Annotated in this window: 38 protein-coding genes (1 of these 38 running past the window's edge); 12 read left to right on the forward strand and 26 right to left on the reverse strand. The window is 36.3% G+C overall.

All coding sequences use genetic code 11. The annotated features are described in order from the left end of the window. Positions 1 to 111, reverse strand: the start of a protein-coding gene (locus AC27IF_RS12015; protein WP_487054571.1) for an efflux RND transporter permease subunit. The gene continues 3,036 nt to the left of window position 1, outside the view; 111 of the gene's 3,147 nt are visible here — the first part of the coding sequence; it begins with the start codon at positions 109 to 111; the stop codon falls past the left edge of the window. Between the two features lie 345 nt (positions 112 to 456). Here AC27IF_RS12015 and AC27IF_RS12020 point away from each other — a divergent pair, with 345 nt between their 5' ends. The 4 genes from AC27IF_RS12020 (at position 457) to gltS (ending at position 5,342) form a co-directional block, all read left to right on the forward strand. Then, the gene (locus AC27IF_RS12020) at positions 457 to 1,344 is read left to right on the forward strand and encodes a phospholipase A (protein WP_487054572.1); all 888 of its coding nucleotides are present in this window, start codon (positions 457 to 459) and stop codon (positions 1,342 to 1,344) included. Positions 1,345 to 1,493: 149 nt separating this feature from the next. Beyond that, positions 1,494 to 3,062, forward strand: coding sequence for an HD domain-containing phosphohydrolase (locus AC27IF_RS12025; RefSeq protein ID WP_487054573.1), 1,569 nt, complete (start codon positions 1,494 to 1,496; stop codon positions 3,060 to 3,062). A gap of 97 nt (positions 3,063 to 3,159) precedes the next feature. Further along, positions 3,160 to 4,122: a tetratricopeptide repeat protein gene (locus tag AC27IF_RS12030; protein ID WP_487054574.1), complete on the forward strand. Its 963-nt coding sequence runs from the start codon at positions 3,160 to 3,162 to the stop codon at positions 4,120 to 4,122. 26 nt (positions 4,123 to 4,148) lie between these two features. After that, positions 4,149 to 5,342, forward strand: a complete 1,194-nt coding sequence (gene gltS, locus AC27IF_RS12035; RefSeq protein ID WP_487054575.1) for a sodium/glutamate symporter — start codon at positions 4,149 to 4,151, stop codon at positions 5,340 to 5,342. A gap of 93 nt (positions 5,343 to 5,435) precedes the next feature. Here gltS and AC27IF_RS12040 read toward each other — a convergent pair whose 3' ends face one another. After that, on the reverse strand, positions 5,436 to 6,041 hold the full coding sequence (locus AC27IF_RS12040) for a TetR/AcrR family transcriptional regulator (protein WP_487054576.1): 606 nt from the start codon (positions 6,039 to 6,041) through the stop codon (positions 5,436 to 5,438). 110 nt (positions 6,042 to 6,151) lie between these two features. Between AC27IF_RS12040 and AC27IF_RS12045 the strand changes: the two genes are divergently transcribed. After that, positions 6,152 to 7,237, forward strand: a complete 1,086-nt coding sequence (locus AC27IF_RS12045) for an MBL fold metallo-hydrolase (RefSeq protein ID WP_487054577.1) — start codon at positions 6,152 to 6,154, stop codon at positions 7,235 to 7,237. 69 nt (positions 7,238 to 7,306) lie between these two features. Here AC27IF_RS12045 and AC27IF_RS12050 read toward each other — a convergent pair whose 3' ends face one another. The 3 genes from AC27IF_RS12050 to AC27IF_RS12060 all read right to left on the reverse strand — a co-directional run bounded on the left by AC27IF_RS12050 (position 7,307) and on the right by AC27IF_RS12060 (position 10,284). Further along, positions 7,307 to 7,987, reverse strand: a complete 681-nt coding sequence (locus AC27IF_RS12050) for a hypothetical protein (RefSeq protein ID WP_487054578.1) — start codon at positions 7,985 to 7,987, stop codon at positions 7,307 to 7,309. Further along, a complete protein-coding gene (gene gad / locus AC27IF_RS12055; RefSeq protein WP_487054579.1) occupies positions 7,980 to 9,371 on the reverse strand; it encodes a glutamate decarboxylase in 1,392 nt (463 codons plus the stop codon). Before gad ends, AC27IF_RS12050 begins: the two co-directional genes overlap by 8 nt. A gap of 208 nt (positions 9,372 to 9,579) precedes the next feature. Next, positions 9,580 to 10,284, reverse strand: coding sequence for a substrate-binding periplasmic protein (locus AC27IF_RS12060; protein ID WP_487054580.1), 705 nt, complete (start codon positions 10,282 to 10,284; stop codon positions 9,580 to 9,582). Between the two features lie 421 nt (positions 10,285 to 10,705). Between AC27IF_RS12060 and AC27IF_RS12065 the strand changes: the two genes are divergently transcribed. Continuing rightward, the gene (locus AC27IF_RS12065; RefSeq protein WP_487054581.1) at positions 10,706 to 12,361 is read left to right on the forward strand and encodes an amidohydrolase; all 1,656 of its coding nucleotides are present in this window, start codon (positions 10,706 to 10,708) and stop codon (positions 12,359 to 12,361) included. 234 nt (positions 12,362 to 12,595) lie between these two features. Further along, positions 12,596 to 13,096, forward strand: coding sequence for a hypothetical protein (locus AC27IF_RS12070; RefSeq protein ID WP_487054582.1), 501 nt, complete (start codon positions 12,596 to 12,598; stop codon positions 13,094 to 13,096). Positions 13,097 to 13,207: 111 nt separating this feature from the next. Here AC27IF_RS12070 and ppiC read toward each other — a convergent pair whose 3' ends face one another. The 14 genes from ppiC to AC27IF_RS12140 all read right to left on the reverse strand — a co-directional run bounded on the left by ppiC (position 13,208) and on the right by AC27IF_RS12140 (position 30,241). After that, positions 13,208 to 13,486, reverse strand: a complete 279-nt coding sequence (gene ppiC / locus AC27IF_RS12075; RefSeq protein WP_487054583.1) for a peptidylprolyl isomerase PpiC — start codon at positions 13,484 to 13,486, stop codon at positions 13,208 to 13,210. 116 nt (positions 13,487 to 13,602) lie between these two features. Continuing rightward, positions 13,603 to 13,746 carry an IS3 family transposase gene (locus AC27IF_RS12080; protein ID WP_487054584.1) on the reverse strand — a complete coding sequence of 48 codons (144 nt, stop codon included), beginning with the start codon at positions 13,744 to 13,746 and terminating at the stop codon, positions 13,603 to 13,605. Between the two features lie 288 nt (positions 13,747 to 14,034). Then, complete coding sequence (locus tag AC27IF_RS12085; protein ID WP_487054585.1) at positions 14,035 to 16,212, reverse strand: xanthine dehydrogenase family protein molybdopterin-binding subunit; 2,178 nt, start codon at positions 16,210 to 16,212, stop codon at positions 14,035 to 14,037. Continuing rightward, a complete protein-coding gene (locus AC27IF_RS12090) occupies positions 16,202 to 16,687 on the reverse strand; it encodes a (2Fe-2S)-binding protein (RefSeq protein ID WP_487054586.1) in 486 nt (161 codons plus the stop codon). Before AC27IF_RS12090 ends, AC27IF_RS12085 begins: the two co-directional genes overlap by 11 nt. A 216-nt stretch (positions 16,688 to 16,903) precedes the next feature. Beyond that, the gene (locus AC27IF_RS12095) at positions 16,904 to 18,079 is read right to left on the reverse strand and encodes a helix-turn-helix domain-containing protein (protein WP_487054587.1); all 1,176 of its coding nucleotides are present in this window, start codon (positions 18,077 to 18,079) and stop codon (positions 16,904 to 16,906) included. A 23-nt stretch (positions 18,080 to 18,102) separates the two neighbouring features. Then, positions 18,103 to 18,429: a LytTR family transcriptional regulator DNA-binding domain-containing protein gene (locus AC27IF_RS12100; RefSeq protein WP_487054588.1), complete on the reverse strand. Its 327-nt coding sequence runs from the start codon at positions 18,427 to 18,429 to the stop codon at positions 18,103 to 18,105. 516 nt (positions 18,430 to 18,945) lie between these two features. Further along, the gene (gene rimO / locus AC27IF_RS12105) at positions 18,946 to 20,415 is read right to left on the reverse strand and encodes a 30S ribosomal protein S12 methylthiotransferase RimO (RefSeq protein ID WP_487054589.1); all 1,470 of its coding nucleotides are present in this window, start codon (positions 20,413 to 20,415) and stop codon (positions 18,946 to 18,948) included. Between the two features lie 694 nt (positions 20,416 to 21,109). After that, positions 21,110 to 21,724, reverse strand: coding sequence for a hypothetical protein (locus AC27IF_RS12110; RefSeq protein WP_487054590.1), 615 nt, complete (start codon positions 21,722 to 21,724; stop codon positions 21,110 to 21,112). 140 nt (positions 21,725 to 21,864) lie between these two features. Next, positions 21,865 to 22,578: a hypothetical protein gene (locus tag AC27IF_RS12115; protein WP_487054591.1), complete on the reverse strand. Its 714-nt coding sequence runs from the start codon at positions 22,576 to 22,578 to the stop codon at positions 21,865 to 21,867. A 59-nt stretch (positions 22,579 to 22,637) separates the two neighbouring features. Beyond that, positions 22,638 to 23,672: a hypothetical protein gene (locus tag AC27IF_RS12120; protein ID WP_487054592.1), complete on the reverse strand. Its 1,035-nt coding sequence runs from the start codon at positions 23,670 to 23,672 to the stop codon at positions 22,638 to 22,640. 147 nt (positions 23,673 to 23,819) lie between these two features. Continuing rightward, complete coding sequence (locus tag AC27IF_RS12125) at positions 23,820 to 24,455, reverse strand: hypothetical protein (protein ID WP_487054593.1); 636 nt, start codon at positions 24,453 to 24,455, stop codon at positions 23,820 to 23,822. A 602-nt stretch (positions 24,456 to 25,057) separates the two neighbouring features. After that, a complete protein-coding gene (locus tag AC27IF_RS12130; protein WP_487054594.1) occupies positions 25,058 to 25,453 on the reverse strand; it encodes a DP-EP family protein in 396 nt (131 codons plus the stop codon). 27 nt (positions 25,454 to 25,480) lie between these two features. Next, entirely contained in the window at positions 25,481 to 28,759 is a 3,279-nt protein-coding gene (locus AC27IF_RS12135; protein WP_487054595.1) for an nSTAND1 domain-containing NTPase, read from the reverse strand. 573 nt (positions 28,760 to 29,332) lie between these two features. Then, on the reverse strand, positions 29,333 to 30,241 hold the full coding sequence (locus tag AC27IF_RS12140; RefSeq protein WP_487054596.1) for a LysR family transcriptional regulator: 909 nt from the start codon (positions 30,239 to 30,241) through the stop codon (positions 29,333 to 29,335). Positions 30,242 to 30,369: 128 nt separating this feature from the next. Here AC27IF_RS12140 and AC27IF_RS12145 point away from each other — a divergent pair, with 128 nt between their 5' ends. The 5 genes from AC27IF_RS12145 to AC27IF_RS12165 all read left to right on the forward strand — a co-directional run bounded on the left by AC27IF_RS12145 (position 30,370) and on the right by AC27IF_RS12165 (position 35,650). Continuing rightward, positions 30,370 to 30,855: a VOC family protein gene (locus tag AC27IF_RS12145; RefSeq protein ID WP_487054597.1), complete on the forward strand. Its 486-nt coding sequence runs from the start codon at positions 30,370 to 30,372 to the stop codon at positions 30,853 to 30,855. 208 nt (positions 30,856 to 31,063) lie between these two features. Then, positions 31,064 to 32,836: a tetratricopeptide repeat-containing diguanylate cyclase gene (locus AC27IF_RS12150; RefSeq protein WP_487054598.1), complete on the forward strand. Its 1,773-nt coding sequence runs from the start codon at positions 31,064 to 31,066 to the stop codon at positions 32,834 to 32,836. A 369-nt stretch (positions 32,837 to 33,205) separates the two neighbouring features. Next, entirely contained in the window at positions 33,206 to 33,772 is a 567-nt protein-coding gene (locus tag AC27IF_RS12155; RefSeq protein WP_487054599.1) for a PEP-CTERM sorting domain-containing protein, read from the forward strand. A 263-nt stretch (positions 33,773 to 34,035) separates the two neighbouring features. Continuing rightward, positions 34,036 to 34,566 (forward strand): PEP-CTERM sorting domain-containing protein, encoded by a 531-nt coding sequence (locus AC27IF_RS12160; RefSeq protein ID WP_487054600.1) that lies wholly within the window; start codon positions 34,036 to 34,038, stop codon positions 34,564 to 34,566. A gap of 241 nt (positions 34,567 to 34,807) precedes the next feature. After that, positions 34,808 to 35,650 (forward strand): DUF417 family protein, encoded by an 843-nt coding sequence (locus tag AC27IF_RS12165; protein WP_487054601.1) that lies wholly within the window; start codon positions 34,808 to 34,810, stop codon positions 35,648 to 35,650. A 211-nt stretch (positions 35,651 to 35,861) separates the two neighbouring features. Here AC27IF_RS12165 and AC27IF_RS12170 read toward each other — a convergent pair whose 3' ends face one another. From AC27IF_RS12170 to AC27IF_RS12200, 7 genes are all read right to left on the reverse strand, one after another. Next, on the reverse strand, positions 35,862 to 37,034 hold the full coding sequence (locus AC27IF_RS12170) for a saccharopine dehydrogenase family protein (protein WP_487054602.1): 1,173 nt from the start codon (positions 37,032 to 37,034) through the stop codon (positions 35,862 to 35,864). 80 nt (positions 37,035 to 37,114) lie between these two features. Next, a complete protein-coding gene (locus AC27IF_RS12175) occupies positions 37,115 to 38,008 on the reverse strand; it encodes an SDR family NAD(P)-dependent oxidoreductase (protein WP_487054603.1) in 894 nt (297 codons plus the stop codon). Positions 38,009 to 38,242: 234 nt separating this feature from the next. Next, entirely contained in the window at positions 38,243 to 38,809 is a 567-nt protein-coding gene (locus tag AC27IF_RS12180) for a CBU_0592 family membrane protein (protein WP_487054604.1), read from the reverse strand. Beyond that, positions 38,806 to 39,780 (reverse strand): substrate-binding periplasmic protein, encoded by a 975-nt coding sequence (locus tag AC27IF_RS12185; protein WP_487054605.1) that lies wholly within the window; start codon positions 39,778 to 39,780, stop codon positions 38,806 to 38,808. Before AC27IF_RS12185 ends, AC27IF_RS12180 begins: the two co-directional genes overlap by 4 nt. A gap of 3 nt (positions 39,781 to 39,783) precedes the next feature. Next, a complete protein-coding gene (locus AC27IF_RS12190; protein ID WP_487054606.1) occupies positions 39,784 to 41,070 on the reverse strand; it encodes a hypothetical protein in 1,287 nt (428 codons plus the stop codon). 189 nt (positions 41,071 to 41,259) lie between these two features. After that, positions 41,260 to 42,147 carry a dienelactone hydrolase family protein gene (locus AC27IF_RS12195; RefSeq protein WP_487054607.1) on the reverse strand — a complete coding sequence of 296 codons (888 nt, stop codon included), beginning with the start codon at positions 42,145 to 42,147 and terminating at the stop codon, positions 41,260 to 41,262. A gap of 119 nt (positions 42,148 to 42,266) precedes the next feature. After that, a complete protein-coding gene (locus AC27IF_RS12200) occupies positions 42,267 to 43,148 on the reverse strand; it encodes a universal stress protein (protein WP_487054608.1) in 882 nt (293 codons plus the stop codon). Positions 43,149 to 43,275: the final 127 nt, after the last annotated feature.

Below are 43,275 nucleotides of genomic sequence, written 5' to 3' on the forward strand. Positions count from 1 at the left end.
AAATAGCTGTACAGGTAATTTAAATAAACTGAGCACACCAAGTAGAACAATTAGAGCAACTCCAACAGCAACCGCAGCAGGGCTTATTAAAGCACTTTTAGTTATTTTCATGTATCCATTCCAACGATAAGTAACATTAGTTAACCTAAAAATACATCTAGATGACAAATATGGAAGAAAGCTTGCGCTTAATAGAGATTAAAATACGATGAACTGCTCGTGAGAAATTGTTTGCAATTCACAGACACAATTAGACATATTTATGACAATGTCATTTGCTAAGGGTATACTTTCCCTGTATTAATTTAACTCATGAACCAGAAAGCAATGTCAAAGTCATATTCAGTTACTTCCCTTACCTTATTTCTTCTTATTTTTTCGACTCAAATACATGCTCAGAACACAGAGACTCCTTTGGAGCAATGCATTTTCGAGACAATCAAGTCCACAGAGCAAATGAAAAGCTTGCAAGAAGTAGAAGTCTATTGTCAGAAGAAACTAGTACAGAAGCAGCTAGGCAATCAAGAGCTTGGTGCTATTTCACAGCGGCTTATTAAAGAAAGAAAATCTGCTTTTGACCCTTATGTGATAACGCCACATAAAATGAATTATATTTTACCAATATCAATTACAGACGATATCAATACTCAAGCATATGAGGGTGTTAACAATTGGGCTGATAACCTTGAAGATATTGAAGCTAAATTTCAGCTAAGTATAAAAGTGCCATTAACGACTGGAGGGATTTTTCATAAACACGATCAGGTGTTTTTTGCTTTTACGTTAGAGTCATGGTGGCAATTATACAGTGAGAGTATTTCTCGACCCTTTAGAGAAACAAATTACCAACCAGAATTTTTTTACTTTACGCCTTTAAAATGGCACCCGTTTAACAGCAACACAGGCTTAATGGTTGGTTTTGAGCATCAGTCAAATGGTCGCTCTCAAGCTATTTCTAGAAGCTGGAACCGCATTTACTTGAATTTATTGTTCGAAAAGAATGATTTTGCACTTTCATTTCGCCCTTGGTATCGCATACCTGAAGGTGATAAAGAAACAACCATGTTAGCCAGTGGCGATGACAATCCTGATATCGATGAATATATGGGACATTTTGAATTAGGCTTAGCCTATAACATCAGTAAGAAATATGAAGTTTCCATGAAGTTACGAGAAAACTTTGCTCATCATAAAGGCGCTGTCGAGCTAGGTTTCACTTTTCCCTTATGGGGAAAACTAAAAGGTTACGCGCAATATTTTAACGGTTATGGTGAAAGTTTAATTGACTATAATTATAAGCAACAGCGCATAGGAATTGGTTTTGCTTTAACCGACATTTTATAAACGCGACTTAATAAAATAGTCACATTGCTATCAAACGATATGATGTAAATTAAATAGTTGTAATTATACCTAACATAATACTTGCATTATCCTATACTTAGAAGAGTTATTTAATATCCCCTAAGACATTCATAAAGAAAGGGCTTTCTATGAATAGCGGTAAAAACAATGTTGAACACTTTATTGATATTGGTATTGCACTATCAACAGAAACAGATCACAACGCACTGTTAGAAAAAATCCTCACCAGTGCAATGGCGCTCAGCTCAGCCGACGCTGGTACAATATACTCAACTACAGATAAAAATCAGCTAGTGTTTAATACTGTCATCAATAACAGCCTTGGCATCCATTTAGGCGGCACTAGTGGCAATACTATTGATTTTCCCAACATTGAAATTTACCACAAGGGTGAGATTAACTCGACAGCAATGGCTGCGATTGCAGCTGCCACCAATGAAACTATCAATGTTGAAGATGTGGACGAATGTAAAAGTTATGATTTTAGCGCTGCTAAAGCCATGGATACAAGAATTGGTTATAGAACCGACTCAGTGTTAACTATTCCAATGAAAAATCATCAAGGGGAGCTAAATGGCGTTATTCAACTCATCAATGCTGCCGATGAGCAAGGTAATATAATTGCTTTTTCATCTGACATTGTTAGAACAACAGCCTCGCTAACTTCATTTGCTGCCGTTATCTTAACGAATAAACAGCTTGTTGTTGAAATGGAGAACCTGTTTTCTGCCTTTTCAAAGTTAATTGCTTCAGCTATTGATACTAAATCTCCGTATACAGGTAGCCATTGTCGTCGTGTTCCAGAAATAACCATGCTACTTGCGAACGCATGTCATGAAATAGACTATGGCCCATTAGCAAATTTTTATATGGCAAAAGAAGATTTTCATGAACTCAGTATGGCTGCTTGGTTACATGACTGCGGTAAAGTGGCGACACCAGAATATGTAATGGACAAGGCTAAAAAACTTGAAACTATTTTTGACCGCATTGAGTTAGTCAATGCTCGCTTTGAAATTGCAGCAAGAGATATTACCTACTCCACAAAATTTACCGAACGTGAGAAGTTAATAAAATTAAAAGCATTAGCCAGTGACCGTACATTCATTAATGAAGCAAATACTGGTGGCGAATTTTTCAATGACGAAAAGATTGAACGAGTTTATAAAATAGCTAAGCAATATAAAATATCTATTGATGGCTGTACTCAGTCAGTCCTTAATGATGATGAAGTAACAAATTTAATTATCAAGCGTGGGACTTTGAATCACAAAGAACGTCAGATCATTAATGATCACATGAAGGTTACGGTTGAGATGCTTGAATCCATGCCGTTTCCAAAACACTTACGTAATGTGCCTGAATACGCTTGTGGTCATCATGAAAAAATGGATGGAACAGGTTACCCTAAAGGGTTAAAACGTGATGAAATGTCTACTCAAGCAAGGATAATGGCTATCGCTGACATATTTGAAGCCCTTACCTCAAGTGACAGGCCTTATAAAGAGCCTAAAACCTTGTCTGAAACATTAAAAATCATGGGTTATATGAAATTAGACCATCATATTGATCCAGACTTATTTGATGTATTTATTGAAGAAGAGATCTATTTGTTGTTTGCTAAAAGTTTCTTACTTGAGTCGCAAATTGATGTAATAGATAAAAGTAAAATCCCAGGTTATCAACCTATTAGATAAGCAATAATTATTATTCAGTAATATTTATATACATAGGCCTATAAATTTGATGCTAAAAGCGCTAAATTAACATTGTTTCTCACAAAATGAATTATCTATGTCTCGGTTATCTCTTCTTTTAGCCTTTATGTTTAGTTTTAGTATTAATGCCGAACATATGAGCCCACTTGAAATAAATGAAATAGAAAGTGTCTGTCAACAATCGACGCCTTCGTGTTTGGCCATTTTAGAAGTTGGACTAAATGACAGTAAAGCCTATTCAACGCAATGGTTTCGCTTAAAACAACTACGATTAAATGCCTTATTTGACTTACAAAAACTTAAACCTTTACAGCAAGAAGTAAATTATTGGCTTTCTCTTGACGAGAGTAAGCAAGTAAAAATGCCGCCAAACTTTGCCGTGTATATTTATATTTATAACGCCAAGTTAATACGAAAAGTCAACCAAGATAAAAAATCGAATGAGGAAGTTTCCTTATATTTAAATAAGGCAATTAATTTACTCAGTGATATCAATGATAAACTCCCCTCTCCTCGCCGTTTAATTGAGATAGCTAACCTGCAAATTTCTATGCAAGATTATGAACAAGCAAAAACCACTTTACTTGATTTAGATAAAAAGTTTGAACATCGTTATCATCCAAACTTTAAACAAGAATTGTATGCAAATTTAGGCCATATTGCCTATTACCAAAACGACCATGAAATGCATATAAACTACCGTCAGCAATCGTTAACATGGACTTTAGAAACAGATAACGATCAACAAAAATCAGTTGCTCACCTTAATCTAGCAGTGGCTTATCAGAAAAATCAGCAATACAGTAATGCCGAAAAGCACTATAAAACATCTTATCAATTTTCAAAAATTGCTCAAGATGACAGAGCGATGGAAAGTGCGCAATTACGTATTCTTGAAGTGATGTTATTACAAGGTAATACCGCGCAAGCAAAACGTATATTTGATGAAATGTCTGTCGATTACTATGATCAAATTTCGGCTCCACATAATAAAGCGCTATATAATGAACTCAAGTCAGCGTTAAACAAAGCGAATTAACAACTTATCAAGGAAGAGTGATAACTATGCAAGTAGATTCACTACAAACATTAATTCTGGCTATTTTAGTACTATTCTTAGGTCGGTATTTAAATAATAAAGTTAGCTTTTTTCAACGTTTTAATATTCCTGAGCCTGTAGTGGGCGGCGTTATCGCTTCTATTATCTTCAGTGGTATTTACTTCTTATTTGATACCTCATTAGATTTCGCACTTAAACAAAGAGATATCTTACTGGTTATATTTTTTACCTGTGTCGGCTTATCAGCAAAATTTTCTACTCTATTACAAGGTGGTAAAACTCTGGTTGTACTCCTTATACTTGCAGTACTGTTTTTATTCTTACAAAACCTCACCGGAATAACGGTTGCTTCATTAACAGGGTTAACTACTGAAACGGGTGTGTTAGGTGGCTCGGTCTCATTAAGTGGAGGTCACGGTACCACCATTGCTTGGGCACCAATTTTTATAGAGCAATATGGTATCAGCAACGCTGTGGAAATTGGTATCGCTTGTTCAACATTTGGTCTTGTTTTAGGTGGCGTTGTCGGTGGGCCTATTTTCAACTTTTTAATCAAAAAATATGAGCTAACATCAACGAGTAATGAAAAAATTTCTGTCGGTTTCCCTCAGCCAGAAAGAGAAATAATTACCGTCAATTCTGCTTATAATGTCCTGCTAATTGTCTGTATTGCCATCAGTATTGGTATTTCAATACATCAAGCAATCGCGAGTTTAGGTATTAAACTGCCCATCTTTGTCCCTTGCCTTTTTGGCGGCATCATCTTAACAAATACAGTGCCGCTTATATGGAAGAAGATAAACTGGCCTACGGGTACTTCAACACTCGCTTTATTTTCAGACTTCAGTTTGGGCTTATTCTTAGCAATGTCTTTAATGAGTTTACAGCTATGGACACTTATTGACCTTGCTGTACCCATTTTATTATTACTCTTGGGTCAAGTATTAGTTATTTCATTATTTGCTATTTTTATCGTATTTCGAGCGCTAGGCAAAACTTATGATGCTGCTGTTATATCTGCAGGGTATGTAGGGCTAGGTTTAGGGGCAACTCCTACTGCTGTTGCCAATATGACTGCGGTAACTAAACAATATGGTGCTTCTCCACAAGCATTTATTGTTGTACCACTTATTGGGGCCTTTTTTATTGATATTACTAACGCGGTTATTATTCAAACCATGCTCAATTGGTTAAATTAAGGCTATTCAATCAATTAAGTCGTCATTAAACACCTTATAAATAACAATAGCTTGACTGTAACGCGTAATATAAAACGAAACTAAAAGTGATAATTAATTGATACCCGCTTGATAATAACCAAGAAACATATCTACAGCTGAATTGATAATATGGCTCTGCTGAGCTTTATCGGGAAAAGGTTGATCTTGAATCACTTGTGGCCAGAAACAAAAGCTTTTGAGCAGAGCAAAAAATTGTGTCGCTGCAAAATCAACATCATCAACTTTTAATGCCCCATTCGCATTGGCTGATTTAAGCCAACTTGATAAGTCACCATCCCTACTCTCAACTTCTGCTAATACTTTATTAATCCTTTGAGGTGTGTGCATCATTTCTGCCATGATAACTTTTGCTAAATCAACAAAGGCAGGATCTGCTAATAAAGTGAGCTCCTGTTTAGCAATATCAGTTAACTGTATCGCTAAGCTCACATCATCTTGGTATTTAATAAAAACAGCCGTACTGAAAAGTGTCACCATTTTTTCAAGAATGGCATCAAATAATAATTCTTTACTGGCAAAATGATTATAAACGGTTCTTTTTGATACCACAGCAGTAAGCGCAACTTGATCCATGCTGGTGTTTTCAAAGCCTTTTTGTTTAAACTCACTAATAGCTGCAGTTAAAATTGCTTCTTTCTTTTGAGTGCTTCGAGCCATTACTTTTAATATCCTAATCAACACTAATATTTATATTTTTACACTGAACAGTTTACTTTTCAATAAAAACAATTACACTACACAGTGTAGTTTACAAAAGAGTAAGATTCATGTCGTTAAAAATACTAGTAACAATTGTTACTATAGGAGCAATTTTGAGTGCTTGTACCCTATTACAATCTAATACCGTTAATGAAACCGTATCCACATCCCCCCAGTTTAGTGAAAGGAAGTTTCACAACAAAAAAGCTTTTGAAACTGTTTCGTTAAGACAAATTCCAGGCTTTATCAAACGCTATATCACCGAAGAGCGTGTAGATGCTGAGCCAACATTGCCTATTCCACTAGAGCCAATAACTGTGGAAGTACTGAGTGAGGCATCAGAAAATAGCATGACACTTTTTCGCTTAGGTCATTCGAGCTTTTTACTAAAAGCGAATAACAAATATTGGCTAATTGACCCAGTGTTTTCTGAGCGTGCCTCCCCTTTTAGTTTTTTAGGGCCTAAAAGATTTCACCAAGCTCCTATTTCAATAGAAGAACTCCCAGAAATTGAAGGAGTGATCATTTCACATAACCATTATGATCATTTAGACAAAGCAGCAGTAAAATCTTTAGTGCAAAAAGTAAATAACTTCTTTGTGCCTTTGGGTATTGGCAGTGTTCTAGTAAATTGGGGCGTTGCTAAAAACAATATAATTGAACTAGATTGGTGGCAATCAGTCCATTTGAGTGGTCTTGATCTCACCCTTACACCCGCTCAACATTTTTCAGGGCGTGGCCTAACGGATAGTAATAAAACCCTTTGGGGATCTTGGGTCATTAAAAGCTCAGAGCAATCACTATTTTATAGTGGTGACAGCGGCTATTTTGATGGTTTTGAGCAAATAGGTGAAAAATATGGGCCTTTTGATTTAACGATTATTGAAACCGGTGCTTATGATAAAGATTGGCCCGATGTTCATATGACGCCAGAGCAAAGCTTGCAAGCACATATTGATGTTAAAGGCAGAACTATGTTACCAGCACACAATGGCACTTTCGATTTAGCATTTCATGCTTGGTATGAGCCACTAGAGAGAATCACAACTTTGGCAAAGCATAACCAAGTTAAGTTAATAACTCCTATTGTAGGCGAAGCTATTGATGTTAATTCGATGCCAAACCAACAGCCATGGTGGCAAGGATTAAATTAGGATAACACGTTAAGTCATTTTAACACTGTCTTAGCATAAGGCGGGGTTCAATGACTTAACGACGAATTACTACCTTTGTTGAAATTTGTTGCTAGTCATTAACTGAAACCAATTTAGATATGCCGATAAAAAGAAACATATTGCGCCTATAAGTGTCAGTATTGTGGCATAACTGGAAAGCAGCTCTATTGGGTGTGGTAAAACAATAGCGAAACATGCAGATACTAAGAAAGCCACACAACCGATAAAATTTAGAAAGCCAATCCCCCAATCAAGCTTAGGAGCTCGACTCTTTTCTACACGTTTTTGTACGTCAATCAAAGCTAGCGAACCAGAGATTTGAAATAATATCGATCCTATTGCATCAGGTACCCAAACTAATAACTCTTGCTTAAACCAACCCAATGATAGTAAAGCATCCAAGGTATTAACATTAAATAAAATAGTTCCGATAAACTGCGAACAAGCAATGCTAAAAACAAGTTGCTTAGGTTGCCAAGCAAACCAAACTCGACAACTGCTTTGAGCATTAATAGCTTGATAAAACTGACTGTACGCTGCACTAGTAAAAAATAAGGAGCCGATAAAAAATATCAAGCCAATTGAAAATTCATTACTCCCCTTCAATAAATACAGTGTACAAGCGATAATAAAAAAAGAAGAGCCAACCATAAACAGGGTGGCTATCCACCAACTTAATGTTTTTAATTGCCAAAAACCTACCTTAACGCTTCTTACGGTATTAACCATGTTTAAAGCCACCGCTTTCTTCTTCTGAAAGTGGTGATGATACTGGGTGTTGTATTAAATGCGTTATGGCTGCACGACAATCTTCTAATAATAAATTAGCTAAATCATGACTAAAACCATGTCTTACAAGAATACGTTGTATAGCTAAACCATTTAAATTACTGGGTAATGTATAGGCAGGCACTTGCCAACCTCGAGTTCGTAGCCTATCCGCCAAATCAAATAAGGTATATTTATGCTGATGATTTTCTTTTAGTTTCCAACATAATGCAGGAATTCCATCACTACCGTCATAAATAATCTCAAAAGGTCCTAGCTTCTCAATTTCTGCAGATAAATAAAGCGCAATATCACGACAATTTGCATGTATTTTTCGATACCCCTCTCTGCCTAAACGGAGGAAGTTATAATATTGAGTTATAACTTGGCTACCCGGTCGTGAAAAATTTAAAGCAAAATCAAGCATTTCTCCACCTAAATAATTCACCTTAAAAACAAGATCTTCATGTAAGTCTTCTTTATCACGCCAAATAATCCAGCCAACGCCTAGTGGTGATAAGCCAAATTTATGACCTGAAGCATTGATCGATTTCACTCGTGGTAAACGAAAATCCCATATTAATTCTGGCTGTAAAAATGGTGCCAAAAAGCCACCACTTGCTGCATCAACATGGATAGGAATATTGATATCACTCTCTTGTTCAAGTTTATCAAGTGCATGACTTACCTCTTCAACAGGCTCAAACTGGCCAGTAAAAGTAACACCTAATGTCGGAATAACAGCAATGGTGTTTTCATCACAGCGTTTAATAACTTCTTCATCATTCATGATATATCGCTCACCTTCCATCGGTATCTCACGAATTTCTACTCCCCAATATCGACAGAATTTGTGCCAACAAATTTGTACTGGTCCAGTAACTAAATTAGGCTTATCAATTGACTTGCCTTGAGCTTTCATCTTATCTCGCCATCGCCAAAGTAACGCCATACCACCCAACATTGCTGCCTCACTTGAGCCAACAGTTGAAGTACCTAGAGCATCAGTTGCCTTTGGAGAGTTCCAAAGATCAGCTAAGATATGTACACAACGACTTTCTATTTCTGCTGTTTGTGGATATTCATCTTTATCGACAATATTTTTATCAATCGTTTTACTCATTAACTCAGCGACTTCAGGCTCAACCCAAGTTTGACAAAACGTTGCTAAATTTTGTCTTGAGTTGCCGTCTAATAATAATTCATCACTAACCATTTGAAATGCTAAACGAGGATCTTGCTCGTTAGCTGGCATTTTGTATTTAGGAAGTGCAAAAGCAGCATCTGTGGTGGAATAGATATCTTCGTGAAGTTTGTCTCGAACAGAGTCTTTATTATGCAGCATTGAAAATTCCTTTTAATTGATGAGTACACGCTCTAGCGTGTCTCTAGATAAAACGTAAACATGAAAATTAATATTACATATTTTCAATACACTAGAAAGCTATTTGCAACAATTTCATAACATTAAAGTTACCTATTGCTTTGTAATAACCTAGAGAGGAGTGTTTTTTCCGAACCAAAGAATTATCTGAATTTGTGAAATTAAACCTTTAATCACGAGTACTCAGTAGCTGTTTTTTATAATGATACAACTCTTGTTTATCGAATTGTAATCCGTATTTTTCATAAATTTTAGTGATTACATTTCCAGACAGTAATTCAAGCCAACTACTATTTAGTTTTACTCGTAATTCAGTAGAGACTGAAACTTGGCTGAAACCAAAGTACACTGGGTTTCCATTTAAAACAAAAGGTATATTAAAGCGCTCTCCTTCTTTATTAGCGTTAAAAAGTAAATATTTAGCTGAATGTTCATCATCAAACATCGCATCTATCCGGCCACGTAACAAAAGTGAATATCTATCTATATTACTTCTAATTGAAATCAGGTTTATATTTACTTGTGGGTTACTCCTTACCAACTTGTCAAACTCATCGCCAAATTCATTGCCGCGAGTAATAGCAATAACACCATTAAACTGGCTGAGTTGTCTAACATCAGTTATGTTTTGACTTAAGGTAGATTTGGCAATAAAGGCAACTTTTTCTATATGATGAGGCCCTAAAAATTCAGTGAAAGTTGCGCGCTCTGCATTCATAGTAAAATTAGAGACTAACTGTACTTTCCCCTGACTTAGTAAAGTGATCGCTCTTCCCCAAGGAATACTGGTAATGATTAAATCACAACCCGCTTTTTCTACTAGGGCTCGTGCTAATTCAACACTCACACCTCCCCAACCACCGTCACTTTTCATGACATGATAAGGGGAAAGTTACTTGATACCGCCATATTCAAAGTACAGGCATAAGATTTTTGAATTGTTATACAAAACAGTAAAATACAAATAAATCCAAATCGAGATTTATGGACATAATTGTTAATTTTGAGTCTTACATTGTTGAACATGACCTAACCTCGAATGTAACGACTTATATTTATCTTAAAGTTAATCAAGCCTATTAGGTTAATATCAAAATAGTAGTTCATCTTCTAGTAAATTGCGTTATATCAGTATGAGTAACGACGATAGACACTGTAAACATTTCAAGCTCTCCTTTAGTCTAGCTTTTCGTAAAAGCTCAAATTTTGTTAGTAAACTCCTTAATAGTAAGTCCACTACCAATTTCAATTGTTCGTGTTAGTATAAATTCACCACCCTTTAAAAGTGTTAGTTTATGAATAAAACCAAAGCCTTGCTACTGGGAATAACATTGTATTTCGCTTCATCAGTGGCATTTGCTCAAACTACCTTAATTAAAAACGTTCAAGGTTATACCCTCGAGAAAGGTAAGTTACGCCAGTTTACCGCCGTGCAATTTACAGATGATAAAATTGATAAATTATTTGCTCAAGGCATGAAAATTCCACAGCACAATGACTGGAAAATTATCGATGGTAAAGGTGCCACGTTATTGCCAGGTTTAATTGACGCTCATGGCCATGTACTTAGTTATGGTCAACGCTTGATGAAAGTTGATTTAGCGGGAGCTACTTCTCAAGAAGATGCCATTAAACGAACCTTAACTTATGCAAAACAAAATGAAATAGAGAGCTGGATTACTGGTGGAGGTTGGAATCAGGTTCTTTGGCTTGATAAATCTTTTCCTAGTGCTAAAGCTTTAGATAAATTCTTTCCTAATACACCTGTATGGTTAACGCGCATTGATGGACATGCGGGCTGGGCAAATAGCAAAGCCATGGCACTAGCTGGCATAACTAAAACCACCAAATCCCCCATTGGCGGCGAAATTATTCGTGATGATACAGGACAGCCAACAGGCATTTTTATTGATAATGCCATGGAGTTAATAACTGACAACATAACTCCTTTAACAATAGCGCAGCAAAAGAAAATTCTGCTAAAAGCAATGAACTCTTTAGCTAGCCTTGGCTTAACCAGTGTCCATGATGCCGGAATTGATAATTTAAACCTTCAAGCTTATCGTGAGTTAAGTCAAGAAAACAACATGCCGATTCGTATCAATGCCATGCTGTATTTACCTTCATCAGGTTGGGAAGATATCCTAACAGCAGGTACTTTCCAAACTAAAAATAACATGCTGAACTTCAATAGTGTGAAAATTCAAGCCGATGGAGCTTTAGGAAGTCGAGGTGCTGCCATGATTGAAGAATATTCAGATCATGCCGGACATAAAGGGCTATTATTACATGATGATCTGGCATTAAAGAACTATATTAAAACTGCGATGAACGCAGGTTTTCAAGTAAATACACATGCCATTGGTGATAACGCGAATAAAATCGTTTTAGACCTTTATCAAAACTTGATTAAAGACACTGACACTAAATTATTACGTCATCGTATAGAGCATGCACAAGTGCTGCGCCTACAAGATATTCCGCGTTTTGGCGAGCTAGAAATTATTGCCTCGATGCAAGCTACACATGCTACGAGTGATAAAAACATGGCCGTAGATAGAATTGGTAATGAACGTATATTAGGTGCTTATGCTTGGCGCAAATTACTCAATGCCAATGCTATTATCGCTGCAGGATCAGATTTTCCGGTTGAATCACCTAATCCATTTTTTGGATTGCATGCATCCATCACTCGACAAGATAAAAACAATACCCCAAATGGCGGATGGTTTGCGAACGAAAAAATGACACGTATCGAGGCTTTTAGAACCTTCACTCATGACGCTGCATACGCTGGGCACCAAGAGCATTTAATTGGTAGTATATCGGAAGGTAAAAAAGCTGATTTTATTATATTAAAAGACAATTATTTTATGATAGAAGAAACTGAGTTATGGAAAAACCAGGTATTACAAACTTGGGTAAATGGTAAAGAAATTTACCGAAAATAACTTAAAAAAAGATATTCCTTCCCCCTGTTTCTCCTAAATTATTTAGGAGAAACTCACGGTAAAGCACGAATAAAGTTACTGTAATTATAAATAAAATGCACTACAGCTTTTTAAGCGCTATGATGTGCGCTGATTAATTTATTGGTTCAAGCTGTTTCATTAAATTAGTTAGAAAAATAAAGATAATTAAATACTACAAGGAATATAGTAATGAAAATAATAAAAAAAATAAGTATGACTGCATTATCACTAGGAATTATTTGTGGTTTTGCTAATGCTGAAGTACCGGGGAATTATACTGTTGTAAAAGGCTTTGCCAAAACACTGGCTGTCACTGAAAAAGATCAATTAGGTCGCTTCCGTCTTGTTTTGAAAGAGAGTACATCACCAAAAAGACATAAAAATCGCATTGTATTAAAAGGTGTCATCAAAGGTTTATTCAATGATGACTTTACGTTGAATCACGTTTTAGTCAATAAAGATCGTACCGGTGTTCTGTATACATCAGGTGACTCTGTTACGAATATATATGCTGGTGATGCATATTGCTCAGATGGTGTGACGCCGTTTGAGGTTCAAGAGACATTAATTATTGTTGCTGGTACTGGTGAATATGCCAATGTAGTTCCTGGCAGCACAATTATAGTCGATGGTACTGTTAACAACTGTGCAAGCACAGCAGAGTATGGCCAAAATAATTTTGAAGTCACTGGTGGTAACATTACTTTTCAGTAATGATTAGTGCCTTACAATGTGGTACAAAATTAACTGTGCCACATTGATATAAATAAGTTTATTTAAATAAAAAACTTAGTAGCGAAAGAGTAAGTAGTGGGTATTTAAATGTCAATTTCGATATAGTGTTTTAATCACATGGTAACCAAATTTTGTTTTTACTGGACCATGAATTTTCAGTATAGGTTTTTTAAACACAACGTCATCAAAACCTTTAACCATTTGCCCTTTTTTAAACTCTCCTAAATCTCCACCTTTTTTGGCCGAGGAACAAATAGAATGCTTCTTTGCCAATTTATCAAACGGAACTCCTTTTGCTAAAAGTTTTATCATTTCTCGCGCAAGTTTTTCCGATTTGACCAAGATATGTACTGCTCTTGCTGATGACATAGTTTTCTCTTTAATGAAGGTGTAATTGTGCATTATACGTGAGAATACCCTTGACTCCATACAAGTTTATTGTCGTTATATAATGTTAATCATCGGCATTAAAATTAGTGTTCTGGTCAAGCAGCATAGGACACATTTATTGTGGACTGTTCAAACTCAATTGAAGAGCAGTCACCGTTTGATGTATGCAGCCTGATCTGATTGTAATATCTGATATAAGCTTCAACATCTTCTTTCATACCACTGCGACTAACCGTCATTACTTCGCACTGATTTTTGACAGGAAAAATGCCTTCATTCTGTTTAATAAAGTTAAACTTTACTGTTCTGCGCAACTAAATCAGGACAGATTTCACGTCATTTTTAATGTGCTCTATTACTCGGTCAGAGATACCTGGGCGTTTCATTAATTTCAATATTCGTTAATTGGCATGCTGAAATGGAATATCTAAATACGGTAGAATTTTCCTTCCGCCATTAGAGGAATCACTTTGTCAACATTTAGAAATATACTCGTCATTGTTATGAAGCCGTTATCCAAACACCGATTAAATACTATTAACAGGAAGCTTTTTATAAACTTTATTCGTAATATTTGACAGTGCGTTAGCGACAGCTGGAGCAACAACGCATGTTGATGGCTCTCCCACACCAGTAGGATCATCAGTAGAAGGTATTATATAGACCTCTATTTTAGGCATATCTGACATTCTTGTGACTTTGTATTGATGAAAGTTTTCTTCAACAACTTGACCATCTTTAATTGTTATTTCGCTATTTATTAACGGACCAAGCCCAAAACCTATACCACCTTGCATTTGTGCTTCGATAACATCAGGGTTAACAGCTAAACCACAATGCACCACACAGACGATTCGCTCTACTTTAAAATTACCATTATCGTCAATTGATACTTCAGCTACCTGAGCAACATGCGTATTGAAAGATTTATGTAACGCTATACCTTTCCCCCAATTTTTTGGTAGTGGTTTATACCAATTGCCCTTTTCGGCTACAGCGGTTAATACTTGCGCCTCTTTTGATGTAGCTTCTAGCCTATTTAATCTAAATTCATAAGGATCTTCTTTTGCTAAATGGGCGAGTTTATCTATCATCACTTCTTTAGCGTAAGCTGTATGAGTATGACCCACTGAACGCCATGCATTCACCGGAATTTTATTGCTTGGTGAATGCAGTTCTATTTGAGTGTTATTTATTTTATAAGGTATAGTGGTAAGCCCGTCTACTGATGAAGAGTCGATACCATTTTGCACAAAATACTCTTCAAAAAGATTGCTGCCTGTTAATATAGATTGACCAACAATGCGTTGGTGCCATGCTGATATATTGCCGGAATCATCAAGTGAAGCTTTTAACTTATGGAAGTACATTGGTCGGAAATAACCTGATTTCATATCATCTTCACGAGTCCATACTAGCTTCACAGGCATTTTAGGGAATTTTTTTGCAATATTTATGTTTTCAACAATATATTCACAATGTGGTGAAGCTCGTCGGCCAAAACTACCACCAGCAAAAACGGTATTAACCTTTATTTGTTTAGGCGACATACCGAGTAATTTGGCAACCTTTTCTTGGGTTTTTGTTTGAATTTGTGTGCCACACCATATTTCACAGCCGTTATTATTTACTTGAGCTACACAATTCATTGGCTCCATGGTTGCGTGTGCTAAAAATGGAAATTCAAAATCTAAGTCAATTGCATTTTTTGTCTCATTAAATGCCGTTTTAATATCTCCTTGTTGATGTGCTATAAGACCCTGCGTTTCAGCAAGTGTTTTATAACTTGTCATTAATGACTCACTACTTAAACTTTCAGAATTACTATTATCCCAAACGACTTTCAGTTGTTGCCGTGCTTGTTGAGCTATCCAAAAGTTATCAGCTACAATAGCTACGCCACTTGGAATGGAAAACACATTTTTAACCCCTAAAACTTTGAGACTTTTCTCTGCATTAAATGACGTTAAGGTTGCGCCAAATCTTGGTGGGTGAGCAACAACCGCCACTAACATATCTTTTTGTTGAATATCTTGAGTATATATTGCTTTGCCGTTATTTTTTCCCTGATCTAATCTCAGCTGCCTTTTACCTATACGAGTAAAATCCTTATTACTTTTTAGAGTGATATCTTTAATGTCAGGTACGGCTAACTTTGCTGCGGAAGCCGCTAATTCACCATATGAAATCATTTTCTTGGATTGATTATTTATTACATAACCATTTTTAGTACTTAAACTGGCTGTTGGTACTTGCCAAAAATTAGCGGCTGCTTGTACTAGCATTGTTTTAGCGGTTGCTCCAGCTTGCCGCATTTGCATATAAGCAGCTCTTATACCACCACTGCCGCCGGTCATTTGTATTGGACCAAATTGACTATATTTACTTGCATCTGCAGGAGCATGTTCTGGTTTTAATTGTTGCCAATCAGCATCTAACTCTTCAGCAATGAGGGTTGATAAGCCGGTATAAGCACCTTGTCCCATCTCTAAGTATTTTATTTTGATTACAATGGAGTTATCGGCAAATATTTCGATAAAAGCATTGGGGATAAACTCTGCTTGAACACCATTCTCTGTGATAGTGGTTAATGCGTTAGATTTAGGGATGTAAATGCCAAGCGTATAAGCAGCACTAACCGCTGCGCCAGTGGATACCATTTTTAAGAAATTTCTGCGTGAATGAGAAGCGTTATTACTGGACATTATTTTCTCCTTGCTCATTTGATAGTTTTTCTGCAGCTAGATTAATACCTGCTTTAATACGCTGATATGTTGAACATCGACAAATATTACCAGACATATAATTATCAATATCATTGCTAGTAGGTACTGCTATCGTTTTGAGTAATGAAGTCGCAGACATTATTTGCCCCGATTGACAATAGCCGCATTGGGGAACATTTAATTCATTCCAAGCTGCTTGTAAGGCACTAATTATTTTTGAATCTGAATATTCAATGGTCGTAATTGCAGAATTTTCTATAGACTTTATTGGTGTTATACAAGAACGGATAGCTTGACCATCAACTAAAACAGTACAAGCGCCACATTGACCGATACCACAACCATATTTAGTTCCTGTTAATTGTAATTGATCTCTAAGCACCCACAAAAGCGGTGTTTCTTCTACGCTGTCAATTAACAGGGTTTCTCTATTTACACTAAGTTTTGTCATCATTACTTCCTCGGTATTTGTTACCTATAGAGTAACTACCTAGCCAGTGAATTAAGTGTCTTTAGCTTAAAATGACTAAAAATTAGTGGGTTTATTTGTGAATTTTTTGAAAGTAGATTATTTAAATTAATGATTATCGTTAACTGGTAGCTTTAATATCGGTATGTTTATAAAAGTTAAAGATTACAGTGGCAGTGGTAGCGGATACATCATAAAACTTTATGGCGAAATGCTGGCCATGATAGATAAACGTTGCTGCCTAGGGGTTTTTCCTGTTTTTTCTTTAAAAACACGATAAAAGGTGTTTTTATTGTTAAATCCTGAATGATAAGCAACATCTAACATTGATAATTCACATTCGTGATTATTAATTAACGAAAGTGCAGTATTAAAACGCATATTATTAAGAAATACATAAAAACTGACACCCATATGCTTATTCAGTAACTCTGAAAGATGCGCAGTATTTAAATTCATTAAATTGGCTAAATCAGCTAGAGAAAGATCATTGTGTAAATGAGGCTGTTGTATTTGAAATAGTTCATCTAATTGTTTCTTTAGCACTTTAACTAGTTCGCTACTTAATTCATTTGTATCTTGTTTGCTTGTAAGAACAGTCTTAGAGCAGTCTTCAACAGAGATGCTTTTATCATCTTCAGAGCTAAATAGACTAGTCTTGTCTTTTAGAGAATCGTTTGCCGCTAAGTCGTCAATCAGTGGAGTGTTAATTGATGAGCTATAAATGAAACAAGCGGAAATTGTTAATAAATATATTGATATGCCAACAATAAAGGTATGCCAATATATTGCCGAAATTTTGTTACCCAAAACTAGGTTGGTAATCAGACTTAGATCAAAAAATATCAGTAGCTGTAATGCCGCAACAATATATATTAACCAATAATAGCTAGAGTAAGAATATTGCTTTAAGAGTACTTTTAGTTGCTGTCGATATTTAACGATTAAAGCAATATTAACCGTCATGTATGAGAAAAGCAGTAAACTAATCGAAGTTAAAATTATTATTGAATTGTACTGAATTTGAGATATCTTGACAGAAAATAGCAGCAAAAATGGCATGAAGTGCAACAGTATTTTTATTTTATTTATTCTTAGGCTTTTTTTGATTAAAAAAGTTAATAAAAGATAAATCATTGGACTATATAAGATAATGAAACTGTGAGTTGCCGCGGTTATAAAGAAAGGAATATTACCCAGCGTTAATTCAATATATGCTTGGCAGGGTAAAACCAACATACTGATTAAATATACTGCTAAAATATCCCCACCATTGGTTTTATTTTTTTTTAGTAAAAGAGATAAAACTAGAAATAAGCCAATGCTAATTGACGCTAAATATAAAACTTTGTATATCTCTATTTGTATTTCGGGCATGGCAAACAATTCCTATTTCATGGTTAAATGTATTGCGCTTCAAAAAAAATCTCTATAATTAACCGAGCAGATTCGACAACTATATTATCTTTTGATAAGTTTTTGTAACCACCTCGTTCAAATAATTTCTCTTTAGCATTATTAACTAAGTGGGAGCCGTGTATTCGAATAAATTGATGAGGGCGAAGCTTCCTTTCCAGATCAGTCATTGTGGTGCGAATAATAAAATTATTTTTCTCGTCATAAACTTCCATATAATTTCCAGCGGCACTTATATTCTCAATATCACTAATGATGATATCAATGTTTTGTGTACCTGTGTATACCTGTAGGGTTTGATTATCAGCCATAACTTGTGGCTTAATGTGAGTTGTTTCGTGAAGGTTATCACCTGTTTGCTATGGCCTCTTCTTTGGGTCGAATTAAAACGAACCAACCAAGCATTACCAAAGTTGATGTAACAAAATGTGTGGGTAGAAACGTAACTAAGCCTACTGGAAATGAATTTTTGATATTAAGAAAAATATCCAAATTAATGGTGTAAGGCGTCGCAATAAACCATACACCATATTTCCGTTACGTCCATTTTAATGATTCGAATAACTCTACTGGTGCTTAATTAATATAGGTTACGTAAAATTGACAATGAATAACGGAATAAATAAAGAATATACTGCAAAATACTATTGATAATATTTGTGACTGGCTTTTAAGTGATTTACTTTTTAGAATCCACCGAAGTTCAAATACATGGTGCTGTGGCTCTTGTTTGATTTTCATGTAGCACCGCACCTTAGTCAACGCTTTACGTGAAATAGCGCAGATACTTTTATGATTAGGTATCTGCAAACTAAAGAATGTTAAAACTAATCTTCAACCCTTACACCCCAAACATCATGTTCATCAGCATGAATGATTTGTACCCAAAGTTGATCGCCGGGCTTGGCATCAAAGTCATCCGACAAATATACTTTGCCATCCACTTCTGGCGCATCCATATATGAGCGCCCAACTATGCCTAACTCGTTCACTTCATCAACTAAAATTAAGTACTCTTGACCAATACGTGCTTGAAGCTTATCGGCACTTATCTTCGCCTGAACCTCCATAAAGCGTTGTAAGCGCTCTTCCATTACCTCATCAGAAACATGATCCGGTAACTCGTTTGCAGTTGCTCCTTCAACCGGTGAGTATTTAAAACAGCCAACACGGTCTAATTGTGCTTCCTCAAGAAAATCTAATAACTCTTCAAACTCTTCTTCTGTTTCACCCGGAAAGCCGACAATAAAGGTAGAACGAATCACTAACTCTGGACAAATTTCACGCCATTTTTTAATACGCTCTAATACTCTGTCTGAACTACCAGGGCGTTTCATCAGTTTTAGAATACGTTTATTGGCATGCTGAAACGGGATATCTAAATACGGTAGAATTTTACCTTCGGCCATCAATGGAATTATTTTATCCACATGAGGATAAGGATAAACGTAATGCAAACGTACCCATACGCCCTGCTTAGCTAATTCTTCACAAAGCTGCTGCATATGAGTTTTTACTGGCATGCCTTCATAAAAATCAAGTTTATGCTTAACATCAACACCATAAGCAGAGGTATCTTGCGAGATAACTAATAACTCTTTTACACCGGCATTCACTAATCGCTTAGCTTCACCAATTACATCACCTACAGGGCGAGAGTCTAAATCACCACGCATTGATGGGATAATGCAGAACGTACAACGGTGATTACATCCTTCTGATATTTTTAAATACGCATAATGCTTAGGCGTTAGCTTAACGCCATGATCAGGTACTAAATCGATATGCGGATTATGTTTGGGTTTAGCGACGTGCTCATGCACTTGTGTTAACACTTCATCATAGGCATGAGGACCAGTAACACCTAGCACATTAGGATGCAGTTCAATAATTTCATCTTTCTTCGCGCCTAAACAGCCTGTCACTAATACCTTGCCATTTTCAGCTAATGCTTCACCGATAGTATCTAATGACTCTTGAACGGCTGAATCAATAAAACCACAAGTATTAACAATCACCATTTCTGCATCCGCATAGCTGTTGGTTACATCATAACCTTCGGTGCGTAATTGGGTAAGAATACGTTCACTATCGACCAAGTTTTTGGGGCAGCCGAGACTCACGAAGCCTACTTTTGCAGCGTTTCCCGTAACATGAGCTGATTCACTTTCTGCTTTAACAACCTCGTTATGTTGCTCTGCAATAATTTTAGCTGGAATGTCTAACGTGGTTGTTTGGCTCTCGTTTGAGTTAGCACTCTTCTTAGGTGCTTGTGGGTCGAATTGTTCTACGGTCATAAGGCTCTCAACTTACTCTTTATTATATAACTGGCGCTTTACCTACTAATTAATCAAGAGAAGAGCAGCGTCATAAATGGTGATATAACTGCCTTTATTGCAATTCAGGCTTTATTTGGAATAAGCGATAAGGCAGTTGTTTAATTCGCGGGATTATACAGGAATGTTAATGTGTGTGGTAGTTAATGAATTTGTATGACAGCAACACACGCGCGTTAATTGAATACCGCGCAAGAAACTGTTGTAGAGTATTACCTATAACTGGTCGACAGGATTGATAGTGGCATTGGTGCATAGGCATTTTTTGAAACAGCCAGTTTTAGACAGCGTCATTTATATATTCGAAATATAATACATAATATTCCCCTGCAAAAAACACACATTTTGATTATTGCTGTAACGAATTATATTACATGGAAGGTTTGCTAAAAATACCGATTTTATGGGGTATTAACGACTCTTTTCAATACTCCCCCATCAAAAATAACTATTTAAAAGACAAATAGACTGAAAAAATCGCTCAAATATAACCAGATTTTTTCTTTCGAGAGACCTTATCCTCGATACAAAAGCATTTCAATGTTAGTCACCTAAATACGAGATAATAATTAAACTAAAACATTGACTTAAAAACATTTAAGTCAATGTACACGTTCCAGAGAACCATTTACTATCCCGACATCATATTAAGTTTTTAAACTGTGGCTAATGAAGCTCTTAACACATTTAAGCTGCCATAGTTCACCGTGTAATCATAGGGAGGATTTCCTCGCTCTTTTGCCATTTGCTGCGCTACCTCAATCAAATCGTAATGATAAGCAGGTTCAAGTGCCCTTAACTTGTCATTGGCATAATTGAAAGTCTCTCGTGAAGGAGCCGTAATATAGCAAAATGTTCTAGTGTGAGCATTAGCCCAAAGTATGGAATGATCATCCGAAAATTGCCCAACTGGTAATGCTTTTATTGTAATATCGCTATAATCACGCTCAACATATTTAGCAACCCGTTTAGCATACCCACTTAAAGGTTGTGAATTATGCTGCGCATTACATGTGATAAGCTCGACAGTCTTAAGCGATGGATTCATCTTCTTCCAGTGTTGAATTAACACGCCTAATTCAACATCTAACATTTCCGCAAGTTGTGTTTCATTACCATGCCCCCAAATAGAGAGCGTTGAATCTGAACATTTAACTGGTTGAATGCCATCACTTGATCTTGGTAAACTGGCCTCTGCCATAGCCTTTTCATTATATTCTTCAGCTAAAGCTTCAGCTCTTTCTTGGTGGTCTTTTCCCCATAAAATCATAATCTTTCCTTTGATACATTGTTGATGCCCAACAAAAAACTATTGAGCGGATATAAAAATAAAAGTGTTTATCGTGAATTTAAGAATTGATGTAACGTAGCCTCCTTCTAAATATTATTAATATTACGATGAGTGTCTTTCTAATCCTCATCAGTTAGTTTCAATTGGTTATTCGAATCTAATATCGCTGAGTTATTTAGTATGTGATCATAATTGACTCTGAGCGCTATATTCTGGATGGCGTTAAGATCGAGGATCTCTCCCGTTTTGTAGTCTCCTGTAACTAGGTAGTAGCTGAGTGTATCCATCTTCCATACGAAATTCATGTTAGGTTGCGCCCCTACAATAAAAGCTCCAGAGCCATCTAATCCTGTGCCCACACCAGCAACAGACTTTGACGATGTCGTTAACGAATTAGGGACTGATGAATCACAATTAGTTGAAATGCTGCCAGCAGAGCCCTTTGTCCAAAGACCAAACTGAAAAGCATTATGAGCAGGAAGATAACTGAGGGTAGAAGTGTTTATTCCATCTAAGCCAACCTCAAATATTTGCGAAGACGTCACCTTCATTGATGCTTCATCTTGAGTTTTCATCGCCAACGCCCTGTTCTTTTTAGCTTGTCGAACATCACAAACTACACCCACAGCCAACTTTTCACCCGGTTGTGACATTAAGGCGTTGTATTTTAGTTGCCATGAAAAATTGACAGTACCTTGCGGTGGGCAATATTTACTCTGCCAAGCCAAGGTGTATATTGCATTGCCAACAGAAAGAGTCGGCCCCTGCAAATACATAGCAAAGGTAGTTGAATTTTCTGAGTCGTTGGTAACTTTTAAGCTATAAGTGTCCATTAACAATATCCATTGAATAAATTAATATCTGGCAATTCTGCAGCCATTAAAGGTCTCATTTAGGCCCATTTAATGGTATACAACTCAGCAATATTTTTAGACCTTGTTTCTGTTCCACCGATTGGCTTGGTGTTAGAGGTAACTGCCGTATTCAAACCTGTTCCTGTACCAGCACTGCCTTGCACTATCGGCATGTTAGAAAAACTCAGCTCGTGTTGGTGCTGCAAAAACGCATCTTTTTCTGAAGTCCCTACATAATCGCCTTTTAGCTGATTATTTCCCAACATTTCCCTTGTAGAAGCATCAGTGTCTACCCCAGCGCCATTATCCCAAGAGCGGCTAAAATATCCTCTCATGTCGGGTAGTAATGACATGTTGTTTGAACCTTTACCAAAGCGTTGGTTAAGCACGGAGTCAAGCCTAGTCTGATTGCTAGCAACTTCCCCTACCTCATTGCATAAAGATAACTCCTCAGCAGGTGGGTTTTGTGTAGCAACATATTGTTTTCGTTGACCAATAATGCCAGAAACTACACATGGCAGACTTTCAACGGCAACAGTGCCGATGTTTGCATATATTTTACTAATATCAATGACTGCCGAATTGGAGGTGCTTTGAACTTCGATATACAACTCTGTAGCACTATTATCGACCTGAAGGTTCAAATCCAACTTAATATCACCATCAGAGGTAGAGCTGACTGTATTACTGTTAATACCATCAGATAAAGTGATACTGACCTGACTATTTTTACTCAGTGTCATCACTGCTTTAGCACTAACATGCTGACCCAGAAGCACTTGCTCCCACCTTGGAAATTCATGTAATGATTGCCTAAATGTCATCGCAGAACTGGAGTTGTTACTTGTTACTATTTTGCAGTGTTGTTCATATGCACTGATTTGAGCACCGCTACCAGAGTCCTTATATACCCAACCATCGGGGTGCTGATAATCAACAGCGCCTGAGCTTGCCGTTGTTTTGTTACTAAAATATAAAAAATTGTAGTTATAAACCAAGTTCTTTTGCTGTAACGCATTCAATAGTGCCGAAGTATCAAGTGTGTTAAGAGGATTAACGGTATTGTTGTCCATAATCATTCCTTCGAATTTAGGTTATATGTGCCCCTTAGTCGGGGCACATTAATGAAATAGAGTATTAAAAAAAAGTAAGGTGCCGACAGATTTGGCACTATGTTACTGTCTATTTTTTAATGAATTACATTACTTAAAATCTAGTAACTATCCCAAAACCAACTGGTTATTTTGATTTAAGGTGGCAGTTTGAGACAAAATCCCCTGATACGGAATTTCCAGTGCTTTACCAGCATTCATGATTTGTTGAACGTCCAATATCTCTCCTTGCTTAAATGTGCCTGCAACGAGGTAATATTTTGGCTTAGGTGTCCAGGTAGTGTTTTGGTTCGGCTGCGTATCGACCAGAAAAGTACCCGCACCACTCACTGCAATACCAACACCAGCCGCGGCTGATGGAGTGGTATTTGAGTTTGGTACGCTATTATCACAATTGGTAAATATACTGCCGGTATTACCCTCACTTAATGGCCCAAAGTTAAACGCATTGTTCGGCGCGTCGTAAGATAAGGTTGTAGTGTTTTCCGATGCTAAATCCACCGGTAAACTTTGAGAAGTGTTACACACAACTCCAGGTCTTAATACTTGACCTGGGCGCGACCAAATTGCACTGTAGTCGATACTCCAGGTAAATACAGCCGTTGTTCCTTGATAGGTATACTTGGAGAACCAAGCAAGGGTAAACACATTAATGCCAGTGCCAAGGTCAGGAGCTTCCTGAAATATTGCGATATCTGTAGGGTTAGTAGATTCGTTTTTAACCGTTAATGTATAAGTACTCATAATATTAAATTTCCTATTTTATAAAGTGAATTAATCGTTTGTTAAATAAGATGCAATTTTTGACAAAAACATCTACTGCATCAAATTTTTAACTGTACCCATCAGTAAATTCTTAAGGGGTCCTTGTCATCAATTTGACGTCAAACACTTTAAATAAAAAATATTAAAATTACCTTCTGATAACCTTCTTAACACCAAAGCACTGATTTTATTATTTTTTTACCGAGTTTCTTTTGATTTTAAAGTAGTAAGTTTGAGTGCCAACATCAATTTTCTTTGTCGGAGAAGGAAAATATATCAACCAGCAAGCATTCTGATATAAGAAAAAAGTAACGTAATGAATAAGAGGCCGGAGTTCATAGGTCCCATTGAAGAGTTGTTAAAATGTGTAGGTTATTAAGGAAAACGCTGGCATTAGTAAGTCAGCGTTTGAATTTTACTAAACGAGAAATAGCTATCAATAGCCCGGCTGGCTAGCGCAGCACACAAAAATGGCCGACGAACACACCGTGATACACAAGGGCGTCAAACCAATCAAACTGGCTCGATTATGAGTAAAATAGCCTGCTAAAATCGATTGTTAGCAAGCACTTAACTAAAGGCTAGTCAGGTTTATTTCTAATCTTAGGGTCGGCACTAACCAATTGATCTAAAGGATTGTTGTCACCTCGTGGTATTAAACAAAGTTTGATTTCAATATTTTGTTGGTGTTTACAATCGTTATTAAAAGTGAGGGTATTACCTGCACCGTTGATCATGAAATCCCAATTAGTATCTGGATAATCGCCATTCTCTGTTTTTTGTATTGCGCCAAAAAAGATGTAGGGCTCTGCTGTGTTATCCATGTTTAAAGTAAAAATGGCCATGCCCTGACGGTTAAAGTTTAAGGTAACCTCTTTGTCCCATAATTTTGTCTCATTATTATAAAATTCAACGAATGGTTTAGAGCCTTTATTTATAACGACGCGAGTTTTGGTTTTTTTTATTTGTGGAAACATATTTACTCCATTTTTGTGGTTAGTGAATTAAAATTGGTAATTGCTGACTTTCATTTTGGTTAATCTATTAACATAACTTTCTACCTCCATCAATTTACCTAAACAAGCGTGGCCTTGCACATAAGGCAGCAGTAATTCATAGCTACTGGACGTGCTAATAAAGGGCTGTATTGTTAAAATAGCCTGCTGACAAGCTTTAAATTTTTCTTGGTTACGCTCAATAACCTTATGACTCGATACTTGTTTAGCTTGTGTTAAATAGGTATTCGCTAAGGAAGAGCTTAGCTTAAGATTGTTAGGGTGATTTGCAAGTAATGTCTCAATTTTTGGAATGGCTAAATTGATTGCCTGTTGCGCCATATGCCACTGCTCACTTATTTGATAGTTTTTTATGATTCTGGCGATAAGTGAAGACGATGTTTCTGCACTTTTGAGTATTATTTTAAAATCATCAAGGCTAGTAAGTGGCATTGACGACTCAATATGAGTAATTGTAGCCAAATATTGCTGAAAAGCTTGCGCGCTAAGCAGTTGTAACTGCCACACTTTGTTGGAAGGATCTTGGCTTAACATTGCCTTAAAATGACTAATAGATGACAGTATCGCTTTATAAGCCGACAGATAATCAGTTAAATAATAAAGATTATTGGCATGATTATAATAGGAGTAAGCCTGGGCTTCTAATAAGTCACCATTGTCAACATGGCTTTTTAGCAAGGCGGTAAGAATTTTTTGCACTTTTTCTCTTGTTTGCTTAGCCTGTTGCAAATCACCCAATTGTTCTTCGGTTTCAGCTAGCCACTCTAGTGTATCGGCAATATCGGCGCGGGATATATCATCTTTGCTTAGCGTTTTAATTAACCCTTGTTGAATATCAAGCGCTTTTTCGAAGGCGATTTTAGCGGTACTAGGGTGATGTAGCTTACTATTAACGCTACCCATGGCGAGGTAAGCATACGAAAGTTCAAGTTGAGCGACTTTATCATCAGGATAATATTCAACCATTTTTTGGCTATATTGAAGATATAGTTTAAAGAATATTATAGCTTTGGTGAACGCAGCCTCGTCTGTTGCCAACTGACCTAACCAAAACGCATTCGCGCCCAAGGCCTTTAACAATTCAATATTATCAACTTGCTCAATATACAGCTTATCTAAAATAACTTTAGCTGCAATAAAACCCTGCTCAGCCTCATCTACTTTAGCCCTAGAGTATGCCACCTCGCCCATGGCCCCTAATGTCAGAGCATGCTGAAACCTTGCTTTAACGTTAAGTGTGCTGTCAGACCATGAAAACAAAGCATTATTGTGGTAATCGTCTTCTTGCTGACTAAAATATTCCAAGGCCTTATTACTAATGCCATCGAGCAAATCCATACGTTTAACACTGCGTAATTTATCAGCAAATTCGCCGACCATAAAACCCAATAGGCTTTCCGCTTCTAAACGTTTATGCAAAGCTAAGCCTTCTGCTTGTTGGCTTTTTACGCTCATCAAAATAGCGGTTAAGGTTAATATGCATAATAAAGCGAACGTTGAGCGCCTCAACCTACGTTTGCTCTTCACTTTTTGTTGTGAGCTATTAATTAACGCCAGTTCATTGCTATCTAAGGTAAACATCGGCATATGTTGCAGGCTAAGTGCTTCTTCTAGGGGTTTTCCTTGCGGTAATAAGTAAGCCGAACCTTTATCTTCCCTTAGCCAGTTCTCAGTAGATTGTTGTAAACGACTCTTGATGACAAGACTATCTTTGTGAGTACTGATCCAATCATTGGCTCTTGGCCAACGCCTTAATAAAGCTTCGTGAGCCAAACTAAAACACGCTGCGTTATTTTGTAAGTGAGAGACAAATAAGCGGCTATCAACCATAGCCTGCACAAAAGAGGTTTCACTGCACTGGGATAATTCTGACCAACGGGCTGAACGGCTTGTGATTGTTTCCCTGTCAAGGCTTACTGTCACTAGACGTGATAACACCACAGATAATTGCGATTGTTGTTCACTAGGTAACTGCTGATAAACCTGCTCTGCTTTTTTACCAATTGCTCCAGCAATACCACCTAATGCTATATAGACAGAAAGCAGTAACTCATCCGCGTTACTGCGCTGCAAATATAGCTCTTGTAAAGTGTATTGCAGCATGGGTAATGCGTCTGGGTTATTGGCGGCTTCATCACATAACATTTGGTCAAGGGGGCTCCCTGAATTGGCATCAACTGACCATGTTAAATTGGCCGATAATGCGGGCAAGCGGATCATCTGCAAAAGTTCCGTACGGGTAGGCGCTAACAAATCAAAATGTGCGCCGTTACCTTTATTTACCATTAAGCTTGGGTAATTAGCGACCAAAGGGTAAAAGTCGTTGCGGCAGGTGCTAATAACAATTATCGCGCCGCTGCTGGCTAGCTTGTCAATAACATCGAGGAATACATTACGTTCATCATCGCTAAAAACGACTGACGATAACAATACTTCTAGGCGATCAATAAACAACAAAAAATGCGGTTTGCTGTAACCTTTTTGGCTTTGTTTAAGGGCGTTAACACATTGTTGAATTGATGCTTTATCGTTAAATTGTAGTTGTTGGGCTAATTGATCAGCGCTCATGCCACTAAAAACGGGTTCGTCGTTAACATCCCAGTCGAGCATGGCTGAAGCTAAATCCAAAAAAAGTCGTTGATGACAAATATCAGCAAAATCAATACAGGTATAAGATTCAACACCTATACTGTCGTAGCCATTTTTTCTGGTTAAGGTCGGCAATAATCCAGCATTGACCAAAGATGATTTTCCGACTCCGCTGGGGCCAAGGATAAGGCAGAAAGCATGGCCGGTGTTCACTTGTTTAGATAAACCCGCTAGCAGAGTTTCGACTTGTTCGTTACGACCAAAAAATATTTGTGCATCTTTAGGTTCAAAGGCTACTAAACCTGGAAAGGGAGATGCCCCATGCCAATTGTTTTTTTCAGCTTTTAGGGTGTCATCTAGAGGAAAGTTTAGCTCAGCGATAATGTGATAACCGCGTTTACGGATAGTTGCTATATAGGTTGGTCTGCTTGGTACATCGCCAAGTGCTTTACGTATTTGGTTAATCGCTTTATGTACGGGGTTATCACCAATATCTACATCACGCCAACAATGCTCAACGATTTCATCGCTACTTAATACCTGTCCTTGCTGCGCGCAGAGCAGTAGCAACACATCCATTGCTTTAGGTTCGAGTAATTTAACAAGATCACCTTTACGCAGGTTATTACATCTTGGATTAACTTGCCAATCACCTAGAAAAAAGTGCCTACCTTCCATTTGAAATCACTATCCATGCCAAGAGATAAACTTACTATGTTGTACTCGATGTCAAGGTTTAACGGTTTAATGGTTTAATGGTTTAATGGTTTAAAGTTTCTTATGCATATAAAAGTACGACCCTAACCCTAAGATAAATAGTGTATTTTTTAATAAAAAATAAAACAAGGTTTAGCCGACTGTATTACATTAAGCTAATGTTGTCTATTACACGGTTAATTATATTAACCGTCAAAATAACAAACTAATATACAATAGAAATCATAAATTAAATAACAGGTTACAGCTGTGAAATTATAGCTCTTTTCTGCATTTTCTATGTCCAGTTTAGACCTCACCCCATCACTTTTCTTGTATTAACGATCACATCAAAGAATAAAAGTTAGCTGCATATTGCCTAATTCACAGCTTAGAAGGGGTTGAAAACGCTATTTTTATAAAGTGGTAGAACTTAGACTTTATAAGCCCTCTATTTACATAAAGCATACCGTAAATAGTTGTCTATATTAAGAATATCAATTTGTCTGATGGTAATAATGTGTTCTATTACGTGCTTTATTCACTCTAAATCCCTTATTCCTTGAACACGGCTAAAGCATCTAAGTGTTTCTGTAAAATTGATTTCACTACTTCAAGGCGTGATGGTAGTACCCTATTTCTCTTTTTTACCATATATAAAGTTTCTATCACTGGTTTCTTGGGATTAAATATTTTTAACTGTTGAGGCTCTTGAAAAGTATCAACAGCACTTTTTGGTAATACAGTAAACCCCAAACCTTTAGCTACAGGTTGCAATATTTGGCTGATTTGATTGACATAACCAGTAACGGGGATCTCCTTTATACTCAAGTGAGTAAAATCTGATTCTTGACTTTGAGCTAAATAAAGAGATAGGTAGTGCTGTGCATCTGGGTGATCAATAAGACCAAGCTCGGTTAATAGTTTTTTATCATAAACGTCAGCTTTTACAGCGGCGGGCAGCACTAAACAAAGCTCTTCTCGGCCAAGCTCTACTACATCAAATAGGCTATGGATTGGCGCATCAGTGATGATACCAAGGTCAATTATTCCCGTTTGTATTTCATTTAATATCTGATGATTAGGCGCTGCTTTTAGTTTAACAATAAGCTGGGGGTGCTGAACTTGTAAATCCAATAACTTAGGATAAAGCATCAGTGCAAGTGCACCTGAGCAAGCTAAAGTGCAATCTCCAGAAAACGGGTTATCGAACGCTAACAACTCCATTAACCCTTGTTCATTTTTAACTAATTGCCCAGCATATTGATAAACTAACTTGCCTTGCTCTGTTACTTCGAAGCTCTTTTTCTCTCTGCGAATTAACGAATGTCCACAAGCCTTTTCAAGTTTACTAATATGCTGGCTTACCCCAGGTTGGGTCATGAATAACTTTTCAGCAGTTTTTGTAAAATGCCCCATATCAACGAGCGTTACAAAGGTATTTAACCAAGTAGGGTTTAGCATCACCAACCATCCATAACAATAAATTATCATTTTGATTATAATTGATAATTTAATATAATAAAAATAATCCCATACAATAGCTTCATTCAATTAAATCACAGATTAAAAAACTAGGTTTGGAGTAAATTATGAAAATGAATCACGTAGGTATCATGGTTGGAGATATGGATAAAGCGGTTGAGTTTTATACCAAAGCGCTTGGTCTAAAAGTTGTAATGGGTAACACTAAAATAAAAGAAGAGCGTGAAACAGCTATAGGTAAAATGTGTGTGGCTGTTTTTGGTGAAGGTTTTAAAGGTTTTAATATTGCTCACTTGGTTACGACTGACGGCATTGGTGTGGAAATGTTTGAAATGAAAGAACGTCAAGAGCGTCACGAAGTTGATTTTTCACGAATTGGTATATTCCATTTTTGCCTTCAAACCGATGATTTCGAAGGAGCAATGGCGCGTACTGAACAATATGGTGGCAAAGTGAGAATGGACATCCACCGCTATCACCCAGAAGACGACAGCAAACCAGCTAAAATGGTTTACTTAGAAGACCCGTTCGGCAACTTATTTGAACTGTACTCTCATTCATATGAAGAAACTTATGCTTCTGATTATGAGTAATGTTCTTCCCGTTATATAAATTATTTGAAGGCTACCGAGAGTAGCCTTTTATATGTGTCGGTAATAGGCTAGTAATTAGAAATGTAAACAGCACCAACTTTGAGAATCTTCTTGTATGAATGATGTAAGACAACTTTTTGAGATATTTGTATATTTTTTCATTGATTAATTGTTAACCTAGATATTATTTTTTTATGATGACAAATGAATGTCTAGATCTAGTTATATATTCTTCCTGCTTATTTTTATTTTTCCCTCTGGAGCATCTAAAGCTTCGACTGTAGATGAATTGAAAAAACAGTTAATTGAAATACCGCTTGAAGATAAAAAAAGAATAGCCCCATTAATTAAACTCGCCTCACATTTTTTGTACCTAAACCCAGAACAGTCAATACATTACTCTACTCAAGGATTACCTTTATCAGTTAAATTTTCTGATGATTTAAGCCGTGCAAAACTTTTGAGGTTGTTAGGTCAGGCGCAAATGTATCAAGGACTGAATAACAAGGCATTTATAAACCTAAATAAAGCCATGAATGTTGCCAATAGCACAAAGGATTTGCACCTTCTTTCAGTATCGTATCGTGCAATGGGCGTATTTTATGAGTTAATAATTGATTATGAAAATGCCATGAAGTATTACATTGAAGCAATGCTTTATGCTAAAGAAAGTGATCAGCAAAGCGATTTAGCGAAGGTCTATAACAATATTGGTAATGTATTTATCGCCCAAGGTGACTATGTTGATGCCGCAAAACATTTTGAGAAATCTATAGAGATAGAGCAACGATTAGGTCAGATTGAATGGGAGATGAATGCAACAGTTGGGTTAGGAGTTTCCTATTTATCGGCTGGAAAATTATCAATGGCAAAGCAAAAACTACAACATGTTTTAGCACAAGAAAACGTTATTAGTGATTTTACCTATAGTGAAGTACTAGTGAACTTGGCGCATATTTCAAAGCTTCAAAAGAATTACTCGCAAGCGATACAGCAATATAAATTTGTTATTAATGATGCAAAGGCTGGATCCTACCCGCCGGCAGTTGCCGCAGCTTATTTAGGGTTTGCTGATGTGTTAACTCTTCAGGAGCGGTTTCCAGAAGCTATCGATATTTATCGCCTAGGCATTGTTAAAGTAAAAGATAAAACATCCGTTGAAAGTGAAATGGCTCTATACGCGAATTTAGCTAAATTAGAGTTACATTTAGGGAATTTTAAAGCAGCAGCTAAAGTGCAAGCTGAATACATTGAACGCCGAAATCAAATTCAGCCACTAACACAAGACGGCTTAGTGAAAAAACTTGAGAGCCAATTACAAATGGAGCGAGATTACATAAAGCTACAAGAAGCATTACTGGTGAGTGAGCGTGAGTCGAAAAAATCATCTCTTTATTTGTTAGGTATTATTGTCGTTTCACTTGTTGCCTTAGTATTATTCCTTAGCTTACAGCTAAGAAAACAGGCTATTGCGCGATTAGAAGCTACCAATAAAGTGTTGAAAACTGCGTCAGAAACAGACCCTCTGACCAATATTGGTAATCGCCGATACCTTGACCGACAACTTAATCAATTTAGTGGGCAAGATTTATCTATGGCTTTCTTGTTATTAGACATTGATAAGTTTAAAGATATAAACGATGGTTTTGGTCACGATGTTGGTGACGCTATCCTTATTACTCTAGCTGATACGGTGAAGAGCCTTTGCCGTAAAGACGATCTATTCGCCCGTATAGGTGGTGAAGAGTTTGTTATCTTAGTGCCAGGTACATCAGTGGAAGCAGCACAAAAGTTTGCAAATAGAGTTAGAGAAAGCGTAGCAAATATGTCGAGCTCTTTTGAGCAACAAGTCACCACCAGTATTGGTTTGTCATATAGCAATATGAAACAAGCCAATTACGATGAATTATATAAGCAGGCTGACATTGCACTCTATCAGGCGAAAGAACGAGGACGAAATAAAGTTGTCGCATTTGGTTAAATTTAATTGCGTTACAGATTTCTACGTAGAAGATTCATAAAAATTAAAGCTGTAAAGTTAGTGAGACTTTTATAGTTGAGTTTTTCTCAATTATTAGTGCTAGCTATAGTATTAGTTGTTTATTACGCCTAGAGCTCACAAGCTAAAAATAAGTATCATTGTTTGGTGTTATTTATGCCCATCGATCAGTTCAAATATATATGTTAATACCAGTTAGGTGTCAGATAATTTTACTACTTCTCATTTTACGCCCAGCAACAAAAAGTTAACAATTTGAAAAATAAAAGATTTATTAATATGGACGACTTTTTGCATACATACTGTTAACATATGTAATACACTTCTAATTGTATTTTAAAGGGGTTCAAAATGAATATAAGAATGATAAAAGCAGCTTTAGCTGGTTTAGTTTTATCTGTCAGTAGTTTTGCCAATGCTGGTTTGATTTTTTCAAATGTGAGTTTTGACTCATCTTCTATAACTTTTACTGTAGAAGGTGATTTAACTGGTTACTCGTCACCTTCTCAACTTCAAGGTTTCGGCATAGAGTATTATGGCGATATATGGGCAGGCGTAAATGCAACTAGTCAAAACTCATGGTCTGCTGCCGTTTTTGATTCATTTTCATTTGATAATCAAGGCTATACAGGTGTTTGGAATGGTTATAATAACAATGAACCATATTCTTGGAGCCAGTATACAGGTGACCTAACTGGAGCTACCGTTTCAAATAAAACGATCACACTAACTTTAGGTAATAATTATTTAAATACATCAGCTTTAGATCCTCAATTTGACATCATTTGGGGTTGGGCTGGAGATCAACAGTCAAACACTGTGTTATATTCATATGCAGCTGAAGTTCCTGAGCCTTCTACCCTTGCCATTTTCGCCTTAGGCATTATGGGTTTAGCTGCTCGCCGCGCTAAAAAATAAACAACTAAATCATGTAATAATTTTAAAGCACCATTTACTGGTGCTTTTTTATTGCCTGAATGAATTAAGCTTTATCCATAGGAGAGTTAATTGTCTGAAATTTTTACAATATAATCTTAGGAATAACTGATAAAAACATAAGCAATTGATAAATAATAGATTTATATATGTGGCGCATTTTATGCTACACAACATTAACTTTATGCTACACAACATTAACACATGTTACTCAACTGTAAATTTGATTTAAAAGGTATTTAATAATGAATTTAAAAATGTTAAAAGCAGCTTTAGCTGGTTTAGTGTTATCTGTTAGTGGTTTCGCTAACGCAGGATTAATCGTAGGTGATAATTATTTAGATGCTGATAATGTATCTTGGGAATATGTCGGATCTTTTCAAGTAAATGATGGGCCTAATTGGAGTCCAACTGTTGAGTTATTTAATGGTTTAGATGCTGCTGAAGAAGTTTTCGGTGTGCTGGCTATGAATATGCTTTATGCATTAAGTACTTTGGATACTGGTCTAGTAAATCATATGGCTAACTATGATGGTTACGGACAAAGTAATCATGTTTTAGCTGAAGATATTATCGTCGATATAAATGGTAATGGTTTATATAATTGGGAAGGTTCTGGTCAAGGTGATTGGTCTGCATATATAACTGATCACTCTAATTCGAATGTTAATTATGTATTTCAAAGAACTGTTAATGCTGAAGTTCCTGAGCCTTCTACCCTTGCCATTTTCGCCTTAGGTATTATGGGTTTAGCTGCTCGCCGCGCTAAAAAATAAACAACTAAATCATGTAATAATTTTAAAGCACCATTTACTGGTGCTTTTTTATTGCCTTTTCACTTCTTATTTCAACACTCAAGTTAATATTTTTTCTTTAAATATCTATTTATTTTCAATATCTTGTTCTAATATTTAACTATCAAAATTTCGCAATAATGTTTTAAATTTATAAACTCTGAAATTTTTATCATCACCTAAAGGTCTTTTACGCCAATGATAAATGAGTAGGTAATAATATATGAAACAATTTGATGCACGCCCTTACGTAAATACTTTGCTTTTAGTAAGTTTAAGCTTGCTGGGTATCTCTTTCATGTTGGGTGGTAATAATAAAGGTATTGGTACCCTATTTAGCTTTTTTCAGCTGAATGATATTTTTAGCCCTGAGATGATGAGTCTTGTAACTGGTGCTATTTATGTATCAGCCGCTATATCTTCACTTCTTGCTGCATCGAAACCGGTATTCAATAAGCTTGCTATTGTTTTACTATTACTGATAAGCATAGTCCCACTTATTACTTTATTAAGTGAAGAGCGTTGGATAGCATCACTGGGTGGATTTCCAATTCTCGGCTCTGGCCAAGGCATAATTAAGTACTTTGCTTTATTACCGCTAATTGCCTATTTGTTTTTTAAAGACTCTTTTAGTCAATCACAACATAAATGGTTTAATTTTATCGCCGTTGCATCAGTGCTAATTTGGATTGGCGGTTTAAAGTTTTATGAATTTGAGGCGAAAGGTATTGAGTCTCTTGTCAGTACTTCACCTTTTATGTCTTGGATGTATTCAATATGGTCAATACAAGAAACATCTAATGTCATTGGTGCTTATGATTGGCTTATCACGGCATTGTTAGCTGCAGGTTTATACTTTGCTCAACGAAAACTTATTATTATTGGTATATTAGGAGCCGCTACAGTATTTTTAGTTACACAAACGTTTATTTTTACCACTGGCAGTGGTTTTGATGAAAGCACCATATTAACAGGATTGAGCCAGTTTATTATCAAAGATCTTTGGTATATTGCTAACCTTGCGGTGATCTGGGAAATGAGTAGGCCAAAAGCGCTTAACACTTAAGTGTGTAATTGCTAGCTAAAGTGAGGTTTATTACAAAAGTGACCAGCCTAGCTTTATCACTTTTTGTTGTTCCTTATATTTTTAAACAGATAAAATATAGGATAACAAATGGGTTATCTCTTGTGTCAGACTAATTTACAAAAGCAATGACGCACAATAACAAGCACCTAATAATGGTGCTTTTTTTATATGTGATCATATAGTTAAGTTATTAACTTTCGATCTGAAAAGTTAAACCAGCATGTTTTTCCAAGCGTTCAATTAAAGAAGAGCCCATCGCTGAGGCAGGAGTCCAAATTCCACCACTTGCTAATTCTAAATTTTTCATTAAACAAATTGCACTCTCGCTGATCATTTTACATGTGGAGCCATAACCTGGATCTTTATCTCCCTTAACACTCGCCATTAACGACTCGCCATTTTCATTAGAGCCGATGAATAACACATCATAAAAGCCAGTTTCACGAGACTCTTTAGACGGCCCTTCCCCCGGTTTCATTGGATCATTAGCCATAGATTTATCTTCGGCAACCATTTTTGCCATTGCCTCACCTTTTGGGCCTGAGCCAGTAAGCATCATCTCATCATAAATAAAATCATCGCCATATTGGTGAGCAAGCAAATAGTTACTACGGTGTATGTTTTTAGTATTTATGGTCGCCATCACAAAGGGAGTCGACCAACTATTTAGCTCATCTTCGAAAATAGGTGCTAAACCTGAGGGTTGTTTAGGGCCAGTAAATGCTTCAGTAAGAGAAAATGGATTTGACAATACATCCACTAAAGCTGGATTGTTAGCGGCAGCTTTAACGGTTAATCGAAAGCTTTCTAATGTGCCGCCTGAGAATGTTCCTTTCATTGCCCTAACACGACCTTTAATACGAGGCATTGGCTTTGAAAGCTTTTCTAACGCATGATTTTGTAAAAAATGTACACCTAAATCAAACGGTACGGAGTCAAAGCCACATGAAAATACTATACGTGCGCCACTTTCTTTGGCAGTCTCAGCATATTTTGCAATCATTTCATGCATCCATGCTGGCTCACCGCATAAGTCCACATAATCTGTGCCAAATTCGCTACAAAGCTTAACGAGATCACTACCATATTTTTGATAAGGACCAACGGTAGTTAGCACAACTTGTGTGCTCGCAACCATAGCTTTAACTGAAGATTGCTCTTCCGCATCAGCAATCACAAAGGGGACATCCGCTGGAATTCCCATTTCGTCACGTACCAGCGCTAGCTTTTCTTCACTTCGTCCAGCCATTGCCCAATTAACTTCACCATCTATACCATACTGTTTATTTAAATATTCACATACTAATCGCCCGGTATAACCTGTAGCCCCGTAGACAACAATTCCAAATTTTTTATCAGTCATGCTAATTTTCCTTTTAATAATTCATTAATAAAGCTTATTACCATTAAAATAAGCTCTATCTATACAATAATTTTCAATTGTTAAGGTTTAGAATACAACGCCACTTCTTCATCTAATACACTTGTTAATAATGGGCTTTTTTCTGAACGAGCAAAAGCATCATCTATCGCTTTAAAGCGCTTTTGAATGACTTGACGATAATTAGGATGGGTAAAAATATACAACTCTTTATTAGTTATAGCTTCTACTACACGTTCACCTACCACTACAGGTGATAAACCGTTATCAATAACATTTTGCATATGTTTAGCGGCAGAAGAACTGTTAGACATACCCGCCTCTTTTTCTTTATCTCCTTTTAACTCTTCAGGTTTATTTCTGTTAGATAAGTTAATACGAGTTTTCACAAAAGCTGGGCAAAGTACTGATACTTGGATATTGTGTGGCTTTAATTCAGCGTACCAACTTTCTGACATGCCAACTACAGCCACTTTAGTTGCCGTATATGCGCCAGCAGTAGGAACACCCATCATTCCCGCCATAGAGGCTACATTGACTATCCAACATGGTTCATCATGTTGTTTCATTAAAGGCACCATGGTTTGTGCCCCATAAATTACCCCCATCAGGTTAACATCGAGTACCCAGCGCCAATCTTTATCATCGGTTTGTTCTATAACTCCTGGAATACTGCCAACACCGGCATTATTCACTAACATATTAACTTTACCAAATCGCTCGATGGCTTGGTCAGCAACATTTTTCCATTGATTAAGATCGGTAACATCCATTATAACCGTTAACACATTTGCCCCTTCACTTTCTAGCGATGAGCGAGCTATGTCCAACTGTTTAGCGTCAATATCTCCTAGGACGATATTCATACCTTGTTTAGCCATAGCTTGTGCAATGCCAAAGCCAATCCCCTCTGCACCACCACTGATAACGACTGTCTTTCCTGAAAATTGACTCATAACTTCGACCTTTTTATATTTTAATGGGCAATAATGCTCTACAAAAGTAGACAATATCTTCCCATAAGAAAAATCAAAGCAAAAATGCTAATTTTGAATACAGACTTATAAGTTTCACTAATAAAGTAAAACTTATATATTCTTGGGTTTAATAATTATGAACTACGCTAATAATGAGTTAAATAAGGATTTATAGAGGGGGATTATATATGTGTAAGAATGGTGTTTAAGGAGCTAATCGATTAAATGCACTTGCTCAATGCGTTTTAATACACCATAAGCTGAGATTAACGCCCAACAAACTTCTAGGCTAAACACAGGCCAATTTTGTTGAGTCCATAATAGAGGCAACAATGCACAGGCAGCATAAACATTAAGAAGTAAATATTTGAAATGACTTACTTTTTTACTGCTAAATAAAAAATAAGATAAGCAAAAAACATAAGTTGATGACCATCCTAAAAACACATGTAGATTTGATGAAGCTACACCATATTGAAAACCTACATATATTATCCAAGCAAGAATTAAAATTAAGCCAATATTGAACAACTTTTTAGATAAGGGGATTTTTGAAACATCAATATTTACGAGCAACATAATAGAAATTAAAGCCCAAAACCCGTTAATTACTACCGCTTGATACGATAATACGAATATTGAGCTGATCACCAAAGATATAGCAGCGATGAAATTACCCGCATAATATATTTTTGGCTGCCAGTTTTTTACTACTGAAATATAACCATGATTTATTAAGTATAAAACTGAGCCTAACCAACCTAAAGCAACAACCATCATTGAATCTCTAGGTGCATATTTTTAACGTAAAGCTCTTTGCCAACATGAGGCCCATTTAAGATCACGACATGACTTAAATCAATCATACTTTTGTAAAGGCGATCAGTGTTAGATGGGCTCAAAATTTTATCGCTCCAACTTAAAATTAACACACGAGTCCCCTGCGGTAACGTATAATAATCTGTTACGTTATTAAGTGATTTTTGTCCAACAATAACAGGGTAACCTTCAGCAGCAATTAAACGGGCAATATCTTTGGTTTTAAATCGCTCAACAGTAGATAGTTGTAAGCTTTGTATTTCTTTTACTTGGTGCAAAAGCTCATTCACTGTATCAATGACTACTCTGCCCTTTGCTGATTTAGGGGCGATAATATGAAGGGTGTCTTTCCCAGAAATATCGTTAAGCTTTTTAATCAATAACGCTTGATCACGGTAGGTATCGTTTAATAGAGTATTCATAACACTTTCTGTCATTGGCAGAAAATCAATTTCATTTTTAAACAAACTTTCTAATGCTTCTTTTTCACTTGAAAACGTTGTCGCTTCACTAAGATAGGCATCAATTAATTGGCCATAACTATATCCTGCAACTCGACCAAATTTATGTTTTTCAAGTTGCGAAATATTTAACTTACTTTCGTGTTGGCGATTGTAATAGATATGATTAGTTACGCTAAATACGGGCTCTGAAAACAAAGCACGAGCTTCTCGATCAGCTGTTTTAAAGTACGGATAAGCAAGTTGCTGTTTTCCACTAGCAACTAACTCAAATGCTAAATCATAATTTTTATATTGCCAATCAATCTGTATTTCATTTTGTCCAAGTACTTGTTTGAGTAGATCCGCAGCAGTGCCTAACGGTTTCTTTTCAGCATTAATATAAGGAGCCCACTCGTTAGTAGCGATTGAAATAGAATTTGCCCAACAAAAACTAGGGAATAATAGGAGAATAAATAAAATAATTTTCATAATTTAGTTTCGTTTGATGTATCGATATACAATAATAAGTAATAAGGTAAGACCAAATCCTAGCGAAAACATAATATCAGCATCAATTTCGGCAATGATCCCTAAAAAATATGAGCTTTTACTGTCGTTATAATCTAACGCAGGCCGGCTCATCATTTCACGACTAAACTCAGTTAAATATAGTGATAATTCAAACACGGCAAAAAAGCTTAATGCGACAAGTAAAAAGTCTGTCATTACGGTACTTCTTTCTCGCTTTTTATTATCTTCTTCTTGAATTCTGGCATCACAAATTTCAATCATTCTTTCTGAGTTTTCAACCAGTTGGTTAAATTTCCAACCATCAAGAATATTTTCAAGCAAAGCACGATTTGGTCTATTTAAAAACTTAATGTTTTCATAAAAACTAATTTGGTTAAGCCTGCAAGCAGTACGTGTATTAGCAAGTTTTTTATCAATTCTTTGCTTTTTCACATGCCCATAAGCTATTTCAATAGCACCACGTAACGAGCTATTACAGTGCTCTTGAGATACATAGTAGTACTGAGCTAGTACCATGATTTGAATATAAGGATCTTCACCTAAAGGTCTGGCATCTTTTACCGCATAATTAAGCCAAGTCATCGAATAATCTTTTTTACCTGCAATAATATCAGCCGCATCTTCAGGTCGAGTGGTTTTCTTTAACCACACAGTTAAGATATTTGCTATCTCCTGTTGAGCTAATTGCTTATCATCAATAAGTATTGTTCTAGCAACCCAGCTGCTATTGTTGTTGAGGTTAGTAGCTGAATATACAAACTCTTGTGAAAGTTGCTGGTGAAGCTGTTGTAAGTCCTGACAAAAATAGACAAAATATTCATCTACTTGCGCTTTCGCTTTATCTTGAACACATTGCTCTAGATATTTTACCAATGCATTAGTGGTATCAAACGACGTGGTAAGCTCATTAATATCGATACTAACTTCTGCTTCTGCAATTGCGATATGATTAGCAAAAACATGGAAAATAATATTGTCATTATCTACAGGTGACCAAGACATCAGGCGAATGTCTTTGGAATTCTGCTCCGTGGACAAATACTGCCTATCTTCGTTTTGTTGACCTCCTAAATGTAAAAAATTTCCCTGCCAACTTGATTGAACTTGATTACCGTTTTTATCTATAAAGCCATTTAAATCAATGGTTTTTAATGACTTAATCAGTTGAGGAGAAAATTGATCAACACCAAGGCGTAAACTGAGTGGCGAATGGATAGGGGCAATACCACGAAATTTAATTTGAGACAAAGAGATACCACTAATACTTTTATAATTAAAATTATACTAACAGAAAGTTATTAAATATACATAAAACAATGACGTAGCGATCAATTTAATTACAATTTTTTCTAATATTAGACAGTTTTAAGATAAAATATTATAGGCTCCCTAAAGGCATTTACGACTTAGGGAGCTCTGAGGAGATATTTAAGTAAACTAGGCTAAGTTTTCTTCAAAGAACTTTATTGTTCTTTGCCATGCAAGCTCTGCATTAGTTTTATCAAACCTTGCTGTCGAGTCATTATGAAAGCCATGCTTAGCATTGTTATACATATGCATTTTAAATGGTACGCCTAGTTGTGTTAGCTCTGCTTTATAATCTGGCCATGACTTATTGACTCTTTCATCAAGCTCAGCAAGTTGAATTAACAGAGGTGCCTTAATATTTTTTCTTAACTCTTTTTTAGCCGGAGTACCGTAAAAAGGAACACCAGCTGATAACAAATTAGAGTCTATTGCCGCAAGATAATTAACAATATAGCCACCAAAGCAAAACCCGACAGCACCTAGCTTACCATTACTCAGCTCGTGCGCTTTTAAATAATTAGCAGCAGCGACAAAATCATGCTGAATTTTAGCTCGGTCCAATGATTTCTGCATTGCCCTGCCTTCATCATCATTACCGGGATAACCACCTAAGGGGTATAACGCATCGGGAGCAAAAGCTAAAAAGCCCGCTTTGGCTAATCGTCTAGCAACATCTTTGATGTAAGGGTTAAGCCCCCTATTTTCATGAATAACCAATACAACAGGTAATTTACCTTTGAAATTCGTTGGAGTAACTAAATAGCCTTTACCCTTTCCGTGCCCTAACGGTGACTCAAAGTTTTCATAACTTGCTTTGATTTCATCATCATTAAATGAGACTTGCTCTGCTAAAGCGTAATTTGGTAATAATGCCGAGGTTAAAACACTCATGGAATAACCCACAGCGACTAAGGTACCTAGCTTCTTGATAAAAGTTCGCCTGTCCATCCCGCCGTGAGCATAATCGTCGTACCAATCAAATGCCTCTTGAGGAATATTCGTTGTTTCAGATTTCATGTTTACTCCTAATCATAAAAAGCTCAATTAATTACTTGTTTATATCATCATATCGATTGGATTAAAAACGAGCAATCTAATTAATAAAGAGTAAAGACAGAGCTATAACGACTATTCAATTAAGGTTTAAGTACCAACAAATCACAATTTACTTTATTAAGCACTTCCTCTGATACATGCACCGAAAAAGTATTGATTAAATTTCGATGTCCACAGTCACCCAAAATAATTAACTCTGAATCAATCTCAGCAGATAATTGAGTAATGGCATTCTCAGGAAGCTCTTGCGATAAATGAGCACTCTCAAAAGGTAAGTGGTAATTAGAACAATACTCCTTCATCATTGATAAGTGATAATCTTTATTGCATTCACTTTTTGATGATTCAAAATACATGTCGGAGTCTTCACCATAGTAACAATCAACAATATGGCAATTACCACCAATAAGTTGACTAAAGTGCTCTGATTCCTCTAATACCTTTATCGTTAACTCATGATGTTCCGGATTATTATTAAACACTTCCACAGCCGATAGAATATTACCGCCAGGTTGCCAATCATGATCTTTTATAATCATCAATGGGTATGGGCAATGCCCAATCAGATATGAGTCAATGGTGTTTAATTGATAGGTATCCCAAAAATCTCTTTTGGAGGCAGCAAGAATAACAGTATCTATACCATTTCCTGACGCTTCTCGTAAAATACCCGAGTAATGATCACAAGTAATGAGTTTATCCGCGACATTTATACCATCACCTTTTAATTTTAAGATTAATTTCTGCAGCGAAGTAGTTTTTCCTTTTAACTTTCCGTTAATATTACTTTTACCCTTTAATGTTAAATAGTGACTAAATCGATTTAATGTCGAATTGTTTCTAAGTAGAAGAATATTCAGTTTACCCTTCGAGCGTTTTACTAAATTTATCGCCCTATATATGGCTTTACTAACAAAGTTTTGCTCTTCGATTACCACTAATATATTTTCGTAAGTTTGCATAGGTGTACCTCACTACATTTGTAATGATTGATGTTCAGCGGTTTGGTGTTTGTCATTTACTTTGAAATACCCAAAGTAAATGATTAATTCTAGTCTAGAATCGATAACATTTTATCCTCGCTAGAAG

The organism is Colwellia sp. KS18-150 (assembly GCF_057551365.1).

Coding starts and splice junctions, on each gene's coding strand:
- AC27IF_RS12030 (WP_487054574.1), top strand. CDS start 3,160: ATGTCTCGGTTATCTCTTCTTTTAGCCTTTATGTTTAGTTTTAGTATT.
- AC27IF_RS12095 (WP_487054587.1), bottom strand. CDS start 18,079: ATGCCCGAAATACAAATAGAGATATACAAAGTTTTATATTTAGCGTCA.
- AC27IF_RS12155 (WP_487054599.1), top strand. CDS start 33,206: ATGAATATAAGAATGATAAAAGCAGCTTTAGCTGGTTTAGTTTTATCT.
- AC27IF_RS12160 (WP_487054600.1), top strand. CDS start 34,036: ATGAATTTAAAAATGTTAAAAGCAGCTTTAGCTGGTTTAGTGTTATCT.
- AC27IF_RS12040 (WP_487054576.1), bottom strand. CDS start 6,041: ATGGCTCGAAGCACTCAAAAGAAAGAAGCAATTTTAACTGCAGCTATT.
- ppiC (WP_487054583.1), bottom strand. CDS start 13,486: ATGTCATCAGCAAGAGCAGTACATATCTTGGTCAAATCGGAAAAACTT.
- AC27IF_RS12125 (WP_487054593.1), bottom strand. CDS start 24,455: ATGAGTACTTATACATTAACGGTTAAAAACGAATCTACTAACCCTACA.
- AC27IF_RS12060 (WP_487054580.1), bottom strand. CDS start 10,284: ATGAAAAGTGACGGTGGTTGGGGAGGTGTGAGTGTTGAATTAGCACGA.
- gad (WP_487054579.1), bottom strand. CDS start 9,371: ATGCTGCATAATAAAGACTCTGTTCGAGACAAACTTCACGAAGATATC.
- AC27IF_RS12130 (WP_487054594.1), bottom strand. CDS start 25,453: ATGTTTCCACAAATAAAAAAAACCAAAACTCGCGTCGTTATAAATAAA.
- AC27IF_RS12140 (WP_487054596.1), bottom strand. CDS start 30,241: ATGCTAAACCCTACTTGGTTAAATACCTTTGTAACGCTCGTTGATATG.
- AC27IF_RS12180 (WP_487054604.1), bottom strand. CDS start 38,809: ATGATGGTTGTTGCTTTAGGTTGGTTAGGCTCAGTTTTATACTTAATA.
- AC27IF_RS12050 (WP_487054578.1), bottom strand. CDS start 7,987: ATGGTTAATACCGTAAGAAGCGTTAAGGTAGGTTTTTGGCAATTAAAA.
- AC27IF_RS12025 (WP_487054573.1), top strand. CDS start 1,494: ATGAATAGCGGTAAAAACAATGTTGAACACTTTATTGATATTGGTATT.
- AC27IF_RS12200 (WP_487054608.1), bottom strand. CDS start 43,148: ATGCAAACTTACGAAAATATATTAGTGGTAATCGAAGAGCAAAACTTT.
- AC27IF_RS12065 (WP_487054581.1), top strand. CDS start 10,706: ATGAATAAAACCAAAGCCTTGCTACTGGGAATAACATTGTATTTCGCT.
- AC27IF_RS12120 (WP_487054592.1), bottom strand. CDS start 23,672: ATGGACAACAATACCGTTAATCCTCTTAACACACTTGATACTTCGGCA.
- AC27IF_RS12100 (WP_487054588.1), bottom strand. CDS start 18,429: ATGGCTGATAATCAAACCCTACAGGTATACACAGGTACACAAAACATT.
- AC27IF_RS12135 (WP_487054595.1), bottom strand. CDS start 28,759: ATGGAAGGTAGGCACTTTTTTCTAGGTGATTGGCAAGTTAATCCAAGA.
- AC27IF_RS12150 (WP_487054598.1), top strand. CDS start 31,064: ATGTCTAGATCTAGTTATATATTCTTCCTGCTTATTTTTATTTTTCCC.
- AC27IF_RS12115 (WP_487054591.1), bottom strand. CDS start 22,578: ATGGACACTTATAGCTTAAAAGTTACCAACGACTCAGAAAATTCAACT.
- AC27IF_RS12045 (WP_487054577.1), top strand. CDS start 6,152: ATGTCGTTAAAAATACTAGTAACAATTGTTACTATAGGAGCAATTTTG.
- AC27IF_RS12085 (WP_487054585.1), bottom strand. CDS start 16,212: ATGTCCAGTAATAACGCTTCTCATTCACGCAGAAATTTCTTAAAAATG.
- AC27IF_RS12195 (WP_487054607.1), bottom strand. CDS start 42,147: ATGAAATCTGAAACAACGAATATTCCTCAAGAGGCATTTGATTGGTAC.
- AC27IF_RS12175 (WP_487054603.1), bottom strand. CDS start 38,008: ATGAGTCAATTTTCAGGAAAGACAGTCGTTATCAGTGGTGGTGCAGAG.
- AC27IF_RS12165 (WP_487054601.1), top strand. CDS start 34,808: ATGAAACAATTTGATGCACGCCCTTACGTAAATACTTTGCTTTTAGTA.
- AC27IF_RS12185 (WP_487054605.1), bottom strand. CDS start 39,780: ATGAAAATTATTTTATTTATTCTCCTATTATTCCCTAGTTTTTGTTGG.
- gltS (WP_487054575.1), top strand. CDS start 4,149: ATGCAAGTAGATTCACTACAAACATTAATTCTGGCTATTTTAGTACTA.
- AC27IF_RS12020 (WP_487054572.1), top strand. CDS start 457: ATGAAAAGCTTGCAAGAAGTAGAAGTCTATTGTCAGAAGAAACTAGTA.
- AC27IF_RS12145 (WP_487054597.1), top strand. CDS start 30,370: ATGAAAATGAATCACGTAGGTATCATGGTTGGAGATATGGATAAAGCG.
- rimO (WP_487054589.1), bottom strand. CDS start 20,415: ATGACCGTAGAACAATTCGACCCACAAGCACCTAAGAAGAGTGCTAAC.
- AC27IF_RS12070 (WP_487054582.1), top strand. CDS start 12,596: ATGACTGCATTATCACTAGGAATTATTTGTGGTTTTGCTAATGCTGAA.
- AC27IF_RS12170 (WP_487054602.1), bottom strand. CDS start 37,034: ATGACTGATAAAAAATTTGGAATTGTTGTCTACGGGGCTACAGGTTAT.
- AC27IF_RS12080 (WP_487054584.1), bottom strand. CDS start 13,746: ATGACGGTTAGTCGCAGTGGTATGAAAGAAGATGTTGAAGCTTATATC.
- AC27IF_RS12090 (WP_487054586.1), bottom strand. CDS start 16,687: ATGATGACAAAACTTAGTGTAAATAGAGAAACCCTGTTAATTGACAGC.
- AC27IF_RS12110 (WP_487054590.1), bottom strand. CDS start 21,724: ATGATTTTATGGGGAAAAGACCACCAAGAAAGAGCTGAAGCTTTAGCT.